Origin of the sequence: Nocardia sp. Root136 (genome assembly GCF_001427185.1) — a bacterium.
GTDB lineage: Bacteria > Actinomycetota > Actinomycetes > Mycobacteriales > Mycobacteriaceae > Nocardia > Nocardia salmonicida.
Genome location: NZ_LMFE01000007.1, coordinates 631844 through 688182 on the forward strand (window position 1 = coordinate 631844; position 56339 = coordinate 688182).

Consider the following 56339-nt stretch of genomic DNA (forward strand, 5'->3'; position numbering starts at 1 on the left):
CAAAATCGTTTCGAATACTCCATCGCCGCGAAGGGCGCCGATGTCGTCGGCATAAAGCGACGGCACGTTCGCGTCAGCGACCGTCCCGTCGAGTGTCACAAGAACCCGTTCTCCCATGCGCCGAGCGTAGGCGTTATCGCTCTGTTATGCCTATGGCTGCATCGAATCGAGCTCGCGACGCGCGTCGCGTCGAAGCACCGATGTCGGTCAGAGGCGAGGTCCAGTGGACGACACCGGATCGCCTGCAAAGCCCAAGTGCGGCGCGTGTCGGCAGACGCGCCTACAGTGGGTGTCGTGTCACAGGTCGTCGTCCCCAGTCCTGTTCTCCATACGCCGGGTGCCGTCGCGGGTGCTCCCGACACTCCGGACGCCGCGGTCGCCTGGCATTACGGTGACCCGTTCGGCGAGCAGAAGGCTGCCGCGCAGCAGGTCGCGGTCGTGGACCGCTCCCACCGCAGCCTCGCCAAGATCACCGGCGCCGAGCGCCTGAGCTGGCTGCACACCATCACCAGTCAGCACATCGCCGCGCTGCCCGACGCGCACAGCGCCGAGACTCTCGACCTCGATCTCAACGGCCGGGTCCTCAATCACTTCGTCGTCACCGACCTCGACGGCACCCTGTGGCTCGATACCGAGGCCGACCGCGGCGCCGAGCTGCTGGCGTTCCTGAAGAAGATGGTCTTCTGGGCCGATGCCAAGCCGGAGGACGCGCCGGATCACGCCGTGCTGAGCCTGCTGGGCCCGCGAGTGGACACGCTGCTCGACACGCTCGGCATCGCGCAGCTGCCAGACATCTACGTGGCCGCGGCTCTGCCCGGTGGTGGATTCCTGCGGCGGATGCCGGACTCCTTCGATCTGATCGTGCCCCGCGCCGAGCTCTCGGCGTGGTGGACCAGGCTCACCGAGGCGGGAGCCGCTCCGGCGGGCATGTGGGCCTACGAGGCGCTGCGCGTGGCCGCGCTGAGGCCGCGCATCGGCGTCGACACCGACGAACGCACCATCCCGCACGAGGCCCGCTGGATCGGCGGCATCGACGAGCACGGGGCCGTCCATCTCAACAAGGGGTGCTACCGCGGCCAGGAAACCGTGGCCAGGGTCCACAACCTCGGCAAGCCCCCGCGCAATCTCGTGCTGCTGCACCTCGACGGCTCGGCCGACGAGCGCCCGGCGACCGGTGACGACGTGACAGCGGCCGGCCGCACCGTCGGCCGCCTCGGCACCGTCGTCGACCACTACGAACTCGGCCCGATCGCCCTGGCTCTGATCAAACGTTCGGTCCCCGCGGGCACCGAACTGGTGGTCGGCAGCATGGCCGCGGCCATCGACCCCGACTCGATTCCCGCCGACGACACCGAGCAGGCGGGGCGCGCCGCCGTCAACCGGTTGCGCGGGCGATGAACCGTCCGGTCATGCGCGTCGGCGATACCGGCCGCGTCGAGGCCGTGTGCGTCGTCTACGCCGAGATCGAGGTACGCACCCGCGTCGGCCGCACGGCCATCGACAAGCGTCCGGTCGACGGTCGAGTAGCCGTGGCGGCGCTCGGCCTGAACGGTGACCACGTCTGCGACACCGCCCACCACGGCGGCATCGACCAGGCCGTCTACGCCTACGCCGACGAAGACGCCCGCCGCTGGGCGAGCGAACTCGACCGCGAACTGCCCGCGGGCTGGTTCGGCGAGAACCTACGCCTGACCGGCCTGCCGGTCAGCGACGCGGTGCTCGGCGCGCACTGGGCGATCGGCGACACCCTGCTCGAGGTCAGCGCGCCCCGGGTGCCCTGCGCGACCTTCCAGCAGTGGTCGGGCGAGCAGCGGTGGGTGAAGCGCTTCGCCCTGCGATCCGACACCGGCGCCTACTTCCGGGTGCTCACCGAGGGCACGATCGGCGCGGGGGACGAAGTCCGCGTCGTCCACGTTCCCGAACACGGCATCACCGTGCGCGACCTGTTCACCGGCGCCGACCCCGCCCGCCTCGAGCGCCTGCGCGCGGAGGAACCGACCATCTCCGCCGACGTGCGCATGCAGATCGACCGCCACAGCCGAACCCGCACCGACGTCACCGTGGAGGCCCGCGCATGAGTGTCGAATTGGTCGAAGTCGTCCGTTCCGGCTTTCGTGAGTGCGTACACCGCGGATCCGTCGTCATCCTCGACGCCTTCGGCACCCCCACCCTCGAACTCGGCGAGATCCACGGCCCGATCTTCCCGCGCTCCACCAACAAGCCGATGCAGGCATTGGCCCTGCTGCGCAACGGTTTCGACCCCGTCGACGACGACGAGCTCGCCATCGCCACCGCCTCCCACTTCGGCGAGCCCGACCACATCGCCCTGGTCCGTCGTCTGCTCGACCGCTTCGGCTTCACCGCCGAAGACCTCGCCTGCCCGCCCGACCTGCCCTTCGAGGAAAAGGCCCGCGCCGCCGCGATCACCGGCGACGGCCAGAGCCCGCTGTACATGAACTGTTCGGGCAAACACGCCGCGATGCTGGCGACCTGCGCGATCAACGACTGGCCGCGCACCGGGTACCTCGAGATCGAGCACCCGATCCAGCAAGCGGTGCTGGCCACCGTCGCCGACGTCACCGGCGAACCGGAGACCGATCTGGGTATCGACGGCTGCGGCCTGCCGATCGTGCCCGTCTCGCTGATCAACCTCGCGCGCGCCTTCGCCGGCTTCACCACGGCCGAGTCGGGCACCGCGCCGCGCCGGATCGCCGACGCCGTTCGGGCGAATCCACGAGTGATTTCCGGCACCGGCGGCCCGGATCTCTCGGCCATGTCGGCAACCCCCGGACTGTTCTGCAAGATCGGCGCCGACGGCGTGCACGCGGGTGCGCTACCCGACGGAAGGGCCTTCGCGTACAAGATCGAAGACGGTCACGATCGGGCCCGGATGCCGCTGACGCTGGCGATTCTGCGCGAACTCGGCGTCGAGTGGACCGATCAGCACACCCGGCTCGCGGCCACCGCGGTGCTCGGCGGCGACGCCAGAGTCGGTGTGATCCGCGCGATTCCGGGCGTCATCTGAGACCGGGCGGTCTGGGCGAAGTAGGGGCAAACCGGGGCGCTTCGCCAGGTCTTCACCCACTCCTGGGAGCGCGACGCTCTGACACACGCTAAAGTGTCTGTCAGGAAGAGTTTAATTCGAACGGGGCCGCCAACAAACCCCAGGCCGCCCCGCAGTGACGCGAGGGGGTCAGCCATGGGCCGTGGCCGGGCTAAGGCAAAGCAGACCAAAGTCGCACGTGAGCTCAAGTACAGCTCCGCGCCGACCGACTTCGCGAGCCTTCAGCGCGAGCTGTCGGATAGCGATGCTTCGCCCTACTCCCAACCAAGGAGTAGAGCAGTGCTGTCCGATGAGCATGATGCGGACGAGTCGCCGTCTCGTTGGAACGACGAGGACGACGGCTACGACAGCTGGCGCCGCTGACCTGACAGCGACGAAGGGGGAGGCCTGAGGGCCTCCCCCTTCCAGCCGTTCTCAGGTGAGTGACGACAGGCTCGTAGTAGCAGTTACGGCGAATTCCTGAATACGCGACGAGCGTCCTGTGCACACACAGGACGCTCGTCGTGTTCGCCGCCTCGAGGCCCCGACCACCCCGAGCCGACGGGCACGAACCCTCCAGCTATGGGTTAGCCACTCAGTGGCCGGAACAAACCCGGGACGCACACGAGCCGGGCCGCTCGTCGCGACCCGGCTCGGTGGTAATTCGAAAAGATCAGAACCTGGGGTGATCGCCCAGCAGCACCGCACGCGGCGCCGCGACATCGGCGGCCTTCTTGACCTGGCCCAGCGTCCAGCAGTCGATGTGGCGGGCAGTGAGCACCGCCAGCGCACGATCGGCGTCCTCGGGCGCCACGATCGCGACCATGCCGACGCCCATGTTGAACGTCTTCTCCATCTCGATCCGCTCCACGCGTCCGCGCTGGGCGATCATCTTGAACACCGGCGCCGGGTTCCAGGTGCCACGATCCAGCTCGGCCACCAGGCCTGCGGGCAGCACGCGGGCCAGGTTGGCGGCCAGACCGCCACCGGTGACGTGCGAGAAGGTGCGCACATCGGTTTCGGCGATCAGCGCGAGGCAGTCCTTGGCGTAGATGCGGGTCGGCTCGAGCAGTTCCTCACCGAGGGTGCGGCCGAACTCCTCGACGTAGCCGGTGAGCGACATCCGGTCGATATCGAGCAGCACCTTGCGCGCCAGGCTGTAGCCGTTGGAGTGCAGGCCCGAGGACCCCATCGCGATGACGACATCGCCGGGACGCACCCGGTCGGGGCCGAGCACCGCGTCGGCCTCGACGACGCCGACGCCGGTGGCGGACAGGTCGTAGTCATCGGGATCCATCAGACCCGGGTGCTCGGCGGTCTCGCCGCCGAGCAGCGCGCAACCGGCCTTGATGCAGCCCTCGGCGATGCCGGAGACCAGCTCGGCGACCTTCTCCGGGATCACCTTGCCGATGGCGATGTAGTCCTGCAGGAACAGCGGCTCGGCGCCACACACCACCAGGTCGTCGACGACCATGGCGACCAGATCGAGCCCGACGGTGTCGTGCTTGTCCAGCGCCTGGGCGACAGCGATCTTGGTGCCGACACCGTCGGTGGAGGCGGCGAGCAGCGGTTCCCGGTAGCCGCCCTTGAGCGCGAACAGCCCGGCGAAGCCGCCGATACCGCCCTGCACCTCGGGTCGGCTGGCCTTCCTGGCCAATGGTCCGAACAATTCGACGGCGCGGTCACCGGCTTCGATGCTCACGCCTGCCGCAGCGTAGGAAGCGCCTGCACCGCTGGGTGTCTGTTCAGTCATTGTGGGGGAAAGCTCCAAACCGAATCGGCGGATAGATGCCTAGTAACTCTAAGCGATCCGCCAGTTCAGCTGTCGTGCGGCTCCAGCTCATTGTCCCGGTTCAGTGGCGAATGTAGTCGCTTCGCGCCCGTCGGCGGCGATCTCTGCGCGCCGGCGCCTCTGTTCGACCGGGTCGGGGACGGGAACGGCCGCGACCAGGCGACGGGTGTACTCGTGCTGGGGGTTGCGCAGGATCTGTTCGTTGTCGCCTTCCTCGACGCAGGATCCCTCGCGCAGCACCATGATCCGGTCCGCGAGCTGGTCGACGACGGCGAGGTCGTGGCTGATGAACAGACACGCCCAACCACACCCACGCTGCAGTTCGGCGAACAGTTCGAGCACTGCCGCCTGCACCGAGACATCGAGCGCGCTGGTCGGCTCGTCAGCGACGAGCAGATCCGGGTCGAGCACCAGCGCCCGCGCCAGGCTGGCCCGCTGACGCTGTCCGCCGGACAGTTCGTGCGGGTACCGATTCTCGGTGCCCGCGGGCAGCTGCACGTCGTCGAGCATGTGCCGCACCCGCGCGCGGACGCTCGCCTTGTCGCCGATGCCGTGCACGACCAGGGGCTCGGCGACGCATTCGCCGACCGTCAGGCGCGGGTTGAGCGAACCGGCCGGGTCCTGGAACACGAACCCGAACCGCCGCCGGATCGGCCGCAGCTTGCGCTGGGACAGATCCGCGATGTCCTGTCCGCGAATCAGCACGTGGCCCCCGCTCGGCCGTTGCAGCGCGGCCACACAGCGCCCGATGGTCGACTTGCCCGACCCCGACTCACCGACCAGGCCGAGGGTCTCCCCCGGCCTGATCTGCAAGCTGACGCCGTCGACCGCACGAAACGCCGGCCGACCGAACGGCCCGGGGAACGTGACGACCAGATCCTTCACATCGAGCACCGGCTCGACGGTCCGGTCGATCGTCGGCCGCTCGATGGTCGCCGCACCGAGATGCGGAACGGCATCGAGCAGCGCCCTGGTGTACTCGGCCTTCGGACTGGCGAACAGTTCGTGCACCGGCGCCTGTTCGACCACCTCGCCCGCGCGCATCACCACCACCCGATCGGCGAGGTCGGCCACCACGCCCATGTTGTGGGTGATCAGCACGATCGCACTGCCGAGTCGATCGCGCAGATCGCGCAGCAGTTCCAGGATCTCGGCCTGCACGGTGACATCGAGCGCGGTGGTCGGCTCGTCGGCGATGATCACCTTCGGCTCGCACGAGATGGCGATCGCGATCATCACGCGCTGCTTCTGCCCGCCGGAGAGCTGATGCGGGTAGTAGTCGACCCGATGCTCGGGATCGGGCAGCCCGACCGTGCGCAGCAGCTCGATCGCCTTGGCCTTGGCGGCTTTTCGGCCCATGCCACTGTGCGCGCGCAGCGCCTCGCAGATCTGGAACCCGACGGTGAACAGTGGGTCGAGCGCACGCGCCGGTTCCTGGAACACCATCGACACCTCGCCACCGCGCAGCGCGGTGAGCTGACGCTCGGTCATCGAGGTGACCGGTCGATCGCCGATGGTCACCAGCCCGCGCACCGAGGCCGAATGCGGCAGCAGCCCGATCGCGGTACGCGAACTCACCGACTTGCCCGACCCGGACTCGCCGACGATCGCGAGTACCTCACCGGGGAACACCTCGTAGGACACATCGCGCACCGCGTTCACGGGTCCGCTGTCGGTCGAGAAGGTGACCGACAGTCCCGAAACAGCCAGTGCGGCGGTCTTTTCACTCATCGACTGTTTCCTTGTCTGCCGAGGTGACCGCACGCCTGGTGCGCAGCAGCGGGTTCAGCGTTTCGTCGAGGCTCTCGCCGACCAGCGTCATCCCGAGCACGACCAGCACGATCGCGGTTCCGGGAAAGATCGAGGTCCACCAGATGCCGTTGGAGACATCGTTGAGCGCCTTGTTCAGGTCGTAGCCCCATTCGGCGGCCTGGGTCGGCTCGATGCCGAACCCGAGGAAGCCGAGCGCGGCGAGGGTGAGGATGGCGTCGGCGGCATTGATCGTGACGATCACCGGCAGCGAGCCGGTGACGTTGGACAGGATGTGGCGGAACATGATTCGCGTCGTCGAGGCGCCGGTCACCCGGGCGGCGTCCACGTACGGCTCGGTCTTCACCGCGACCGTCGCGTTGCGCACCACCCGGAAGTACTGCGGCACATAGACAACCGTGATCGCGATCGCCGCCGACAGCATGCCGCCGAGACTGCTCGACGTACCACCGGCGACCACGATCGACACCACGATGGCCAGCAGCAGCGACGGAAACGCGTAGATGGCGTCCATGATCAGCACCAGTGTCTTGTCGATCCAGCGCCCCACGAACCCCGACAGCAGGCCCAGCGGCACGCCGACCAGCAGCGACAGCGTCACCGAGATCGCGATCACCAGCAGCGCGGTGCGCGCGCCGAACAGCACCCGCGAGAGCACATCCTCGCTACGCACCGACGTACCGAACCAGTGCTCGGCCGACGGACCCTGCTGCGGCACGAAAGCCACACCGTCAGCGGAGTTCTGGGCCAGGCCGTACGGCGCGAGCAACGGCGCGAACGCCGCCACGAACACGAACACGGCGACCAGCACCAATCCGGTGATGAGCGTGACTCGTTGCAGCCCCGAGGTTTTCGACAGCAGCTCGGCGCCGGGCAGACGCCGACGTTGCACAGCGGTGGTCACTAGAACCTCACCCTCGGGTCGATCATCGCGACGATGGCGTCGACGACGAAGCTCATCACCGCGACGACCAGCGCGATGAACGCCACGATGCCCTGCACCGCGATGAAGTCGCGCGCCCGCAGATACTCGGCGAGCTGATAGCCCAAGCCTTTCCATTCGAACGTGGTCTCGGTGAGCACCGCGCCGCCGAGCATCATCGCGATGCACATGCCCATCACCGTGATGATCGGGATCAGCGCGTTGCGCACCGCGTGCCTGCCGGTGACCACCCGCGTGGACAACCCACGCGCCCGCGCCGCCTCGACGAAATCACTGCGCAGCGTCTGGATCAGGTTCACCCGCACCAGCCGCAGGAAGATGCCGCCGGTGAGCAAGCCGAGCGCCACCGCGGGCAGCACCGCGTGTTCGAGTACGTCGAGCACATAGGACGGTTCGCCGTAGAGGATCGCATCGATGATCAGGATGTTGGTCTTCGGCGAGACATGTTGCAGCGCGAGCTCTACATCCGTGCTGGCGCGGCCGCCGACCGGGAACCAGCCCAGCCACACCGAGAAGATCAGCTTGAACAGCATGCCCACGAAGAACACCGGCGCCGCGTAGGCCAACACCGCGGAGAACCGAAGGAACGCGTCCGAGGCTGTATCCCGATGTGTCGCAGCGTATCTGCCCAGCGGTACACCGACGGCGAAGGCGACGAGCAGGCCCCAGAAGACGAGTTCGAAAGTGGCGGCACCGTAGGTGATCACCACATCGCTGATCGCCTGGTTGTCCTGTGTCCGGCCGAAATCACCGTGCAGGAAGCCGGTGATGTACTCCCAATACTGCGTCAGGATAGGGCGATTCAGCCCCGCGGCTTCCTTGCGTTCCTCGATCTGGTCCTGGGTCAGTCGGCCACCCATGGCCGCGCTGATCGGGTCACCGATCACCCGCATCAGGAAGAACACCACCGTCACCAGCAACCACGCGGTCGGCAGAATCAGCAACAGCCGAATCAGCAGGTACCGCAGCAAAGCCACCTGGCGGGAACCCCCGCCGCGCATCCACCCGAAACGCTGCGCCCGGATCGGTGATCCGGGCGCAGCGGCAACGTCACTCACTTGCCTAGGACCGTGAACCGGAACTTGAAGGAGCCGTCGAGGGTCTGATCCACACCGGTGACGCCCGGCTTCGACACCGCGACCTGCTTACCCGAGAGCAACGGCAGGGTCGGCAGATGGTTCTGCGCCAGATCGGCCTGGATCTTCTTCAGCAACTCGATCCGCTTGGTCGCGTCGGACTCGGTGGCCTCGGCGGTGAGCTGGGCGTTGATGCCGGGGTTCTCGAAGTGCGACTGCAAGAAGTTGTTCGGACCGAAGAACGGCGTCAGGTAGTTGTCGGCGTCCGGGAAGTCCGGGAACCAACCGAACTGGTACATCGGGTACCCGTCGGAGGCGCGCTCCTTCTGGTAGGTCACCCACTCGGTGGACTGCAGGTTCACCTTGAACAGACCCGAGGCCTCGAGCTGGGACTTGACCGCCGCGTACTCCTCCGAGGAACTGGAGCCGTAGTGGTCGGGGTTGTACTGCAGGTTCAGCGTCACCGGGGTGGCGACGCCCGCTTCGGCGAGGAACTTCGCGGCGGCGACCTTGTCGGGCTTGGCGCCGTAGAGATCCTTCAGCGGCTCGGCCGACCCGGCCATGCCCGAGGGGACGTAGCCGAAGGCGGGCTGGTAGGTGCCCTTGTAGACACCGTTGGCCAGCGCCTCACGGTCGACGGAGGACGCGAATGCCTTGCGCACGGCCAGCTTCTGCGCCGGCGTATTGCCCGGCATGGTGTTCATGTTGAACACCACGTAGCGCAGCTCACCGCCGGGGCCGTCGGTGACCTTCACCTTGGAATCGGCCCGCAGGGAGTCGATGTCAGTGGGGGTGAACGAGCGGTAGCCGACGTCGATGGCGCCGTTCTGCAGGTCCAGCTTCAGGTTGTCGGAGGTGGCGTAGTACTTGGTCGACACCGTCGCTGTCTTCGGCGTGCCGAGGATGCCCTGGTAATCGGGATTGGCCCGGTATTCCACCAGCTTGTTCTTGTCGTAGCTGGAGATCGTGTACGGGCCGGAGTAGCCCTTGGCCGCGACGACCTCGTCGTCGGTGGCGACCTTGTCGGCCGGGAACACCAGCTCGTCGACGATCGGGCCCGCCTGGGTCGGGAGGATCGTCGGGAAGGTCTGATCATTGGCGACCTTCAGGGTGAACGCGACGGTGAGATCGTCGACCACATCGGTCTTGTCGAGATTGCCGAGCAGCGACGCGGGACCGTGCGGATCGTTGATCTTCACCATCCGGTCGAAGGAGAACTTCACGCTCTTGGCGGTCAACGGGTTACCGCTGGCGAATTTCAGCCCGGATTTGATCTTGCAGGTGTAGACCGTCGGAGTGGTGAATTCGCACTTTTCCGCCGCATCGGGTTTGGGCGTGGTATCGCCCGGCGCGAAGTTCAGCAGATACGAATAGATCTGGTTCTCCACCAGCAGCGAACCGTTGTCGTACGCCGCGGCCGGGTCGAGCGAGAAGATCTTGTCGGTGGTGCCGACGACCAGGCCCGCACCGGAGCCCGCTTCATCGGTGCGGCCGGAGCCACAACCGGCCAGCGCGGCGGCGACAGCGGCGGTAATCCCCACCGCGGCAATTCGTTTCGCGCGCATGCTTCGTGCCTTGTTCAACATCAGGTCCCATTCTCGAACGCCGCGCAGTCGTCGCCCCCGGATCGCAGAGGCGACGACTACATGGTGAGCTAGCGATATAACGAGGGACCGTACAGGTGAACCATTACCGCCCAGTTTCAAATGGTCCGAATTATTGCCGCCATGTTATGAACTAATCTTACGAAATTACCGGTTACCGGAATTACCTTCGTACACAACACAAAAGGGGCCGACCAGGTTTATCCTGTCCGACCCCTCGTGTGCAGCGTCAGGGACGACTGAGCGCGTCCACGTTGGCGTTCTCGCCGAGCAGCTTCGACTCGGCCTTGCCCGAGAGCATCCCCTCGAGCACGTTCTTGCCGATCGCGGCCTCCGGCGGCAGTTCGATCGGGTAGTCGCCGGTGAAGCAGGCGGTGCACAGTCGCGAGCGCGGCTGTTCGGTGGCGGCGATCATGCCCTCGGTGGAGACGTAGCCGAGAGTGTCGGCGCCGATCGAACGGCGCACGTTCTCGACCATGTCGGCGTAGCTGTCGTCGGCGCCGGTGCCGTTGGCGATCAGCTCCGCGCGCGAGGCGAAGTCGATGCCGTAGAAGCAGGGCCACTTCACCGGCGGCGACGCGATACGCACGTGGATCTCGAGCGCACCGGCCTCGCGCAGCATGCGGATCAGCGCGCGCTGGGTGTTGCCGCGCACGATGGAGTCGTCGACGACGATCAGTCGCTTGCCGCGGATTACTTCCTTCAACGGGTTGAGCTTGAGCCGGATACCCAGCTGACGGATCGTCTGGCTGGGCTGGATGAAGGTGCGGCCCACATAGGCGTTCTTCATCAGACCCTGGCCGTACGGAATGCCGGAGCCCTGGGCGTAACCGACCGCGGCGGGCGTACCCGACTCGGGTACCGGGATCACCAGATCCGCATCGACCGGATGCTCCTTGGCCAGCTTGCGGCCGATCTCCACGCGGGTGGAGTGCACCGAGCGACCGGCGATCGTGGTGTCGGGACGGGCCAGATACACGTACTCGAAGACGCAACCCTTGGGTTCGGGGTTGGCGAAGCGCATCGAGCGCACGCCCTCGGAGTCGATGGCCAGCAGCTCGCCCGGCTCGATCTCGCGGACGAACGCGGCGCCGACGATGTCGAGCGCGGCGGTCTCGGACGCGACGACCCAGCCACGATCGAGCCTGCCCAGCACCAACGGGCGCACGCCGTGCGGGTCACGCGCGGCGTAGAGGGTGTGCTCATCCATGAAGGTCAGGCAGAACGCGCCGCGCAACTGCGGCAGCAGTTCCATCGCGGCGGCCTCGATGCTGGAGTCCGCCGAGGCGTGCGCCAGCAGCGCGGTGACGATGTCGGAGTCGGAGGTGGCGCCGGTCATCTGCGGGCGGCCATCGATCACACCGGTGCCGATCAAGCCGAGTTCGCGTGCGCGACCGGCCAATTCGGCGGTGTTCACCAGGTTGCCGTTGTGGCCGAGCGCCAGGCCGGAGCCGACCGAAGTGGTGCGGAATATCGGCTGCGCGTTCTCCCAGGTGACTCCACCGGTCGTGGAGTAGCGGCAGTGTCCGACGGCGATATGTCCCGGCATGGCCGCGAGGGTCTGCTCGTCGAAGACCTGGGAGACCAGGCCGAGATCCTTGAAGACGAGGATCTGGGAACCATCGGAAACGGCGATTCCGGCCGCCTCCTGCCCGCGATGCTGCAGGGCGTACAGGCCGTAGTAAGTGAGCTTGGCCACGTCTTCGTCGGGAGCCCAGACGCCGAAGACGCCACACTCCTCACGAGGGTCGTGTTCGATCTCGTCGGGGGTATTGGGCGTGGGGACGATCGTAGGATCGACGTCGGTCACCGTTTGCTCCCTGTTCGGGCGGGCTGGGGGCACTAGTCAGTCTACGGGTGAATCATGGGCAGGTAGTACGCGCGCTCGCATCCCGGCAGCAATCCGCCGGTCAGGAACCCGCCGATCGCCACAAAAGGCTGTTACGGTGCGGATCGTGACGACGGACGACAGTGCACACGTTGCAGCCGGTGGAACCGGGTCGGATAGTGAGAACACCAACGCGAAGCCGATTGATCCCGAGCAGACGCCCGCCAGCGAAGCGACGTTCGCCACACCGATCTTCGGTCGGCGTCATTGGGCTCGGATCGTGCTCTCGCCCACTGCGGTGCTGACCCTGCTCACCGCCCTGCTCGGGGTGATGTACCTCGGCTATATCGCCGACCCGGAGGAGAATCTGCACGACTTCCCGATCGCGCTGGTCAATTCCGATGTCGGCGACGTGATGGGTTCGGGCGAGCAGACCAAGCAGGTCAATTTCGGCAAGCAGGTCGCCGACGCACTCGTCGCCGGTATCCCCGCCGACAAGGTAGACCTGCACGTCGTCGGAAAATCGGAGTCCGAACAACTGCTGCGCACCGGACAGATCTACGGCGCGATCATCATCCCCGGCGATTTCAGCAAACGCCTGGGCATTCTCGGCACGGGCAGCATCGTGCCCGGCGAGATGGAACGGCCGATCATCACCCTGCAAGCCAACCCGCGCATGGGCGCCTACGGCGTCGGGATCATGCAGCGCATCGGCAACCAGGCGCTGACCGAAGTCGACAAACAGGTCGGCCTACAACTGACCGAGCAGGTACGGGCCACCCTGGCCGAGACGCCGGCGGGCGCACCGCCGCCGCAGGTGTCCGGCGCGGCGATGCTCACCCTCGAGAGTCCGATCGACGTGGTCGCGCAGGACTTCCGTCCGCTGCCGAGCGGCACCGGCATCGGCCTGACGGCGTTCTTCTTCTCACTGCTCTTGCTGCTGGCCGGCATGGTCGGGGCGATGGTGATCCACACGATGGTCGATGCCCAACTCGGTTTCCTCCCCACCGAGTACGGCCCGTGGTCGGTGCACTATCCCCCCACTCCGATCTCGCGCTTTCACACGCTGCTGATCAAATGGGGGATATCGGCGCTGGTCGCGGTCATCGCCTCGCTGGTGTTCCTGCTGGTGGGCAAGGCGGTCGGCATGCCGATCGACAATCCGCTCGCCCTGGTCCTGTTCTCGATGCTCGCCATGACCGCGGTCGGCTGGACCGCCCTGATGACGCTGGCCGCCCTCGGCACCGCGGGGTTGCTGGTGAACCTGACGCTGTTCGTCATCCTCGGCCTGCCGTCCTCCGGCGGTACCGTCCCGATCGAGGCGACCCCGACCTACCTCGCGTGGCTCGCGGAATTCGAGCCGATGCACCAGGTGTTCCTCGGCGTCCGCTCGATCCTGTACTTCGACGCCGGCTACGCGGCCGGTCTCGACCGCGGCATCTGGATGTCGCTGCTCGGCATCACGATCGCCGTCGTCGCGGGCACGATCATCACCCGCTACTACGACTCCAAGGGCCTGCACCGCAAGCACACCACGGCCGCCTGAGCCCTGACCCGGTTGCCGCTTATCCGGCAGCCGGGTCGGGCAACGCCACGATCGGCAGCCACCCCGCGATCTCCCCCGCCCTGGTCCCCGAGGCCGTCAACGCACCGGACTCGGCCGCCGCCTCGAACGTCAACAGCCCCGTGGCCAGCAACAACCACGTCCGCGGATCGGTCTCCACCACATTCGGCGGGTTCCCCCTGGTATGCCGAGGCCCCTCGATGCACTGCACGGCGACGAACGGCGGCACCCGAACCTCCACCGAATGCCCCGGCGCACTCCCCGCCAACGCCCGCACCGTCCCCTTCACAGCGGCCCCCAACTCCCGCCGCCCCGGCACCGGCAACGCCGGATCCCGCAACCACTCCCCCACGTCCAACACAGCCGCCCGCACCTGCGCGGGATCAACCACATTCCGTCCAGCCATACCCCGAGACGCTACCGAGGGCCGGTGACACTCCGGCACCCGAGCATCCGCGACGCCGAACACCTGAGCTGGACCGAGTCCGCCAGCTGACACGGCAACACCGCCGACCGATCGAAAGCCCGGCGATGCCGGAACGTGAGCCGCGTCGTACATTCGTCCTATGAGTGTCACCGGTCCCCTCGAGCCGACCACGTTGCGATTGCGCAGTGCTGACGGGCTCACCCTGGTCGCCGACAGCTTCGGTGCCGAGAACGGCCCGTTGGTCGTGATGCTGCACGGTGGCGGGCAGAACCGGTATTCGTGGAAGCGGACCGGGCGGGCGCTCGCGGCGGCGGGAATGCGGGTTGTCACCGTGGACGCGCGTGGGCACGGTGAGAGCGATTGGTCGCCGACCGCCGACTACGGCAGGACCGCGATGGTGGGCGACCTGCACGCCGTCCTCGAACAGCTCGGCGCGACACCGGACGCGGGTGCGGTGGTCGTCGGGGCGAGCATGGGCGGGATCACAGGGCTGCTCGCCACGGCGAGACCGGGTGGCAGCGCGATCCGCGCGCTCGTTCTGGTCGACATCGTGCCCCGCTCGGAATCCGCGGGCGTGAGCCGCGTCATGGACTTCCTCGGCAAGCACCGCGACGGCTTCGACACCCTCGACCAGGTGGCCGACGCGGTCGCCGCCTACCTGCCGCACCGCCCGCGCCCCGACAACGCCGACGGCCTCCTGCGCAACCTGCGCGAGCGTGACGGCCGCTGGTACTGGCACTGGGACCCTGACCTGATCAGCGACGTCAACGAAGACCCGGACGCCCGCATCGTCGAGATGGAGGCCGCCGCCGAGGCCCTGACCATCCCGGTCCTGCTGATCCGCGGCGGCAAGTCCGATGTCGTCAGCGACGAGGGCGCCGCGGCCTTCCTCGCTCTCGCACCGCATGCCCGCCTCGCCGAGATCAGCACGGCCGCCCACACCGCTGCGGGCGACGACAACGACGCCTTCACCGAGGCCGTCGCCGGTTTCGTCGCCACGGCCTGAGCCGCGCTAGCGCCTCAGCCCGTCGACCCACCGGGCGGCGGCGGGCGCGAGCGCTCCCCCGGCATTGATCGCCAGATGCAGGAGCGCGGGTGCGGTGGCACTGCCCGACCGACGGCGAAGTTCGGTGAAGACGAGCCCGGCCAGGGTGGTGGCCGCGACCGTCGGGAGTACCGGATCTTCTGCTGCCCTTGCCGGTTGGATGTGCCAGAGGCCGAAGTCGAGGGCGCTGATCACGGGAGCCGGTGGGCCGACGCTCTCGGCGAGCAAGGGATCGAGAGTCCCTCGAAAGATCGCTTCTTCGGCCAGGACGGTACCGACGGGGATGTGGAGGGCAATCCATTCGAGGGTCGAGGTCTCTGGTGCGCGGATGGCGATTTCGAGTGGGAGGCGTCGCAGGGACGGGATCGCCAGGGCAACGGCGTAACCGATGAGGACGATGCCCGCGCTGCCGAGACCCCACCAAAAACCGCTGGGCGACAACCAGTTCGGGCTACCACGAAACAGCTTGGTATATCCCGTCGCGAAAGCCGTGTTCGCGACGGTACGGCCACGCAAGGGCAGATCGAGAGCCGGCAGGATCCGGTTGCTCCACAGCAGCGGAAGGATCAGCGCCGCAGCACTTTCGAGTCGCCTCACTTCACCTCGCGCTCGTAGGTTTCCGCTGATTCCAGTGCGGCACGGATCCTTTCGATGACAGCGCCGTCCACCCCGGGCGGCGCCGCGACGGCCAACCATCCGTCGAGCACCAAACTCCCGTACCGGTGCCCGTGCCCGTCGACAACCCCCTGTGCGTTCGTGAGATCGGCCGTGACCTGCCAGAACGTCACGAAAGGCGCCCACCGCATCTGGGTCGACACATCGGAACCGCGTGGCTCGCTCAACCAATCCGGCTGGGTGAAGATCAGATCGGCCGACCACCACACGATGGGGTCGGAGGGATGTTGCAGGTAGGCGATGCGGGGTTCGCGCCACGGCTCCGCACTGTCGAAATCCGTCGCGTCATCGGCGAAGCGCACGACGAGCCCGTCCGCGTACACCGGCGCCACCTCGGGCGAGCCCGGATCGCGACGATCGACGAACTGCCGCCACAACCGATTCGAGTTCGGCGGGCCGACCCACAACGCTCCATCGACCTCCTCGCGCAGTTCGGCCAACCCGTCGAAGGCCTCCTCCGACCCCTGCGAACCGAGACTCTCCCCGTAGACGAACAACTTCGGCCGATGCCCTTCCGGCTGCGCCGACCACCGCTCGTACACCGCGTCGAACAACTCCCGGCTGGCCGCGGCCGCCTTCTCCCGGTCCGACAGGAACGAGAGCACGCTGGGCAGATACGAGAACTGGGTCGCGACGATCGCCGTATCGCCGCCGTAGAGGTATTCCACGGCCGCCGCGGCCATCCCGTTGACCCACCCGGTTCCGGTAGTCGTGACCACCACCATCGCCTCTCGGTCGAAGGCGCGGGTCCGCTCGAGCTCGGCGACAGCCAATTGCGCCGCGGTCTGCCCCTTGGCCATCGACTCCAACCCCACGTACGCCCGAACGGGTTCGCGCGCGGGCTTCCCCGTCACCTCGGTGATCGCGGCCGCGCTCGGACCGTTGGACACGAACCACCGCCCCTCGAACCCCAGCGTCTGCCACGGCGCGAGCGACTCGGGGCTCCCCGAACGCTCCGGCGCGACCGGCTGCACCGCGTACGGTGTGGTCCGGTCGTTGCGCACGCTGAACGCCGAGTTGGCCACCGCGAAGAATGCCTGCGAGGCGACACCGTTCACCATCGTCACCGTGAGAACGACCAGCACCAGCAACCCGGCGGCAGGCGCCAGTTCGCGCGGCACCCGCACCCACCGATTGAGCTGACGAGCCAGCCCGAGCACCAGCACGCGCACCGTCCGATACGCGGCCACCACGGCCACCCCGACAGCTACGCTGAGCAGCCCGGTGCGCAGATACGCGGGCGTGGTGGTCCCCGCCATCCCCATCAGCGAGGTGATCTCGCGCTGCCACCGCGCCGACTGCACCAGCATCACTGCAGCGACCAGCGCACACCCCACCAGCAAGATCGCCTTGAGCACGTATCGCACCCGATCGGACGGGCTCGGAATCGGAATGAGAGACCGCACCCACCGCCGGAACACCCATTCGAGCACGCAGCCGAGCCCGTATCCGATCGCGGCGTTGATTCCGCTGATCAGCCCCTGGAACAGCCAGTCACGCGGCACCAGCGAGGGCGTCACCGACAGCCCGAAAAACAGCGTCGCCAGCACCAATCCGACATAATTCAGATCGACCACGGCTTCCACGCGCCGCACGAGAACGCCGCCGCGCGCACGCAGCATCGCAGATGTCGAAGCGCGCTCGGTCACCGCCTCAGTATGGCCGTCGCTACCGACAATCACCGGATTTGTCACTGCGGAGCCGCTCACAAACTACGTACCGCGCTCGAGTAGTTGTACGCGCGATCGCGACGCTGCGGCTGCGCACACTGAGAACCATGAGCACAAACACCAAGCCGAAGAACACCTCGGCCTACATGGCCCAGGCCGCGATCGCTTTCGCTGTCAGCCTGTTCGGGACCGGCGCCGGAATCGCCTACCTGCCGCTGGACGGCTGGCAGCGCGCGTTCCTGGCGATGTCGGGACTGTTCCTGGTGACCAGCTGCTTCACCCTCGCCAAGGTCGTGCGCGACCAGCAGGAGACCCAGTCACTGATCGGCCGGATCGACGAGGCGCGGCTGGAACAGCTGATCGCCGAACACAATCCGTTCAAATCGGTGTCGTGAACCCGCACCGCGCGGCGCCGATCGAGGGGTTCGGCGCCGCGCGGTTCGTCACTTCAACTCGCGCTCGGTGGCCATGGATTCTTCGATGAACGCGCTGATCCGGGCGGCCAATTCCGGTGTGTAGTCCGGTGGTCGGGCCACCGCGGCCCACGTGTCGGGCAGCAGATTGCCGTAGTTGTGGCCGTGTCCGTCCGACACCGTCTGCGCGCGGGGCAGATCCGCCGCCACCTGCCAGAACGTGACGATCGGGTACCACGACATCGCCGGTGATACATCGGGTCCGCGCTTCTCCCGCAACCAGTCCGGACTGCTGAACAGCAGATCCGGCGACCACCACACCACCGGATCGGAGGCATGCTGCAGGTAGACGATGCGCGGGTCGTTCCAGACCGGCGTCGGCCGGGCGAGCTGATCGGCGCTCGCGGCGAACCGCACCGACATTCCGTCGGCGTAGATCGGGGTGATCTCCTCGGTGCCGGGATCGCGCCTGGTCACGAATTCCGACCACAGCCGGTTGGAGTTGGGCGGCCCCACCCACAGCACGCCGTCGGTGCGGTTGCGGATATCGGCCAGACCGGAGAACGCGCCCTCCGACCCCTGCGACCCGAGGCTCTCGCCGTAGACGAGCAGCTTGGGCCTTGCGTCTTCGGGCAGCGCCGACCAGCGGTCGTACACCTTGTCGAACAGCGTGCGCCCCATGGTCATCGACTTTTCCCGGTCGGACAGGAACGACAGCGCGCTGGGCAGATACGAGTACTGCGTCGCCACCAGCGCGGTGTCGCCGCCGAACATCAGCTCGACCGCCTCGGCGCTGGCCGTATCGACCCAGCCGGTGCCGGTGGTACTGATCACCACGAGCACTTCGCGTTCGAAAGCCTTGGTGCGCTCCAGTTCGGCGACGGCCACATCGGTCTGCGCCTCGACACCGTCCGCGGATTCCAGGCCCGCGTAGACCCGGATCGGTTCGCGCGCGGGCTTTCCGGTGACCTCGCCGATCGCGAGGGCGGTCGGCGCGTTCGCCACGAACCATCGGCCCTCCGAGCCCAGCGTTTCCCACTTGGCCAACGAGTCGGGGCTACCGGAACGTTCGGGCAGCGTCGGCTGGACCGCGTTCGGCGAGGTATGGCTGTTGCGCGCGCTGAACGCCGAGTTGGCCACGGCGAAAAAGCCTTTCGCCAACACACCGTTGAACAACAGCACCGCGGCCACCACCACGACGATCACCCCGAGCGGCCGCGCGAACGAAGCCGGGATCCGCACCCACTGGTTCAGCACACGCGCCACCGTGCGGACCAGCCGAACCACCAGACGCGAGATCCAGATCAGCAGACCCACCACCACCGCGCCGAGCAACACCGTGCGCGGATACCCGGCGTCGGACACCGGTGCCATTCCCATCAGATCGGTGATCTCGCGCTGCCACTGCGAGGACTTGATGCTCATCAGCACCGCGAAGACCAGGCACGCCACCACGATCGCGCCCTTCACCGCCACCAGCAGCCAGCCGGGCCGTCGGCTCCAGGCCGACGAGACCTGGGCGGGCCAGGTGATCCGGGGCGCGATCCATTTGCGCCAGATCCAGGACAGCGCGCAGCCGAGCCCGTAGCCGATCGTGGCGTTGATCCCGCTGAGCAGTCCCTGGAAGAACCAGTCACGCGGAAGCAGCGAGGGTGTCAGCGACAGTCCGAAGAACATCGTGGCCACGATCAGGCCGACGTAATCCGGATGAAAAAACCTCTCCACCAGGTGAATTCCCCGGACGAAGAGGTTGTTGTGCGCGGGGTCCTCGCGCGCCGCGGACAGAGAAGTCGAGCCCGTACTCTCAGTGGTCAAGCTCGACTCCTCGTCCGATTGATCAGGCGGTATGCGCTCCGAACAGCTTAGGCAGCGTGCCTTCGAATGCCTCACGCAATTCGGCGAGTGTCACGGAGAACTGCCCCTGCACCTCGACCGAATCCGAACCCTGGTCCACCACGCCGATGCGCACCCACGGCAGCTGCCGCGCGTCGCACATCTTGGTGAACCGGGTCTCCTCCGAACGCGGCACCGCGACGAGCACGCGCCCCGCCGACTCGGAGAACAGCTGCACGAATGGGTCCGAACCCTCGGGAAGCACGATGCGGCAGCCGGTTTCGCCTGCCAGCGCCGCCTCGATGACGGTCTGCGCCAGACCACCCTCGGACAGGTCGTGCGCGGCGGAGATCATGCCGTCGCGCGAACCCGAGGTGAGCACCTCCGAGAGCAGCTGCTCGCGGGCGAAGTCGACCCGCGGCGGCACGCCACCGAGGTGATCGTGGACCACCTGCGACCAGATCGAGCCGTCCAGCTCGTCGCGGGTCTCGCCGAGCAGGATCAGCGATTCGCCCGGCTCGAGGCCGAGGCCGGTCGGGATGCGGCGGTGCACATCGTCGATCACGCCGAGCACGCCGACCACCGGGGTGGGCAGGATGGCGTCCTTGCCGGTCTGGTTGTAGAAGCTCACGTTGCCGCCGGTCACCGGAATGCCCAGGGCCGCACAACCATCCGCCAGACCGCGCACGGCCTGCTGGAACTGCCACATCACGCCCGGATCCTCCGGCGAACCGAAGTTCAGGCAGTTGGTGACGGCCTTGGGGGTGGCGCCGGTGGTGGCGACATTGCGGAACGCCTCGGCCAGCGCCAGCTGTGCACCGGTGTACGGGTCGAGCTTGGTGTAGCGGCCCGACGCGTCGGTGGCCAGGGCGATACCGCGGCCCGAGGACTCGTCGATGCGGACGACGCCCGCGTCGGCGTGCTCGGCCAGCACGGTGTTGCCGCGTACGTAGCGGTCGTACTGCTCGGTGATCCACTTGCGGCTGCACAGCTGCGGGCTGGCGATCATCGTGAACAAGGTCTCGCGCAGCTCGTCGCCGGTCTTCGGCCGGGTCAGGGTGGCGGTGGTGTCGGCGATCAGCGCATCCTGGGTGTCGGGACGCTGCACGGGGCGCTCGTAGACCGGGCCCTCGTGGGCCACGGTGCGCGGCGGCACGTCGACCACGGTCTCACCGTGCCAGGTGATGACGAGGTGGTCGCCGTCGGTGACCTCACCGATGTCGGTGGCCAGCACGTCCCACTTCTTGCAGACGGCCATGAACGCGTCCACGTTCTCCGGCGTCACGACCGCGCACATGCGCTCCTGCGATTCACTCGACAGGATCTCGGCGGGGGTCATGTTCTTGGCGCGCAGCGGGACCCTGGTCAGGTCGATGTGCATGCCGCCGTCGCCCGCCGCGGCGAGTTCGGACGTGGCACAGGACAGCCCGGCGCCGCCGAGGTCCTGGATACCGACGACCAGCCCGGCCGCGTACAGGTCGAGACAGCACTCGATGAGCACCTTCTCGGTGAACGGGTCGCCCACCTGCACGGCGGGCAGCTTCTTGCGGCCGGTGCCGGACTCGTCACCGGAGAAGGAGTCCGAGGCGAGCACGGACACGCCGCCGATGCCGTCGAGGCCGGTGCGCGCACCGAACAGGATGATCCGGTTGCCGTTGCCCGAGGCGAAGGCCAGGTGCAGGTCTTCCACGCGCATCGCGCCCGCGCACAGCGCGTTCACGAGGGGGTTGCCCTGGTAGGAGGCATCGAAGACGGTCTCGCCGCCGACATTGGGCAGGCCCAGCGAGTTGCCGTAACCGCCGACGCCGCGCACCACACCGTCGACCACGCGACGGGTGTCGGGGGCGTCCGCCGCGCCGAAGCGCAGCTGGTCCATCACCGCGATCGGGCGCGCGCCCATGGCCATGATGTCGCGCACGATGCCGCCGACGCCGGTGGCCGCGCCCTGATACGGCTCCACGTAGGAGGGGTGGTTGTGGCTCTCCACCTTGAAGGTGACGGCCCAGCCGTCGCCGATGTCGACCACGCCGGCGTTCTCGCCGATCCCGGCCAGCATGGAAGCCTTCATCTCGTCGGTGGTGGTTTCACCGAAGTAGCGAAGGTGCACCTTGGAGGACTTGTAGGAGCAGTGCTCGCTCCACATCACCGAGTACATCGCCAGCTCGGCATCAGTGGGCCGACGGCCCAGAATTTCCTTGATGCGGGCGTACTCGTCGTCTTTGAGACCGAGTTCCTTGTACGGCTGCGGAGCATCCGGGGTGGCTGCGGCGGTAGCGACGGTGTCGACCTGCAGTGTCACGGGAGACCAGGGTCCTTTCGGCCGGGGGGGAACTTGATCTGCAGAGTCTAATGGTTGCGGGGTAGCCGCCTGCCGCCCGTACTGCCCTCACGCTGGGAGGTGGCCGGATTCGGTCTGGTCACACTTGCGGTCGGGGCATCGGAGTACCCGTTACTCTGGCGCCGTGAACGAAAGTCCGGGGGTTGCCGAGCAGGTCGAGCCGCGTATTCCTGATCCCGACCAGCTGGAGCGTCAACGTCGCCGGCTGACCGCGGCCGTCGGACTGTTCGTCGTCTCCGCGGCCGTCGCGCTCCTCGCGCACTGGTGGCACGGGTTCATCGACCTGCAGGTCTACCGCAACGGCGCGCGCGTGTGGCTCGACGGCGGCGACCTGTACGGCCCGATGCCGCCGGTCCACGGCCTCGGCCTGCCGTTCACCTATCCCCCGCTGGCCGCGATGTTCTTCGTGCCGCTGGCCCTGATGCCGCTGGTGGTCGCCGAGGTCGTCGTGCTGTCGACCTCGCTGGCGAGCCTGGCCATCGTGCTGTGGCTGGTACTGGTTCGCGTGCGTCCCGAGCTCGACCGCATCTCGGTCCTCACCGTGTTGATCGCCGGGCTCGGCCTGGCCCAGTTCCTCGAACCGGTCCGCCAGACCTTCAACTTCGGCCAGATCAACCTGATCCTGATGGCCGCGGTCACCCTCGACATTCTCGTGCGCAAGCCCTTCTGGCCACGCGGGATGCTGATCGGCATCGCGGTGTCGATCAAGCTGATTCCGGCAGGCTACCTGCTGTATTTCCTGCTCCGCCGAGACTGGAAGGCCGCGGCCACCATGGTCGCCGCGGCCGCGGCCGCGGTGGGCGTCGGCTTCCTGCTGTTCCCGAAGGACTCGGTCGAATACTGGTTCCACACCGTCTCCGACACCGGCCGCATCGGCACCCCCTACTTCGCGGGCAACCAGTCGATCAAGGGCACGCTGTTCCGCCTCGGCATGGACGAATCGCTGGCGACGGGGCTGTGGCTCGGCCTGTCCGCGCTGACGATCGCGCTGGCCTCGGTCTGGATGTACCGCCTGATCGGCGCGGGCAACGATGTCGGCGCGCTACTGGTGAACGCGGCCGCGGTGTTGTTGGTCTCGCCGGTGTCGTGGTCGCATCACTGGGTCTGGGTAGCCCCCGCGCTGGTCGTCGCCGTGAGCCTGGCCGTGCGCCGCCGCTCCCGCGCCTTCACCACCGTCGTCATCTTGTTCACACTGATGTTCATCGTCGGCCCGCAGTGGGTTCTGCCGCATTCGGGCGACAAGGAACTCGCCTGGGCCTGGTGGCAGCAGATCATCGGCAGCAGTTATGTGTGGACCACGTTCGCCGTGATCGTGTACGCGGTGATCACCTACCGCCCGGCCCGAAAGCCTTCGGCGACCTCGGAACTCGCGACGAACTGAGCCAGGCCGAGCCGGTCAGTCCGTCGCTTCCGGGGTCAGGAACGCCGCGAGAGCCGAGGCATAGGCGGGCACGTCGGCGGCGCCCATGAGTTCGCGGCACGAGTGCATGGCGAGCTGGGGTGCGCCGACGTCGACGGTCGACATCCCGGTGCGGGCGGCCGTCATCGGGCCGATGGTCGAGCCGCACGGCAGATCGGCGCGGTGGACATAACGTTGCAGCGGCACCTCGGCCTGCGCGCAGGCGAGCGCGAACGCGCCCGCGCCCGCCGCGTCGGTGGCGTAGCGCAGGTTCTGATTCACCTTGAGCACCGGTCCACCGCCCACCTCGATGCGATGCGCGGGCTCGTGCCGGTCCGGATAGTTCGGGTGCGTCGCGTGCGCCATATCGCCGGAGGCGACCACCGAACCGGCAAGCGCGGCAAGGTAATCGGCACGCCCACCACCCCGAGCCAGCACGATCCGCTCCAGCACCGCGGGCAGCAGATCCGACTGCGCCCCACGATCGGACTGGCTCCCGACCTCCTCGTGGTCGAACATCACCAGCACGGCCGTCGCCGCCCCCGGCTCGTCGGCCGCCGCGAGGAACGCCTGCAATCCGGCGTAGCAGGTGCCCTGATTGTCGAGCCGCGGCGCGCTCACCAGATCGAGATCGCGGCCGACGATCGTGCTCGACGCGAGGTCGTGGGTCATGAGTTCCCAGCCGAGCACATCGGCGCCGTCGACTCCGGCCCGCTCGGCGACGAAGTCCAGGAACGACGCGGGTGCGTCGCCGATCCCCCAGATCGCGTTCACATGCCGTTGCGGGTCGAGGGTGACCCCGCGACGGTCTTCGGACAGGTGAATGGCCAGCTGCGGCACCCGCAGGATCGGCTCGTCGATGCGCACCAGCACATCGCGCATCCGCGCGCCCTCGCGCACACTCAGCCGCCCCGAGAGACCGAGCTCCCGGTCCAGCCAGGAGTTCAGCCAGGCCCCGCCGTACGGCTCGAGCCCGACCAGCTGCCATCCGGACCCCGCGAGGTCCGGGTGCTGCTTCACCCGCAGATTGGGGCTGTCGGTATGCGCGCCGACCACCCGGAAGGGAGCGGCGGGCACGGCGTCGTAGTCAGCCCACGCGATCAGCGAACCACCGCGCACCACATAGTGTTTCCCGCCCGCGTCGTCCCACGCCGACGCCTCGGTCAACGGCGTGAACCCGTTGCCGTCCAGCTCGGCCGCCACCGTCGCACACACATGGAACGGCGAGGGTGACGCATCGATGAAGGCACACAATCCGCTGGCCGTGGCCGCTGTCAAGGAAACCGGCATCCTGCGATCCTAGGCACGATGCCGCGCCCCGGCATCCCGCCCCGGAATACCGCGCTCGGATCAGTCGTCGCGTTCGGCGACAACCGCGAGCGCGGCCAGTAATTCGCCGTAGCGGCGAATGCCGAGGCGCGAGCGCAGTTCGTCCTCCGCGAGCTTTTCCTGCGCGCGGATCCTGGCGGCCAGTTTGGCGCCGAGGCTGCTCAGCCCGATCAGGATCCGACGCCGATCGTCGGTGGCGGCGACCCGGAAGATCAGCCCGCGTTCGGCCAGGTTGTCCGCGTGCCGGGTGGCCGAGGACGGGGCCAGCCGCGCCTGGGCGGCCAGTTCCGACATGGTCATCCCGTCGTCGGTGGACAACTGCGACAGGATCGCCCAGTGGTCGGCCGTGAGATTGTCAGCCGACAGCGCCGATTCGAGCCGACCTACCCAGTTGCGCTCCGCGGAGCGCAGGGCCCCGTGCAGCGTGGAATACCCACTTATGATGGACACCGATTGCATTCCCACCTGCCGAGAAATTCATTAGAACAATCCTGTTCGCGCTAGGCGATAGAGTACAGAGTGCCTTTCTATGGTCAGAGCCGGGATGAAACGATCGAGATTCTCTCGATCGTCCCCACGCAGGGCCCCGGCGGCATCATCGCACCATCGTGTACCGCCGCGATTTCCCTGGCCGTAGACGAAATCAATAGCGGCACAGGAATTCTCGGCCGAGAAATACACCTCACCACCATCGACGGCGGTCGCGAACCACATGAGGTGGCGGCCGAGGTGGGGGCCTTCCTCGCCACCGGAATGGTCGGCGCGATCACCGGCTGGCACACCTCCGCGGTGCGGCGGGCGGTTGCCACGGCCGTGGACGCCCGCGTCCCCTATCTCTACGCCACCGACCACGAGGGCCTGCCCGACGAACGCCCCGGCGTCCTACTGGTCGGCGAACACCCCGACCACCAAACAGTTCCCGCGGCGGCCTGGATGGCCCGCGAACTCGGAGTGCGTCGCTGGGCGGTGATCGGCAACGACTACATCTGGCCGCGCCGAACAGCTCGTGCCCTGCGCCGGACCCTGCCCAACCCGTACGACATCATCCTCGAGCACTACGTCCCCCTCGGCACCACCGATTTCCGCCGTTTCCTGGAGAATCCCACGCTCCTGCTCGCCGATGCCGTCCTGATCCTCATGGTCGGCGCCGACACAGCCCGCTTCAACCGGCAGTTCACCGCCACCGGCCTCCCCGCCGTGATGCCCCGCCTCAGCCCGGCGGTCGACGAGAACGTCCTACTCAGCGCGGGCCCGTCGGCGAACACCAACCTCTACGTGGCCTCGAGCTTCTTCCTCGACAACAACACCACCGAGGGCCGATCCCGGCGCGCCCGCTACCACCGCCACCAGGGCCGATTCGCCCCGGCGCTGACCACTTTCAGCAACTCCACCTACGAAGCGATCCACCTGCTGAACGCCATGGCCGAAGCGACAGGCACCCTCGATGTGGCAACCATCTCCGCCGCGACGGAAACCGGTCTGGTGCTGGACGGACCAGCCGCTCGCCGCGGTTTCCTCGGCAATCAAGCAGTAGGCCCCGCCCACCTGGCAATGGCGAACGGGGTCGACTTCGACATCATCGACACCCTCTAGTGCCGACCGGGGACTACCGAGTATCAGGCCCCGACAAAACTATCGATCACCGAGAAGAAGATTCCGAGACCGTCGTCGCTCGGTCCGGTCAATGCCTCGGTGGCATGCTCGGGGTGCGGCATCAATCCGACAATGCGCCCGTTGGCCGAGGAAATTCCGGCGATACCACGCTGCGACCCGTTCGGGTTGTCACCCGCGTACCGGAACACCACGCGACCTTCGCCTTCGAGCTCGTCGAGCACCTTCTCCGAGGCCTGGAAACGCCCCTCGCCCGACTTCAGCGGAACAAGGATCTGCGCACCCGGCTCATATCGAGAACTCCACGCGGTATCGGTCGCTTCGACCTTCAACCACTCGTCCCGGCAGATGAAGTGCAGTCCTTCATTGCGGGTCAGCGCACCCGGCAGCAGCCCGGCTTCACACAGAACCTGGAAGCCGTTGCAGATACCGAGCACCGGCAGACCCTGCCCGGCTGCGCGAACGACCTCGCCCATCACCGGCGCGAACCGCGCGATCGCCCCGCACCGCAGGTAATCCCCGTAGGAGAATCCACCGGGCACGATGACAGCGTCGACACCCTTGATATCGGCATCGGCATGCCACAGGCTCACAGCCTCGGCGCCGGCCAACCGAACCGCGCGAGCGGCATCGACATCATCGAGCGTTCCGGGAAAGGTAATAACGCCAATACGTGCGCTCACGCCTCCGCCTCGCTGGCGCTCGGCTCCGGCATGACCGCATGGGCGGCTGTGCCCATTGTGAGCTCGCTGCGCTCCCTCATGAGACCCGAACGACCTTCCAGTCCTCGATCACCGTGTTCGCCAGCAGCGCCTCGGCGATCTGCTCGAGCTGGGCGTCCGACACACTGTCGTCCACCTCGAGCTCGAATCGCTTGCCCTGCCGCACATCCGAGATCCCGGCGAATCCCAAACGCGGGAGCGCGCCGACCACGGCCTGCCCCTGGGGGTCCAGAATCTCGGCCTTCGGCATGACCTCGACCACGACTCGTGCCACGCGTTGCTCCTCAAGTGGTGTGTGGGTTACCCCAGAAATCCTAGTTGACAGGGACGTCGTGCCCGCGTTCCGGGGTCACGGCGGCTTAGCATCGGGTATGCGCATCGCCCACTTCGGACATTCCTGCATCCTCGTGGAACTGCACGGCGTGAAAGTGCTGTTCGACCCCGGCACCTTCGCGCACGGGTTCGAGGGCATCACCGGCTTGGACGCGATCGCGGTGACCCACCAGCACCCCGACCACATCGATCCGAACCGGATCGGCGAGCTCATCGAGCACAATCCCGGCGCCCGCCTGCTGTCGGATCCGCAGACCGCGCAGCAGCGCAGCGAGGGCTGGGAGCCGGTTTCGGCTGGTCAGGTGCTCGACATCGGCGAGCTACAGATCACCGGCGGCGGTGGCAGGCACGCGGTGATCCACCCGGAGATCCCGGTGGTCGACAACACCGTCTTCCAGCTCGGCACCGCGTCGGACCCCGCCCAGCTGGTCCACCCCGGCGACTCCCTGTGGGTGCCGCCGGTCCCGGTGGGCGTGCTCGCCATCCCGGCCGTCGCCCCGTGGATGCGGATCTGGGACACCGTCGACTACCTGCGCGCGGTCAATCCACGCACCGCGATCCCCATCCACTTCGGCATCGTCGAGCCCGCCGCCTACGGCGTCTACTTCGGCAGGCTGACCGAAATGGCCCCGGCCGGCACCGAGTTCCGCGTACTCGAAGCCGAGGACCAGGGCCAGTTCTGATTCAGCGGTAGCTGGTCAGGAACAGCGCTTCGGCCAGTGCCATGTGCTCGATCTCGCTCGGATCCACGCTCTCGTTCGGCGCGTGGATCAGGCACTTGGGCTCCTCCACCCCGATCAGCATGATCTCGGCCTCCGGGTAGGTGTCAGCGAAGACGTTGCACAGCGGGATCGACCCGCCCTGGCCCTCGGTGGTGACCGGTCGACCGTAGGCGGCCTCCATCGCCTTGCCGAGCGCGTCGCGGGCGGGTCCCTGTTCGGAGGCGACGAACGGCTCACCGAGCGCTTCGACCTCGATGTCGAGTTCGGCGTTCCACGGCACGTGCGCGCGCAGGTGCTTCTCCAGCAGATCCAAGGCCTGCTTCGGCTCGGTGCCCGGCGGAATACGCAGGTTGAGCCGGGCGCGGGTGCTCGGCTGGATCGCCGCCGACGACCCGACCACCGCGGGCACGTCCATTCCGAGCACGGTGAGCGCGGGCCGCGCCCACAGCATGTCGGATACGGTTCCGTTGCCGAGCAGGTCGACACCGTCGAGCACACCCGCGTCCGACCGGAAGTCCGCCGAGGGATACTGCGCACCCGCCCACTTCTGATCGCCGGTGAGTCCGTCGATCGTGGTGTTGCCCTCGGCATCGCGCAACGACGCCAGCAGCTGGATCATCGCGGCGAGCGCGTCCGGCGCCGGTCCGCCGAACATCCCCGAATGCATCGGCCCTTCGAGGGTTTTCACCGTCAGCACCACATTCACCATCCCGCGCAAGGTCTGGGTGAACGTCGGCACCCCGACGGCGAAGTTGCCGCAGTCGGCGACCAGGATCGCATCCGATCGCAGCAGTGCGGGATAGGCGACGACGAACTTCTCCAGGCCGCCGGTGCCCTGCTCCTCCGAGCCCTCTGCCACCACCTTGATCCCGATCGGGAAGTCGGGTCCGATCGCGCGCAAGGCCGTGAGATGGGTGACGATATTGCCCTTGCAATCGGCCGCTCCGCGCCCGTACCAGCGCCCGTCCTTGTCGGTCAGCGTCCAGACCGGCGTCTTCCACGCGGCATCGTCGAGCGGGGGCTGCACGTCGTAGTGGCAGTACAGCAGCACCGTCGGCGTGCCGGGCGGCCCCGGCTTCGACGCGATGACAGCCGAGCTGCCGTCCGGCGTCTCGTGCAGGCCGACCTCGGTCAGCCCCGCCGCGGCGAACGCATCGGCCACCCACTGCGCGGTCTGCGCGCAGCCTTCCGGCGGGAACTGACGCGGGTCGGCGACGGACTTGAACGAAACGAGCTGGGCCAGATCCTTTTTCGCCTGTCCCATCAGCCCGGAAACCTTGCCGCGCAGCGCCGTCACATCGTCGGTCATCTCTTCGGCCTCACTTCGTGGTGTCGTCCAGCTTCAGGGTTTCGAGATGTGACAGGTAGTCCTGCAGACGATCCGGGCAATAGGTGGCGATCGCGAGCGCCACCGCCTCTGCGCTATCGCTCGGGCCGATCACCGGACGCTGTCCCGGCCCGGCCGCGCCGTTGGTGATCGAGGCCTGGTAGTTCGCCTTGATCATCGGCGAAGTCGGGTCCTGGCAGACCGCCCCGCCGTCGTCGCCGAGCGCGTCGGCGATCACCTTCGCCTCCGGCGCGGGCAGACCCGCGGCGACCAGATTGTCGTGCAACTGCTCGGCTTTCGCGGTTGCCTGCGTGTTCTCGCGGATCGCGCTGAAGGTGAAGAGCCCGGTCAGGGCGAACACCACGAGGAGCACACCGGTGGTGATGTAGATCCACCGGCGCTTGCGGTACGGGGCGTCTCCGGTCGTCATGCCTGCTGCCCTTCCGGTACGGCGAACTTCCAACTTTCCCTGCGGTTTCGGTAGAACAGGTACGGAATGAGCAGCCCGACGATGCCGAGACCGCCACCGACGATGAGCAGGTACACCCACGGGCTGCCCGCGCCGAACTGCGAGGGCGGCACGAAGCCGATCGTGAACGCGGCGATCGAGGAGGCCGCACCGAGCACGCACAGCGCCATCAGCGCGGGCGCCCGGTAGCCGCGCGGATGATCCGGATGGTCTCTGCGCAGCTTGGCGGCCGCGGCGAACATCAGCACGTACATGATCAGATACACCTGTGTGGTGATCACCGACAGAATCCAGTACGCGCTGGAGACATTGGGGATGAAGGCGTAGAGCAGCGCGATGAACGTGGTGAACACACCCTGGGCCACCAGCATGTTCTGCTGCACGCCGTGCTTGTTGAGCCGGGTCAGGAACGGTGGCAGGTACCCCTCGCTCCGCCCGATCAGCAACAGGCCCTTCGACGGTCCGGCCAACCAGGTCAGCATGCCGCCGACCGCGGCGGCCACCAGCGCGATGCCGACGATCGGGGTGAGGAAGCCGATTCCGAAATGGCTGAAGAAGGCGTCGAAGGCCTGCATCACGCCCGCGGTGAGACTCAAGCTGGCCGCGGGGACGACCCAGCTGATCGCCAGCGCGGGCAGGATGAAGATCACCAGCACCAGGCCCATGGCGAGGAACATCGCCTTCGGGAATTCCTTGGCCGGGTTCTTCAGCGACGACACATGCACCGCGTTCATCTCCATGCCCGCGTAGGACAGGAAGTTGTTCACGATCAACACGAGACTCGCCAGACCGGCCCACGCGGGCAGCAGATGGTCCGAATTCATCGGCGCGGCAGAAGGATTGCCCTGCGCGAGGAACACCAGGCCGAGTACGACCAACAGCGTGCCGGGAATCAGTGTGCCGATCACCAGGCCCATACTCGACAATCCGGCCACCGTTTTCGTCCCTTGCGAGGACACGTACACCCCTGCCCAATACACAGTGATGATCACGATCGCCACATAGAGCCCGTTGGATGCCAGCGACGGATGAATGATGTACGCGAAAGTGCTTGCCACATAAGCGAGCAAACTCGGGTAGTAGAAAATCGTCATGGCGAATTGGCACCAGACGGCAAGGAATCCGAGCGGCTTACTCAACCCCTCGCTGACCCATTGATACACCCCGCCCTGCCACCCCGACGCGAGTTCCGCGGCGACCAGCGAGGTCGGCATCAGAAACAGAATCGCGGGAATGACGTAGAGGAATACGCAGGCCAATCCGTAGACGGCCATGGTGGGCGCTGATCGAAGACTGGCCACCGAACTCGTGGTCATCAGCGCCAGGGTCACCCAGGAAAGATATTTCGTCGTAGTCGCGGCTTTCGTCGCGGTGCCCGTCATCAGCGTTGCCTCCTGCTGCGTTTACACAACTAGCGGAAACCACTCGATCAACGGATGAATGATAAATCGCGCAGGGAGGTATCGGGGCTACCGCCGCGCGCTGATCGCCAGTACGCGCGCGGCGGTAGCCGGTCAGGCAGCTCTGGCCGCCGAGTAGGGCTCCCAGCGGTATACGTCGCTGCGGGCACCGTGATAGAGCGCGAGATCGACCGCGTCGAACATCGCCTGGCGCGGCCCCGACCGCTGCAACTGCGCCGCCGACACCGCCAGCCGCAGTACTCCGCCGCGCCGAGCGGTGCGCGCCGCACCCATCACCAGCGCCCGGCACCACCACGGTTCGGCCCGGAAACCCTCGCCGATCCCGTACACCCGAGCACGTTGGGCCACATCGCGTTCCAGGTCGAGCATGCTGGTCAGCCCGAAGGCCATCCGGAACCCCACCTCGGGCAGTGCCGCCAACGCACCGGAGGAGGCGTCCCAGCGCGGCGCGGCGAACAGCCGGGTGCGTAGTTCCACCCGCTCCATCACCCGATCGGCGGCCTTGAGCCGCAACGTCGCCTCGTGCCGGGGCAGATCGGCGAACTCCGCGCGCCGAGCCTTGGTGGCGGCCTGGTCGTAGCCGTGCAGCACGATCGCGTCGCCTTCGAGCCGACGTCCGCGCAGCCACGACTGCGTCGCCGGATCGTCGACCAGTCGGTACTTGCCCTTCAGACGCGGCGCGACCAGCAACGACAGCCGCACCCCGCGCGCGTCCATCTCCCCGGCGAATTCGATCGCGGCATCGCGAGTCGTATCCCGGATCCCCGACACCGAAACGATCAACTCAGCGTTCATGCACCAACGGTGACAGCCCGAGGTGACGCCGGCGTGCTGCCCCGATGACGCCCCGACGAATTTCGGCGCACCACTCACCACCCCTGCCAGTGCAATACCTCCTCGCTCGGCACCCGCACCGCGGGTTTGAAATCGGTCCCGATCGTGAATGCGAGCGGCAGGAACGCCGCCAGCATGACTTTGTCGTACGGAACACCGAGTACCGCGGCGAGTTCCCGCTCCAGCGGTGCCTGCGCGGTGGTCCACACCGTGCCCAATCCGCGAGCCCGCGCGGCCAGCATAAAACTCCACACCGACGGCAGGATCGAGCCCCACGTGCCCGCCTGGACTTCCACCGAGGCGCGGTCGGTGCGGCCCTCGACGGCCGGGATGACGAACGCGGGCACCCGGTGGATATTGGCGCTCAGGTAGCGCAGGCCGTCGAAGACCCGCTCGGTGGAGCGTGGGGACACGTTCATCCGCTCCGCGTCACGCGCGGTGAGCGGGGTCCCCTGACTGAGTGGCAACGAGCGCCGGAAGATGTCGGCCAGCTCGCCACGTCGGGCCTTGTCGGTGACCACCAGGTAGTGCCAGCGCTGGCGGTTGCGCCCGGTCGGCGCCTGCATGGCCAGATCGACGCACTCTTCGATGAGCGAGCGGGGCACCGGCCGATCGAAGTCGAGCCGTTTGCGCACCGCGCGGGTGGTCGACAGCAGCTGGTCCGGGGTCAGATCGAGAGTCATGGGCGCTCCTCGTGCCACGCAGGAATCGTCTGGCAGCGGACAATCTGTGCTCAGACGATTATGACGGTAGAGCGCCAACCGTCTGTCGTCAAACAATCTGCGCACAGATGATTTAATGGAGTCACGGACCCGAGGAGTCGCATGCCACCCAAGCCCACCTATTTCCCCCAGCTCGCCGCCGAACGGCCCGACATCGCCCTGTGCCGGGCATCCACGGCGGTCGCACGCGCGGCGGAAGCGCACGCGGGCGCGCAGGGCCTCGGCGTCGGCCAGCACCTGGTGCTGAAGATGCTCGGCGAGGTCGGCGCCTGCTCCCAGCAGGCCCTCGCAGAGGAATTGCGCATCGACCGCAGCGTGATGGTGACGGTCTGCGACGATCTCGAATCCTCGGGATACGTCCGGCGCGAACGCAATCCGCTCGACCGCCGCTCCTACGCCGTCACCCTCACCCCCGAGGGAAGCGACCGCCTACACCGCGCCGAGGCCGCCACCCCAGCCTTCCTCGACGACACCTTCGCCGCCCTGACCAGCGCCGAACGCACCCAGCTCACCACCTTGCTCGGCAAACTCCTCGCCCCGAAACCCCTGCCCTGACAAAAGAAAAGGGCCCCGGCCGAGCCGGGGCCCTTCGGTTCACGCGTCCGCGAGACCCACTCGGTCGAGCACCCACGCGTACTCGAAGCCGACTTCCTTCCACTTCTCGTAGCGCCCGCTCACACCACCGTGGCCCGCGGTCATCTCCGTTTTCAGCAGCACCTCGTTGTCACCGGTCTTGGTGGCGCGCAGCTTGGCGACCCACTTGGCCGGTTCCACGTAGAGCACGCGGGTGTCGTTGAGGCTGGTGATGGCCAAGATGGCCGGGTAGTTCTTGGCCTCGACGTTCTCGTACGGCGAGTACGACTTCATGTACTCGTAGACGTCCTTGTCGGCCAGCGGGTTTCCCCACTCGTCCCACTCGATCACCGTCAGCGGCAGCGACGGGTCGAGGATGGAGGTGAGGGGGTCGACGAAGGGGACGTTGGCGAGGATGCCGTTGAACAGCTCGGGGGCCAGGTTGGCCACCGCGCCCATCAGCAGCCCGCCCGCGCTGCCGCCGTCGGCGATCAACCGGTCGGGCGCGGTGGCGCCTGTGTCGATGAGATGGCTTGCGCAGGAGACGAAGTCGGTGAAGGTGTTCTTCTTCAGCAGCGTCTTGCCGTGCTCGTACCAGAGCCTGCCCATCTCGCCGCCGCCGCGCACATGCGCCACCGCGAACACCATGCCGCGATCGAGCAGCGACAGGCGCGAGACCGAGAACGACGGGTCGATGCTGGCCTCGTAGGAGCCGTAGCCGTAGAGCAGGGTGGGTTTCGGCCCGTCGGGCAGCCCGCTGCGCCTGATGATCGAGATCGGGATCCGGGTGCCGTCGGCGGCGACGGCCCAATCACGATGCTGCTCGTAGTCATCGGCGTCGTAACCGCCGAGCACCGGCTGTTCCTTGCGCAGCAGCAGTTCACCGGTGGCGGGCACGTAATCGAACACCTGCATCGGCGTGATGAACGAGGTGACTCCCACGCGCAGCGTCGGCTGCTCCCACTCCGGGCTCGAACCCGCACCGGCGGAGAACAATTCGAGGCCGAAGTCGAGCTCGGTCAGCTCACCGAAGCCTTCCGGGGTGAGCGGCCACACCGAAAGGCGCGGCAGCGCGTCGCGCCGGTAGCCGAGCACCAGGTGGTTGGCGAAGGCGTCGATGTCCTCGAGCCGCACGTCCTCACGATGCCCGATCAGCGTCGTCATGTCCGACGGGTCGGTGGCGGGCGCGACGGCGAGCACGAAGTTCTCCGCCTTCACCCCGTCGACCACATCGTTGTGCAGGATCAGGAACTTGTCCTCGCCCGCGATTACCGCGTGCTCGGCCGAGTACTCCACGCCTTCCCGACGCGGCAACAGCACCCGGAACTCACCCTCGGGATTGTCCGATTCCAGGACCCAACCCTCGGTGGTGATCTTGGAACCGAGCCAGACCATCAGGTACTTCTCGGAGCGGGTGGCACCGACACTGACCCAGTAGCGCTCGTCGGGCTCGTGGAACACCGTCACATCGGCGTCGGAACCGGTGCCGACGCGGTGGCGCCACACGGTGTCGGGGCGCCAGGACTCGTCGACGGTCTGATAGAAGATGTGCGTGCCGTCCAGCGACCAGGTCGCGCCCGGCGCCGCGCCCGCCACCTCGTCGGGCAGCATCTCGCCGGTGCGCAGGTCCTTGATCCGCAGCGTGTAGCGCTCGTCGCCGGAGCTGTCGACGGAGTAGGCCAGCAGGTTGCCGTCGTGGCTCAGCGAGAACGCGCCGAGGGCGAAGAAGTCCAGACCCTCGGCGAGGATATTGCTGTCGAGCAGTACCTGCTCGCCCTCGATCGCCGAGCCCGCTTCCAGCTGCGGCGGCGTCCACGCGTCGATACCCTCGGCCTTCGCGTCGACCGGACAGCGGCAGTGCACGCCGTACTGTTTGCCCTCGAAACTGCGCGAGTAATACCAGTAATCGCCCAGGCGGGTCGGCACCGAGAGATCGGTTTCCTGCGTCCTGGCCTTGATCTCGTCGAAGATCTTGTCCCGAAGGGGCTGCAGCTGGTCGGTCTGCGCCGCCGTGAAGGCGTTCTCCGCCTCCAGATACGCGATGACCTCGGGGTCTTCCTTGTCCCGTAGCCACTCGTAGTCGTCGACGAACGTGTCACCGTGGTGGACCCGCTCGAAGGGCGCCCTCTTCGCGATCGGCGCCGACACAGTCTCATTCTCGCCAGCCATTGGTCCACCGTAGCCGCCCCACTCCAACCGGGCCCGCCAACTCGGCCGCGGGCGCTCGACAGCACTGTGCTCGCACCGGATGACTGAGTATTTCTGCGCATCTGCGCGAGGCCCGCTCTGCGTAATCTGACCGCATGGGGATGCGGTACGCAGTTCGATCGTTGGTCCTGGCTGCCGGGGTGACGCTGGCCGCGGGATCGGGGGCGATGATGTCGGCCAACGCGTGTGCGTGCGGCGGCGTCGTCAGCGGGGACAGTTCGGCGCGAGTGAACAGCGAAACGGCGGTCCTCGGCTGGGACGGGCGGCGCGAGACCGTGCTGATGCGGTTGGGGATGCGGTTCGCCGGCGCCGACGCGGCGCTGATCGTGCCGACGCCGACGCCCGCGACTGTCTCAGCCGGGAATTCGGACTCGTTCGCGGAGCTCTCGCGCATGACCGCGCCGGAGCGGGTCACCGAGTACGACTGGTTCGGCAGCGGTTCGCTGGGCGGCGACGCATCCGGCGCGGCTCCGGGTTCGGGCCCCGATGTGCTCGGCCGGGTGCAGCTGGGCCCGTTGGAGGCAACCACCTTGCGCGGCGGAGATCTCACCGGAATCCGAGAGTGGCTCGACGCCAACGGCTATCAACTCCGACCCGAAGTGAGCGCCACCCTCGAGCCCTACCTTCGCGAGGGCTGGTCCTTCGTCGCCATGCGCCTCACCAGTGCCGAACCCCTCTCCGGCGCCCTCGACCCGGTCCGTCTCACCTTCGATTCCGACCGCCTCGTTTATCCGATGCGCATGTCGGCCGCCGCGACCACACCACAATCGGTTCACCTCTACATCTTCGGTGACCACCGGGTGGCGCGCATCGATCCCGACACCGATTCCCACACCGTCACCACCGAATTCGCCTCTCCTGTGGACGAACCCAGCGAACCGACCCTGAAAGCGCTTGCCGCAGGAGACAACTACCTCACCGAACTCTCGGTCTACATCACCGATCCCGCCGCGATCACCAGCGATTTCCTTTTCGGCCCCGCCGCCGAGGACGTCCCCGTACGGGACCGCGTGGTGAGCAAGGAGTACGTCGAAATCCTGGGCCTGCCCGCGGGGTACGTACTGATCGTGGCCGGGCTGTCGGTGATCGGCGTGATCGCGAGCGCGGGCCTGCGGCGACGGTCCGCGAAGTAGCCTCAGGCCCCGAGCGCGGGTGCGATGACAGGCCACGAGGCGTGCAGGGCGTCCTGCCAGTAGGACCAGGAGTGGGTACCCACCGGGTGGTAGTCGATCCTGGCGCCGATGCCCGCACCACGCAGCCGCTGGTCGAAGGCCACCATGCAGGTGTTGACGCCGAGTTCGATGGGTCCGCCGAGGAAGATGTTCTCGGCCAGCGTCGGCTTGAGTTCGGCCTCGTGCGGGCCGGGGATGCCGGTGCCGGTCGACAAATACAGCGCCTTACCGCGCAGCCCGTCGATCATCAGAGCCGGGTCGTGCGAGGCCCAGTCGGGGCTGCCGGGCGCTCCCCACATGTTGACCGGGTTGCCGCCGCGATTGACGATGGAGAACATCATCGCGCCCGCCGCCATCGCGATGTCGGGGCAGGCGCTGTAACCGGCGACCGCGCGGTAGAGGCCGGGGTGGCGGGCCGCCAGGATGTAGGCCGCGTTGCCGCCCATCGACAGCCCGCCGATGCCGTTCAGGCCGTTGCCGTTGAATTGTCCGTCGATCAGTCCCGGCAGTTCCTGGGTGAGGAACGTTTCCCACTTGTACCGGCCGAAACGCGGATCGTCGACGATCCAGTCGGTGTAGTAGCTGGCCTGGCCGCCCATCGGGAGCACCACGTTGACGTTCTTGTCGCGGAAGAAGGCTTCGGCGTCGGTGGCGTTTGTCCAGGTGCTCTGGCCGATGCCGGGGTCGAGCCCGTCGAGCAGGTAGTACGTGCCGCGCGAGCCACCGCCGGCCGGATGCAGGACCTGCAGGTCGATATTGCGGCCCATCGCGGGCGAGGAGACGGTGATGGCCGTCCGGTGCGGAGACAGGTCGTTGATACCGATGATCTGTGCGGCGGACGCCGTCGTGGGGTGAACCACCGCCGGTCCGAGCACACCGAGAGCAATTGCCAGCACCGCTGCAGCAACACCTGTACGACGCACGATGTACCCTCCATAACCGCATGCCAATGACAGTCCAAAATAACCCATAGGGCAGCGAACTGGAAGCATTCAGCGTTTTGGGCGTTTCTCCAGCAAACTTTCGGGTTGGGGATGACCGCTTCGTCCGAAATTCGGGTCAGCGGGTGAGTGCGCCCCGGATCGAGCCCGCCAGGTAGTCGAGATCCGCCCGCGCGGGTGACGTCGGCCGCGCGCGCAAGCCGAAACCGTCACCGGGCGTCCGTGGGATCACGTGCAGGTGCACATGGAAGACCTCCTGCCCGGCCGTCACCCCGTCGGCGAGAAAGAAGTTCACCCCGTCGGCCGCTACTTCACTGCTGCGCAGCGCGGCGGCGATCTGCTGCCCGACCTGAAAGAGCTTGCCGCCCAACGCGGGATCGAGATCGGCCAGACTCGGCGCGGGCACCTTGGGCACCACCAGGACATGGCCCGGTGTCACAGGACGAATGTCCATGAAGGCGAGGACCTCGTCGTCCTCGTAAACCTTCGAGGACGGGGCGGCCCCGGCGATGATGTCGGCGAAGATCGTGTACGGATTCACCCGCGTACGGTATCGACCTTTGCGCACGAAAGCCCGCCACCTGCGCCGAAAAAGCGGCAGTGGCGGGCTGATTCGCACGGCTCTACAGAATCGGCGACGGCGAGTAGCGCGCGGCCTCCGGATTGGCTTCGACCAGCTTCTGCACCTGCGCGACCACCTCGGACACCTGATCCGAGGCCGCGCCGATGAACGCGGCCTTGTCGGCCAGCGCCGCGTCGAGTCCCGCCCGGTCGAGGGGCATCCGCTCGTCGGCGGCCAGACGATCCAGCAGATCGGGTTCGCGCCCCTGCTCGCGCATAGCGAGCGCCACCGCCACCGCGTGCTCCTTGATGACCTCGTGGGCGGTCTCGCGACCGACGCCCGCGCGCACCGCGGCCATCAGGATGCGGGTGGTGGCCAGGAACGGCAGGTACCGATCGAGCTCACGCGAGACCACCGCCGGGTAGGCGCCGAACTCGGCGAGCACGGTCAGGAAGGTCTCCATCTGCCCGTCGATGGCGAAGAACGCGTCCGGCAGCGCGACCCGGCGCACCACCGAGCAGAACACATCGCCCTCGTTCCACTGCGCGCCCGCCAGCTCGGCCGCCATCGAGCCGTAGCCGCGCAGGATCACCTGCAGGCCGTTCACCCGCTCGCACGACCGCGTGTTCATCTTGTGCGGCATCGCCGACGACCCGACCTGCCCCGGCTGGAAACCCTCGGTCACCAGCTCATGACCGGCCATCAGCCGAATCGTGTGCGCGAACGACGACGGCCCGGCTCCCAGCTGCACCAGCGCGGACAGCACGTCGTGATCCAGCGAACGCGGGTACACCTGACCCACGCTGGTGAACACGTTCGCGAAGCCGAGGTGGGTCGCCACCTGCTGCTCGAGTGCGGCGAGCTTGTTCGCGTCACCGTCGAGCAGGTCGAGCATGTCCTGGGCGGTGCCCATCGGGCCCTTGATCCCGCGCAGCGGGTAGCGCTCGATCAGCTCACGCACGCGCGCGAGGCCGACCAGCATCTCGTCGGCGGCCGAGGCGAAGCGCTTGCCCAGCGTGGTGGCCTGCGCGGCGACATTGTGCGAGCGCCCGGCCATCACCAGGGTCTGGTACTCGGCGGCCCGCTCGGCCAGCCGCGCCGCGATGGCGATGCCGTGGTCGTAGACGTGCTGGAGGGAGAGCCGGATCTGCAGCTGCTCGACGTTCTCGGTGAGGTCGCGGCTGGTCATGCCCTTGTGCACGTGTTCGTGCCCGGCGAGAGCGTTGAATTCCTCGATGCGCGCCTTCACGTCGTGGCGGGTGACCCGCTCACGCTCGGCGATCGAGGCCAGGTCCACCTGGTCGATGACGCGTTCATAATCCTCGACAACCCCTGCGGGGACATCGATTCCGAGTTCGGCCTGCGCACGCAGCACCTCCAGCCACAGCCGGCGCTCGAGCACGATCTTGTTCTCGGGCGACCAGAGCGCGACGAGCTCCGGGCTGGCGTATCGGGTGGCGAGGACATTCGGGACGAGGCTCACGAGCACTCAGTCTAATTGCCGCACCCGTTCGGGCTGGGAGGGCATCATGTTCGGGACCACGGGCGGGGCGACGATGTCGATCATTTCCAGCAGACCGGCCCGTGCCGGTCGGCGTGGTTCGGGGTGGCCCTCGATCAGCGCGGCGACCACCGCACCGTCGACGACGGCCACCATCCTGCGTAACTGCTCGGGGCGCACCACCCGATCGGAGCGGCGCAGCACGTCGGCGAGCAGGTCCTCCAGCTGGGTGCGTAGTCGGAGCTGGACCTCGCGTAACTCGGGGTGCCGGGCCGAGGCCACCGAACGCTCGTAGCGGGCGATGAGCTGGCCGCGGGCGTCGAGGTCGCCGTCGTCGGGGCCGACGAGCACGTCGAGCACGAGCTCGACCGTCGCCTCGGTGCCGCGCCTGCGATGACTGACCTCACCGACCCGGCGGCGCATCGCGTCGAGTTCGATCGCGCCGCTGAACTCGACGGCGCGGGCGATCAGATCCTCCAATGATTCGAAGTAGTAGGTGGTCGAAGCGAGTGGAAGATCGGCTCGCGAGGCCACCGAACGATGCCGCACGGCGTCGAAGCCGCCTTCGAGCAACAGCTCAGCCGCCGCCGCCACCAGAGCCTGCCGACGTCGTTCGCCTTTCGGGGTCGTTGCGGTGGTCACCGTGCAGGAGTGCCAGTCATCATCAGTTCAACCGTGCGCAATCGTCATCGGGGAAACACTGGGAATTCGGGATAACTGAGTTTTACCGTATCCCGGCACAGATGTGTTCGTACTACGCAAAGTTGTTGTCGCACATCACTGTTGACAAGGGGTCGAATCAGCCCTTCAGGAACCGTCCCAGACGCTCCAGCGCTGCGGCGATGTCGTCGGTGGCGCCCGCGAAGGAAAAACGGACCGTGTGGTTTCCATTTACAGTGTCGAAATCGAGTCCGGGCGCCAGTGCGACACCGGTTTCGGTGAGTACCTCGGCACACCAGGCGCGTGAATTGTCGGTCAAATGTCCAATATCGGCATAGGCGTAGAAGGCACCGTCGGCGGGTGCGAGATCGGTGATTCCGATGGCGGGTAAGCCCTCCAGGAGCAGCGACCGGTTGCGCGAGTACCGGCGCACATGGCCGTCCAGTTCATCCTTGGCTTCCGGTCCGAACGCGTGCACCGCCGCGTACTGCGAGATGGCGGGCGGGCACACCGTCATATTCGACGCCAGCCGTTGCAGCGCCGGGCGCAGGTCGGCCGGGGCCAGCATCCAGCCCAGCCGCCAACCGGTCATCGAGAAGTACTTCGACACCGACCCGATCACCACCGATTCACGGGAGAACTCCCACGCCGAGGAGGTCGGCGTGCTCGCGCCCGCATAGGTGATGCCGTGGTAGATCTCGTCGGAGATCAGCAGCGTGCCGTGCTGCTCGCACCAGCGCGCCAGCGCGGCGAGCTCGGCGGGGTCGATCATGGTGCCAGTAGGGTTGGCCGGGCTGGCCACCACCAGACCTTTGGGCGGCTCCGGCAACGCTTCGAGCATCGCCACGGTCGGCTGGAACCTGGTCTGCGGGCCGCAGTCCAATTCGACGACCGTACAACCGAGCGCGGACAGCGTGTTGCGGTAGGCGGGGTAGCCGGGGCGCGCCACCACCACGGTGTCACCCGCGTCGAAGGCGGCGAGGAAGATCAGCGTGAACGCGCCCGACGACCCGGTCGTCACCACCACCTCGTCCGGGTGCACGTCGTAGCCGTAGGTCTCGCTGTGATGGCCCGCGATGGCCTCGCGCAGCGGCAGAATGCCGAATGTCTCGGTGTAGCCGAGCAATTCGTGATCGATAGCGGCTCTGGTCGCCCGCAGCACCGGCGCGGGCGCCTGCGTCGACGGCTGCCCCGCCGCGAGCACCAGCACATCGCCGTGCGACCTGGCGCGTTCAGCAGCCGCTTTCCACACATCCATGACGTAGAAAGGGGCAATGGCCGACCGGCGCGATTCTCTGGACACCCGAAAGACGGTAGAGCACCCGATTGCGGGCGTTCACGGATATGGTCGGCACAATGGCTCCGACAGCGATTACGCAGCCACCGACGCGACCCCAGCGGTCACGTCGGGGCCGGGGCGCGGGGGCGAGATGAAGCGGACAGGGACGGCGCGGAGCGTGGGCGAAGGCACCCGCGCGGATGACGAGCGCGCGGAATCCACCTCCGCTGTCGGCACGGATATCGGGGACGAGGCAGCGGCGGTCGACGACATCGAAACGACCGGCGACCACGAGCCGTTTCGCCGTCGACCCGTCAGCGTCAACGGCCGTATTCTGCCGGCGAATTGGCGCGAACAACTGCCGACCAAGGTTGCCGCGCGCGATCGGATGGCCGAGTGGGCCGCGCGGTATCCGCTGGTCGGTGAGATCGCGGGCGAGCTTCGTAGCGGCGAGGTGCGCAAGGTCTTCTGGCGGCGACCCAAGGCGCAGGCCGAGGGGATGTGGGCGCGTAGGCCGAGTCGCGAACGGGTGCGTCAGGTGCTGCTCGAACGACGCGTGCTCATCGCCGGGGTGCTCGCGGTCGCGGTGTTCGTGGCGGCCGACGGACAGTTCGGCGGCGCCGTCGACGAGCGGCCGCTCGCACCGGGCGAAGCGCTGCACGTGGCCATCGCCTATCCCCCGCAGCTGCTGCCCAACCCGCAGTCGGTGACCCCGATGCTGGACGCCATCGCCGCAGGTGAGAAGCGCCGCGAGGCGCATGTGGTCGCCGCGGCGGCCCGTGCCACCCTCGAACGCGCCAAGGCGGAGGCGGCGGCCGCCGCGTCGGGTGAATGGCAGGACTGGATGGGCCAGCGCGCACCGGTGGTCCCCGGCGTGCTGGTGCCCGGATCGACCCCGTCCGTCGGCGGGTTCAGCCTGCCCGCGAAGGGCGCGTTCACCTCCGGCTTCGGCTCCCGCTGGGGCACCATGCACCGCGGCATCGACATCGCGGGCCCCATCGGCAGCCCCATCTACGCCGTCGCCGACGGCACCGTGGTGGAAGCGGGACCCGCGCAGGGTTTCGGCCTGTGGGTCCGGATCCGCCACGACGACGGCACCATCAGCATCTACGGCCACATGTACGACTTCTTCGTCTCCCAGGGCGAGCGCGTCCCCGCCGGAATGCAAATCGCGCGCATCGGCAATCGCGGCGATTCCACCGGGCCGCACCTGCATTTCGAGATCGTCCAGAACGGTCAACATGTGGATCCACAGGCCTGGCTCGCACTGCATGGATTGCGTCTCGATTGACATCGCGCCGAGACCACCGACATCACGGGAACGTTAATGTGAAACCTGTCGAGTGTTTTCCTCCGAATGAAGCGAGGCAACCATGGCAGGCAAGTTCGAGGTATTCAAGGACAAGGCGGGAAAGTTCCGTTTCCACCTGAAGGCCGGTAACGGCGAAATCGTCCTCGAAAGTCAGGGCTACGAAAGCAAAGACGGCGCCAAGAAGGGCATCGCCTCTATTCAGACGAATGCCCCCGGCGCCGACATCGTCGACCTCACCATGAGCTAGCCAACGCCTCGCTCGGTGGTGATCAGCGGTCTTACCGCTGATCACCGATCGCGCGTATTACCCGGCGACGCTGTTGCGTTCCGGTACAACAACTTCGGTCGCACCGATATCGGTCCGGAAATGGCTGCCGGTGAGCTTGATTCCGGCGAGCCGCGCATAGGCCCGCTCCCGCGCCTGCGCGAGATCCGCACCGACCCCGACCACGTTCAGCACGCGCCCGCCCGCCGACACCAGCGCCTTGTCCGCGCGCTGATCCGTACCGGCGTGCAGCACCAGCGTTTCGCCCTCCAGCGCGCCGTCGTCGGCGCCGGTGATCACATCGCCGGTGCGCGGCCGTGCCGGGTAGTTCTCGGCGGCGAGCACGACGGTGATCGCGGAACCGTCCTTCCAGCGCGGTGCCTCGACCTCGGCCAGCCGCCCGGTCGCGGTGGCGTGCAGGAGTTCGGCGAACGGGCTGTCCAGCAGCGCCAGCACCGCCTGGGTCTCGGGATCGCCGAAGCGGCAATTGAATTCGACGACGGCGGGGCCGTTCGTGCCGATCGCCAGACCCGCGTACAGCAGGCCGGAGAACGAACTGCCGCGCGCGACGAGCTCGGCGGCGACCGGCTTCACCACGTCGTCGATGATCTCGGTGAGCGTCTCCGCCGGCAGCCACGGCAGCGGCGTGTAGGCGCCCATGCCGCCGGTGTTCGGGCCGGAATCGCCGTCGCCGACCCGCTTGTGGTCCTGCGCGGGCAGCAGCGGAATCACGGTTTCGCCGTCGACCAGGCAGAACAGTGACACCTCCGGCCCGTCGAGGAACGACTCCAGCAGCACCGGATGGCCTTGCTCGAGCAGTTCGGCACCGTGATCGCGGGCCGCGAACCGGTCGGCGGTCACCACCACGCCCTTGCCGGCGGCGAGCCCGTCGTCCTTGACCACCCAGGTCGGGCCGAAACGGTCGAGCGCCGCGTCCAGCTCGGCCGGGCTGTCGACGATCTCGCTGTGCGCGGTCCGCACCCCGGCCACTGCCATCACATCTTTCGCGAACGCCTTCGACCCTTCGATCCGGGCCGCGTCGGCCGACGGACCGAATACCGGGAACCCGGCCGCGCGCACGACATCGGCGACGCCGAGCACCAGCGGCACCTCGGGACCGATCACCACCAGGTCAGCGGCCACCTCGCCGGCCAGCGCGGCAACGGCTTCGCCGGAGCAGGGATCGACCGGGCGTAGCTCGGCCTGCTGGCCGATACCGGGATTTCCCGGGGCGGCGATCACCGCCGTCACGGACGGATCCCGGCGCAGCGCCAGGACGAGGGCATGTTCACGGGCTCCGGAACCGATGACGAGTACGCGCACCGCCATAGATTAGTCGCGCCGTCCTGGGTCTCCGCGATAGGGCCGACCACGCTGGGCATTCACCGATCCCCGCGTCGGCGCAGCGCAACCATCTCGCGGCCCGGCTTCACCTGCGCCACAATGGAACCAGGGGTGGCGCGGCAGCCACCACCGAAACGGGGGAAAACCATGGGACTGCTCGACGGGATGATGGGCAATGCCGGTCGCATAGATCCGGCCGCCGCCCAGCAGGAGTACGCGAAGCTGTTCGGCCAGGGCGAACAGGTGTACGCCGCGTTCATCCTGGTCCGCGACGCGATGCTGTTCACCAACCGCCGCCTGGTCATGGTCGACAAGCAAGGCGTCACCGGCCGCAAAGTCAGCTACCACAGCATCCCCTACCGCTCGATCAGCCACTTCTCCGTCGAAACAGCGGGCACCTTCGACCTCGACGCCGAGCTCTACATCTGGATCGGCAGCGACAACGAGCCGGTCAAGCAGCGATTCAACCGCCAGGTCGACATCTACGAGGTGCAGGGCATCCTGTCGCATTTCGTCTCGGTCTAGCTACGCTCACCCGTATGGCATCCGTCTTCAGCGCGATCATCGCAGGTCAGATCCCCGGCCGTTTCGTCTGGGAGGACGACGAGTTCGTCGCTTTCCTCACCATCGCCCCCGTCACCCAGGGCCATACCCTCATCGTGCCGCGCGGGGAGATCGACCAGTGGCAAGACGTGGATCCCGCCGTGATGGCCAGGATGACAACCCTCGCCCAGAAGATCGGCCAGGCCGTCCGCGCCGCCTTCGACGCCCCCCGCGCGGGCCTGCTCATCGCCGGCCTCGAGGTCCCCCACCTGCACACCCACGTCTTCCCCGCCTACACCATGGGCGACTTCGACATCTCCGGCGCCAACACCGACCCCACCCCCGAATCCCTCGACGAGGCCCAGACCAAGATCAAGGCCGCCCTCCGCGACCTCGGCTACGGAGCCAACGTCCCCGCTTGATTTTGCCCTGGATGGAACCGAAACGACCGGGCGTGCGTCTAAGACAGCGAGTGGTTGTTGTGCGCGAAAGAGGAGAGACGATGCGACTGGTTGGCTTTGCCGCCGGAGTGTGCGCTGTGCTGGCGCTCGCCGGATGTTCTAAAGCGGTCGAAGGGCAGCCCGAGGCCAGTGGGGCTCCGCTGACCAAGGAGCAGTTGTTCGATCCGTGCACGGTGTCGGACAGTGTGTTGCAGGCGGCGGGGGCCGATCCTGCGACGAAAGACGATAACCCTTTCTCGGTGCCGAGGGCTGATTGGAAGGGGTGCGGTTGGCGAGCAGGCGACTTCTTTATTTCTTTCCTGTCAAGTACGTACACAATCTCCGAGTATCGCGCGAACGATTACTATCACGACTTTAAAGAAGTTACTGTCGGCGGAAGAAGTGCGCTGCAATACCAACTCGGGGAAAAGAAGCCTTCCGATGAATGCGGCGTCGTATTCGACACGAGCGAGGGCAGGATCGAGGTGCTGGCAAGCAAAGCGTCGAGCAGCAAGTCGACCACCCCACCCTGCACTCGGGTGAATGAGGTAGCACCTCATTTTGTGCAGCTCCTTCCCCAATAGTCGACGTTGATATAGAAGGAAGCCAACAATGGCAGACATTAACGAGACCGCGAAACAATTTCAAACCCTTGCAGGTGAGGCCTCTGCTGGCCGCCTCGTTATCGAAGAAGACGCAGCGAAGCGGTGCGCACAGCGGTGCGAGGACTATCGGACAGAACTCGACCAACTTTCCTTCCGCGCCCAACGAATGGTTCAGGTCGACTCGTTCGGTGATCTGGAATCGGCCATCGCCCTTGGCGGGAAGTTCGCCAAACTTGCCAACGGTGACGCCGGGAGTGGCTCCTACGCCGAGGCTATCCGCCAGCACCAGGAGGTTCTGGCCGCGATGGCTGATATGTACCGCAAAGCCGGTGAAGCATACAAGAACTGCGACGAAGCCACCCAGTTGGCAATCAAGCAACAGACCAACAAGCTCGACTGATTTCAGGGGGGATCCATGACATTCACAGATTTCATGAGCGGACTCGGCAGTAAAGTTGCCGGCAGCGGAGGGGAGTTTCTCGGTGAGCGTTTCGGCGAACTATTCGAGACCACGATCACCCCTGCTGAGTCCGAACTGACCGCGCAGGCTGATGGCGACAAAGAGCGCACAAAAATCTATAGCGACAATCAAGCGCTGGCCTCCGGATTTTCCGGCGAATACGCCGAACAAGTCGTGCCCCCGGTCATGGAACAATTCTTCGACATGGATCACTCCCGCATTATGAAATTCGTGGAATCGATCAAAGAAGACCAGCTGAACACAAGCATCCAGGGTTGGACGAGTCTCGCGGACGACACCAGCGCCAAGGCAACCGCCTTCCACGACAATATCCAGAAGGAAATGGAGCGTGGTTGGTCGGGCAATGCCGCGAATCAAGCCCTTGCCAGCACCAAGGCGTACCTCACCGACGTCCACAAGGTCGATCAAGCTGCACGATTGATCGCCAACAAGATGGACGAGGCGCGTTCGGGCCTCCAGCAGGTGAAGTACTCGGTTCCCCATGAGTCCGAGAAACAAAGCACCACCACAGCGGGAATAGTTGTTTCCGCGCTCTCCAGCGTCGCCTTGCCCGGGCTCGGCACCGCAACCAGCCTCCTCATGGACAGCACCAGCGCAGGCCGCGCCGACGCTGCCGAGGCAGCCGCCCGCGACGTGATGACGACCGTCTACAAGCCGGTCGCCAAACAGTCGGACACGCAAGTCCCGAAGGTCCCGACACCGACGAAACCCCAGTCCGACAAGCCAACCGGCGACACCTCCAAGGACAAGCCGACTGGCACCACCACCGACAAACCCACCGGTACCACCACCAAGCCGAGCACCGACGACACCACCACCTCCACCACGGAGCCGGAAACCCCCACCACCACCGACCCCGGTGACGACGACACCACCGACGACCAGACCACTGACGACACCACTGGCGACGAGACCACCGCCGCTACTACAACTCCGGAAACCCCCACCTCCACTACCCCGTCAGGCACCACCCCGGGCACGACCCCGGCTGGCACATCCCCGGGCGGACTCGGCTCCGGCGGCGGAGCAGGCGCGGGAGCAGGCGCAGGTGCGGGAGCAGGCGCGGGCACCCCCGGCGCGGCAGTCCCCGGCACCGCCGGTCAGAAGCAGGGCGCAGGCACGGGAGCAGGCGCGGGTTCCGGCGCATCCTCGGGCCGCGCAGGCACATCCGGTATGGGCGGAATGGGCGCGCCCGGCGCACGCGGCGGCGGCAAGGACGACGAGAACGAGCACCAGGCTCCCGACTACTTGCGCGGCGTTCACGAAGAACTGCTCGGCCCCGAACGCCTGCACGTTCCGCCGGTGATCGGCGGCGACGCATGACCGACACCTGGGAGCTGACCCCGTTCGAATTCTGGGTCGCCTGGGAAACGCTCGGCCGCGACCGCATGCCCTGGCCTCTCACGTTCACCGCGGGCGTCGAAACCCAGGTCGAATTCGACCTGGAATGCCGTCGCGCCGCAGACGCGCTGATCGCCAAAATGGGCACCGACGAATCCCTCTACCACGCCCTACACGCCCTCGCGCACCCCGAAATCCGCATCGAACTATTCGGCCACCGGCTGGACGGCCGCACCCGAATGGTCCGCGCCTGCGCCACCACCGAAGCAGGTAACGGCGTAGTCGCCGCCCAACTCCCCGGCCCCGAATACGGCCAGGGCGGCAACATCCTGATCTCCCTGCGCCCCGCCCACGCCATCACCGCCCGCCTGCTGGCCATCCTCCCGAAAACCCCCGCGGGCACCACCGGCGGCTTCAACGTCCACCGCGACGACTTCACCACCACCCCCGACCCCTACGCCCGCCACCGCACCCCCGCCGAACAAGCCCTCAAATTCCTCAAACGCCCTTTCACCACCTACGCCGAATTCCGCGTAGCCACCGGCCCAGCCCTGGACGGCTGGCAAGAAGGCGGCACCACCATCCAAATGGTCGACTACACCAACGACGGCCGCTACCTCATCCACGAAGGCGAACGAATAGAAGCCACCCCAGCCACCGCCGACAGAATCGAAGCCGACCTCCAACGTCTGGTCGACCAGGCAACCGCCACTACTCGCCAATCAGTCTGGTAGACAACACCACTCGCTGAGTCGACAGGTAGATCGTGTACAGCCACGGGGCGTCTGTACACGATCACCTCCGTCATCGCATCCGGCCAGCGGCGGCTCCGTCATTCAGGCGAGACCTGGTGAGCGAGCCGAGCGGCGAGCACTGGGATGACGATCGCGGCGGCGACGAGGTGGGTGAGCATCAGGGTGAGCTTGGTGTCGGCGGCTGCGTTCACGATCAGGTCGGGGACGAGCGACAGCGCGGTCAGGGCGATCGTGGTGCGCACGAACACCGTGCGAGGGTTTCCGGCCCACTTGCGTAGGGCGGCGGCGAAGAGGATGCCGATCGCGGCGAAGATCAAGGTGAGCTGGGTGAATCCGGCGAGGGGGATCTGTTCGCCTTCGATTGCGAGGGAAACGCCAGCGGTGTGGGCGACGGCGGCTACGGCCGTTGTCCCGGCCGCGGCGACTACGGCCGCCAGTGCGGCCGGACGCCAGAAGGCGGACCTGCTGCGGCCGGTGGGCGCGGCGTAAGCGGAAGTGGTCATGTCGAACTCCTGTGTGGTGTGGGCAGCCCGTTGCCGCCTCTCCTCAGTTCCACGAACAGGACCGGTCGAATACGACAGGTCACCTCTACGTGGCGTAGCGCTCGTCAGCCGGCCGGATCATCGAGCGGTGGGCGCCTGCGGCGTTCACTGCGGTTTCGGCAAGTTGTTCGACTTTCGCGACAAGGGTTGCGAGAGTTGGGCGGCACCGAGTCCGAGGAGGGAAACGTGTCACGCTCACGGATCGGCGACCAGTTCCACGACATTGTCCTGACGAACGGCAGCTGATGAACACTCCGCTTCTGCATCAACGCTTTCCACACCTACGCGAAACCCTGCCGCATATCGGACTGAGCGCCGGCCCGACACCGGTCCGGCGGCTCGATGCGCTGCCGACCGGTGACGCGCCGGTCTGGCTCAAGGACGACTGCGCGTTCGGTGACGGCGGGTGGGGTGGCAACAAGGTTCGCAAGCTGGAATGGATTCTCCCCGATGCGCACCGGCGCGGCTCCCGGACCATCCTGACCGTTGGCGGAGTGGGTACGAACTGGGGATTGGCCGTCGCCCTGTACGGACGCGACCACGGACTCGACACCGTTCTCGCCCTCGTCGACCAGCCGGTGGACGAGCACGTCCGTGCACAGCTGAGTCGACTCGAGAACAGCGGCGCCACGCTCTATTTCACGCGTTCGAAGACGCGGACCATCCTCACCGCGCCGATGCTGTTCGCCCGGCACGCCAGCGGGCGGCATCTGCCCTACTACCTGCCGCCCGGCGGATCCTCGCCGGTCGGTGTCCTCGGATACGTCGAGGCCGCGCTCGAACTGGCCGGACAGGTACACCGCGGCGAGCTACCCGAGCCCACTCACATCGTGACCGCCGTCGGATCCGGCGGCACGATCGCGGGGCTGCAGCTCGGTTTGCGGATGGCAGGCCTGACGACCCGAGCAGTGGGTGTCGTAGTCAACGACACGCTGCGGTTGGATCCAGCGACGATCACCCGGCTCGCCCGCCGCACCGCGCAACTGCTGCGCAAGCGAGGCGCGGACCTGTCCGATCTCGAACCGCGAGTCGAGGACATCGACATCGTCACCGACTGGCTCGGCAGCGGCTACGGCCACCCCACAGCGGAAGGCGAACGCGCCCAGACCTTGTCAGCCGACCGCGAGCACCTGAACCTCGAACCCGTCTACACCGCCAAGGCCATGGCGGCACTGCTGGCGATGAACGAGCAGGGCAGGTTCGGCGACGGCCCTGTCCTCTACCTCAATACGAACGGACCGCGCTGATCTGACGGGTCCTTGCCTTCGAAGACGACGCCCGCACTGCGCGCCATCCCCGGCTAGACGAGATGCTCGCGCCTCCTGGTCAGGTACGCGCGCTCCGCCGGGTTCTGGGTGGCGGCGATCGCGGCGTCGTAGGCGGACCTCGCCTCGGCGCCGCGCCCCAACCTGCGAAGCAGATCGGCGCGCGCGGCATGCCAGGCGTGGTACCCGTCGAGCGGCAGTGAATCTATTTGCGCCAGAGCTACATTCGGACCGTCGAGTTCGGCGATGGCGACGGCTCGGTTGAGGGCGACTATCGCGGTCGGGGTCACGGCGTAGAGCTGGTCGTAGAGGGCGACGATCTGGTTCCAGTCGGTATCGCGGGCATCAGCCGCGTCGGTGTGGACCGCGTTGATCGCCGCCATGAGCTGATAGCGGCCGGGTCGAGCCCCACCCGCAGCGACGCGACGCAGGCATTCGCGCACGAGAGCGTGCCCCTCGGCGATGAGGGCGTGGTCCCAGCCGCCGCGGTCCTGCTCGTCGAGCGTCACCAGTTCGCCGCCCGCGATGCGCGCCGCACTGCGCGCATCGATGAGCAACATCAGCGCGAGCAACCCGGCAACCTCGCCGTCGTCGGGCAGCAGATCTCGCATGATGCGACCGAGCCGAATGGCCTCGGCCATCAAGTCGGTCCGAATCGATTGCGCGCCGGCCAGATATCCCTCGTTGAAGACCAAATAGATGACGGCCAGCACCCCGCCGAGCCGATCGGTGACGTCATCGCGATCGGGCACTCGGAACGGGATGTGCGCGGCTTTGATCTTGGCTTTGGCGCGGGTGATACGTTGCGCCATAGTCGTTTCGGCAACAAGGAACGCACGAGCGATCTCGCCGACCGTTAGCCCGCCGAGCAGGCGTAATGTCAGCGCGACTCGCGCCTCCGGCGCCAATGCCGGATGGCAACAAGTGAAGACGAGCCGGAGGCGATCGTCGTTGACCGGTCCGGTCGGTTCGTGCGGTGTGTGATCGTCGATGATCATGGCTGCCTGGTGTTTCGCGTCGCGCAGTGATTCACGGCGGATCCGGTCGATCGCGCGGTTGCCCGCGGTCTTCGTGAGCCAGCCGCCCGGGTTGGGCGGTATGCCGTCCACCGGCCACCGTTCGATGGCTGTGAGCAGGGCCTCGCCCGCGGCGTCCTCGGCGATGTCGAGATCGCCGAAACGGCGAGCGAGCGAGGCGACCACCCGGCCGTACTCCTCGCGATAGATCCGATCGATCCGCGCGCGAGTGTCGTCGCTCATGCGCCGTCGAACGTCCTGATCTCGATCTTCTGCTCGCAGACCTTCGACGCCCTGGCGGCGATCTTCAGCGCGGCATCGAGGTCGGGTACCTCCACGACCCAGAACCCGCCGAGGCATTCCTTGGTCTCGGCATACGGCCCGTCGGTGACAATCACGTCAGCTCCGGTGTTGTCCACCGTGGTCGCCTCGTCGACCCGCCCGAGCCCGCCTGCGAACACCCACACTCCTTCGGCCTGGAGCTCGTCGTTGAACCTCCCCGTCGCGTCGTACTGCGGCTGCGCCTCCTCCTGCGGAATGTCGTAGGCGCTCGGGTCGACAACAACGGAAAGCAGGTACTGAGTCATGACGATCTCCCTTCGTCGGTAGCCGCCGATCGGCTGCCTCTACTCACACCACGAACGACCGAACGCGAATACGACAACTCACACCGAGATTGCTGAAACTCTCTCACCCTGGGCATGAAAAAAGGCCCCGACCTTGGTCGGAGCCTTCATCAAAAGCGAGCCCCCTGTCAGGATTGAACTGACGACCTTCGCTTTACAAGAGCGGTGCTCTACCACTGAGCTAAGGAGGCGGGTACTGCGGCGACCATCATAGCCGCGCACGCCGACCGCGTGACACCGGATGGGTGTCACGCGGTGGCGGAGGAGATCAGGACTGGGCGCGAGCTGCGTCGTCGGCGGCCATCGCATCACGCAGGCTCTTGGGCCGCATGTCGGTCCAGTTCTTCTCGACGTACTCGACGCACGCTGCCCGGCTTTCTTCGCCGAACACGACACGCCAGCCCGCCGGGACCTCCGCGAACGCGGGCCACAGGGAGTGCTGCTCTTCATCGTTGACCAGAACGAAGAAGCGGCCGTCCTCGTCGTCGAAGGGGTTGGTGCTCATTTCACCTCACTGGATACTGGCGCTGTGTACAGGATCACTGCGCGGCCGCTAAGCCACGAGCGTTGTGTCGACCCTAGCAAGGCATACGTTACTGGTAGGGAGTTACCCGATGCTGTTCCGGTCAGAGTCTCATGCGGCGAAGAAGTCGAGCAAGATCTTGTTGACCGCCTCGGGACGCTCCAGGTACCCGTAATGACCCGTATCCGGGATCTCCTGGTAGCGGGCGCCGGGAATGGCCTCGGCCACCTCACGCGACAGGTACGGCGGAATCATCCGATCATCGGCGAACCCAATTGCCAAGCAGGGCACCGTAATCGAACGGTAGGCGGCGACTCGGTCGAATTCGTGGTCCATGGCCCGCTGCGCCCGGACGCCGGGCGAAGGGGCCCCCACGGAGAACTCGAACAGGTCGAGCCAGTCGCGCGCCGCGTTGGTGTCGGCCATCGTCGCCGGTGACAGATTCATCACCGCGCTCAAGGCCGCCTCGAACTTCGCGGGCAGCTTCACGGCCGACGCGTCGAGCTCCTGCTCACCGGCCGACAGCGTCTTCTGGAACTGATCAAGCCTGCCGTGACCGGCCATGAACACGGCCTTGCGAACCAGATCGGGCCGGGCCAGCGCCAGCTCCTGTGCCACCCGCGCGCCCATCGAGGTCCCCGCGATCAGCGCGGGACCCTCGTCGAGGAACTCGATCAGCGCTGCGGTGTCGGCCACCAACTCCTCGATCCGCATTCCGCCCGCGGCCTCGAAAGTCGGCGCGATCCCCCGGTTGTCGAACACACAGACCCGATAACCCGCCGCGACCAGCGCGGGAACCTGATGCAGCTCCCACACGCGACCCGGCGACCCGGTCCCCATGATCAACACCACCAGCGGACCACCGCCCTTGACGTCCGTGCCCTTGGTACGGTCGCCCTTGACCTGATAATTCAGTGCGATGCCGTTCACCGTGGCCAGTGGCATGAAACAAACCTCTCTGCGGGGTTGATCGTGTGCTACCCCACGGTAACGGGACCGCCACGACACGGCACCGGGGCGGGGTGTTACGCGTCGCTACTTCATCGGCCGTGCGCCGGCGCCCGATAGTATTGATCACTCGCAGGTAGAGCGCAGGGAAACCGGGAGGACGAACCCATTATGGCCGCGAAGAGCACCGCCAACGACATCGCCGACGACGAACTCGAGCCGCTTGCCGACGAAACCGCCCGCCAGGCACAGAAGGTCGTCGCGGCACACGCCGAAGACGCCGACGAGTGCCGCATGCTGCTGTCCATGCTCGGCATCGCCCCCGCCTGACACAGCGCACCCCTGCGACGCATAAGGATGCGTGAGTGGACCAAATGATCGATCAACCGTCCAATGACCGTCCGTCCGAAAGCAGTGAACCTCTCGCGCCGACCGGCGCGGGTTCGGGATTCGTTGTCGTCGCCAACCGGCTTCCGGTCGACCTCGAGCGCCTGCCCGACGGCACCACCAGATGGAAGCGCAGCCCCGGTGGGCTGGTAACCGCGCTGGAACCGGTGTTGCGCAGCAACAAAGGCGCCTGGGTCGGCTGGGCAGGCGTGCCCGATGTCGAGGTCGAACCGATCATCGAAGACGGGCTCGAGCTGTATCCGGTGCCGCTCACGGCGCAGGAGGTGGAGGACTACTACGAGGGGTTCTCCAACGGCACGCTGTGGCCGCTCTATCACGACGTGATCGTGCGCCCGGTGTACGACAGGGCTTGGTGGGCGGCCTATGTCGAGGTCAACCGGCGGTTCGCCGAGGAGACCGCGAAGGTGGCCGCCGAGGGCGCGACAGTCTGGGTGCAGGACTACCAGCTGCAGTTGGTGCCCAAGATGCTGCGCATGCTTCGCCCCGATCTGACCATCGGCTTCTTCCTGCACATCCCGTTCCCGCCGGTCGAGCTGTTCATGCAGATGCCCTGGCGCACCGAGATCGTCGAGGGCCTGCTGGGCGCCGACCTGATCGGTTTCCACCTGCCGGGCGGGGCACAGAACTTCCTCTACCTGGCCCGCAGACTGGCCGGTCAGCCCACCTCGCGTGGCACCATCGGCGTTCGCTCGAAACTGGGTGTCGTGCAGGTCGGTTTCCGCACGGTCCGGGTGGGCGCGTTCCCCATCTCGATCGATTCCGCCGAACTCGACGAGTCCTCCCGCCGTCGTTCGGTGCGGGAGCGGGCCGCGCAGATCCGGGCCGAGCTGGGCAATCCCAAGAACATCATGCTCGGCGTCGACCGCCTCGACTACACCAAGGGCATCGACATCCGGCTCAACGCGCTGCAGGAGCTCCTCGAAGAGGGTCGCGTCGACCCGACCGAGACGGTGATGGTGCAGCTGGCCACCCCCAGCCGCGAACGCGTGCAGAGCTACATCAAGATGCGCGGCGACATCGAGCGCCAGGTGGGCCGGATCAACGGTGAATTCGCCCGCGTCGGCTACCCGGTCGTGCACTATCTGCACCGCCCGATCCCCCGCGACGAACTGATCGCCTTCTTCATCGCCGCCGACGCCATGCTGGTGACGCCCCTGCGCGACGGCATGAACCTGGTCGCGAAGGAGTACGTGGCCTGCCACAGCGACCTCAACGGCGCCCTGGTGTTGAGCGAGTTCACCGGTGCCGCGGCGGAGCTGCGCCAGTCCTACCTGTGCAACCCGCACGACCTGGACAGCGTGAAGGACGCGATCATCGGCGCACTCGACGACGATCGCGACACCAAGCGCCGCCGGATGCGGTCGCTGCGCCGTCAGGTGCTGACCCACGACGTCGAACGCTGGGCGCGTGCCTTCCTCGACGCGCTGTCGCACAGCAATATCGCCGGTTCGGCCCTGATGAGCGACGAGCAGACCTACCCGGCCGACCAACGCTGAGGTACGCCCCGCGTCGGCCAGTGGGCACACAGCGACCTCACAGCGTCGGTCCAGCCACTTCCCAGCGGGGTGGTGGAGCATAGGGGCATGAGTGGTGTGCCTGATGGGCCCGAGGCGCGGGTGCTCGTCGTCGACGACGAACCGATGATCGTCGAGCTGCTGGCGGTGAGCCTGCGCTACCAGGGGTTCGAGGTGGCGACGGCGGCCGACGGCGCCGAGGCGCTGGACCGTGCGCGCACGTTCCGGCCGCAGGCGCTGATCGTCGACGTGATGATGCCCGGCATGGACGGCTTCGGTCTGCTGCGCCGGCTGCGTGCCGACGGGATCGACGCACCGGTGCTGTTTCTGACCGCGCGCGACGATGTCGACGACAAGATCACCGGGCTCACCCTCGGCGCCGACGACTACGTCACCAAGCCGTTCAGCCTGGAGGAGGTGGTGGCGCGGCTGCGGGTGATCCTGCGTCGCGCCGGCCACGCCGAACCCGAGAAGGCGAGCACCCGGTTGCGCTTCGCCGACATCGAACTCGACGACGACACGCACGAGGTGTGGAAAGCGGGCGAACCGGTGGCGTTGTCCCCCACCGAGTTCACGCTGTTGCGCTACTTCATGGTGAACGCGGG

General features: G+C 67.1%; 57 protein-coding genes and 1 tRNA gene (2 of these 58 running past the window's edge). 24 read left to right on the forward strand and 34 right to left on the reverse strand.

Translation table 11 applies throughout. From position 1 onward, the window contains the following. Positions 1-117, reverse strand: partial view of an aminodeoxychorismate lyase gene (locus ASD42_RS19885; protein ID WP_056818736.1) — the 5' portion only. The gene continues 789 nt to the left of window position 1, outside the view; the window shows 117 of its 906 coding nt (coding positions 1-117); the start codon lies at positions 115-117; the stop codon falls past the left edge of the window. 177 nt (positions 118-294) lie between these two features. On the opposite strand from ASD42_RS19885, the gene ygfZ reads away from it, so the two are divergent. From ygfZ to ASD42_RS33920, 4 genes are all read left to right on the forward strand, one after another. Beyond that, positions 295-1398 (forward strand): CAF17-like 4Fe-4S cluster assembly/insertion protein YgfZ, encoded by a 1104-nt coding sequence (gene ygfZ / locus ASD42_RS19890; RefSeq protein ID WP_084787227.1) that lies wholly within the window; start codon positions 295-297, stop codon positions 1396-1398. A gap of 11 nt (positions 1399-1409) precedes the next feature. Next, positions 1410-2078: an MOSC domain-containing protein gene (locus ASD42_RS19895; RefSeq protein ID WP_056819319.1), complete on the forward strand. Its 669-nt coding sequence runs from the start codon at positions 1410-1412 to the stop codon at positions 2076-2078. Beyond that, positions 2075-3025, forward strand: coding sequence for an asparaginase (locus tag ASD42_RS19900; RefSeq protein WP_056818740.1), 951 nt, complete (start codon positions 2075-2077; stop codon positions 3023-3025). The genes ASD42_RS19895 and ASD42_RS19900 overlap by 4 nt, the downstream gene beginning before the upstream one ends. A gap of 174 nt (positions 3026-3199) precedes the next feature. Next, positions 3200-3427, forward strand: a complete 228-nt coding sequence (locus tag ASD42_RS33920) for a DUF3073 domain-containing protein (protein WP_082843622.1) — start codon at positions 3200-3202, stop codon at positions 3425-3427. Positions 3428-3716: 289 nt separating this feature from the next. On the opposite strand, the gene purM is transcribed toward ASD42_RS33920, so the two are convergent. The 6 genes from purM to purF all read right to left on the reverse strand — a co-directional run bounded on the left by purM (position 3717) and on the right by purF (position 12038). Next, positions 3717-4796, reverse strand: coding sequence for a phosphoribosylformylglycinamidine cyclo-ligase (gene purM, locus ASD42_RS19905; protein ID WP_056818742.1), 1080 nt, complete (start codon positions 4794-4796; stop codon positions 3717-3719). Between the two features lie 87 nt (positions 4797-4883). After that, a complete protein-coding gene (locus ASD42_RS19910) occupies positions 4884-6566 on the reverse strand; it encodes an ABC transporter ATP-binding protein (protein WP_056818744.1) in 1683 nt (560 codons plus the stop codon). Beyond that, on the reverse strand, positions 6559-7509 hold the full coding sequence (locus ASD42_RS19915) for an ABC transporter permease (RefSeq protein WP_056818746.1): 951 nt from the start codon (positions 7507-7509) through the stop codon (positions 6559-6561). The genes ASD42_RS19910 and ASD42_RS19915 overlap by 8 nt, the downstream gene beginning before the upstream one ends. Further along, positions 7509-8549: an ABC transporter permease gene (locus ASD42_RS19920; RefSeq protein WP_056818748.1), complete on the reverse strand. Its 1041-nt coding sequence runs from the start codon at positions 8547-8549 to the stop codon at positions 7509-7511. The genes ASD42_RS19915 and ASD42_RS19920 overlap by 1 nt, the downstream gene beginning before the upstream one ends. Before the next feature lie 53 nt (positions 8550-8602). After that, on the reverse strand, positions 8603-10189 hold the full coding sequence (locus tag ASD42_RS19925; RefSeq protein ID WP_084465549.1) for an ABC transporter substrate-binding protein: 1587 nt from the start codon (positions 10187-10189) through the stop codon (positions 8603-8605). Positions 10190-10457: 268 nt separating this feature from the next. Continuing rightward, positions 10458-12038 (reverse strand): amidophosphoribosyltransferase, encoded by a 1581-nt coding sequence (gene purF, locus ASD42_RS19930; RefSeq protein ID WP_056818750.1) that lies wholly within the window; start codon positions 12036-12038, stop codon positions 10458-10460. A gap of 145 nt (positions 12039-12183) precedes the next feature. Here purF and ASD42_RS19935 point away from each other — a divergent pair, with 145 nt between their 5' ends. Then, positions 12184-13602 carry a YhgE/Pip domain-containing protein gene (locus ASD42_RS19935; protein ID WP_235569713.1) on the forward strand — a complete coding sequence of 473 codons (1419 nt, stop codon included), beginning with the start codon at positions 12184-12186 and terminating at the stop codon, positions 13600-13602. 19 nt (positions 13603-13621) lie between these two features. On the opposite strand, the gene ASD42_RS19940 is transcribed toward ASD42_RS19935, so the two are convergent. Beyond that, complete coding sequence (locus ASD42_RS19940) at positions 13622-14026, reverse strand: sterol carrier family protein (protein ID WP_056818752.1); 405 nt, start codon at positions 14024-14026, stop codon at positions 13622-13624. 160 nt (positions 14027-14186) lie between these two features. On the opposite strand from ASD42_RS19940, the gene ASD42_RS19945 reads away from it, so the two are divergent. Next, positions 14187-15053 carry an alpha/beta fold hydrolase gene (locus ASD42_RS19945; protein WP_056818754.1) on the forward strand — a complete coding sequence of 289 codons (867 nt, stop codon included), beginning with the start codon at positions 14187-14189 and terminating at the stop codon, positions 15051-15053. 6 nt (positions 15054-15059) lie between these two features. Here ASD42_RS19945 and ASD42_RS19950 read toward each other — a convergent pair whose 3' ends face one another. Both ASD42_RS19950 and ASD42_RS19955 read right to left on the reverse strand, forming a co-directional pair. Continuing rightward, positions 15060-15689, reverse strand: coding sequence for a CPBP family intramembrane glutamic endopeptidase (locus tag ASD42_RS19950; protein WP_056818756.1), 630 nt, complete (start codon positions 15687-15689; stop codon positions 15060-15062). Continuing rightward, positions 15686-17389 (reverse strand): alpha/beta hydrolase, encoded by a 1704-nt coding sequence (locus ASD42_RS19955; RefSeq protein ID WP_056818757.1) that lies wholly within the window; start codon positions 17387-17389, stop codon positions 15686-15688. Before ASD42_RS19955 ends, ASD42_RS19950 begins: the two co-directional genes overlap by 4 nt. A gap of 155 nt (positions 17390-17544) precedes the next feature. Here ASD42_RS19955 and ASD42_RS19960 point away from each other — a divergent pair, with 155 nt between their 5' ends. Further along, positions 17545-17832: a YiaA/YiaB family inner membrane protein gene (locus ASD42_RS19960; RefSeq protein ID WP_056818759.1), complete on the forward strand. Its 288-nt coding sequence runs from the start codon at positions 17545-17547 to the stop codon at positions 17830-17832. A gap of 48 nt (positions 17833-17880) precedes the next feature. Here ASD42_RS19960 and ASD42_RS19965 read toward each other — a convergent pair whose 3' ends face one another. Both ASD42_RS19965 and purL read right to left on the reverse strand, forming a co-directional pair. Further along, positions 17881-19665 (reverse strand): alpha/beta hydrolase, encoded by a 1785-nt coding sequence (locus ASD42_RS19965; protein WP_327153024.1) that lies wholly within the window; start codon positions 19663-19665, stop codon positions 17881-17883. Between the two features lie 22 nt (positions 19666-19687). Beyond that, positions 19688-21982, reverse strand: a complete 2295-nt coding sequence (gene purL / locus ASD42_RS19970) for a phosphoribosylformylglycinamidine synthase subunit PurL (RefSeq protein WP_056818760.1) — start codon at positions 21980-21982, stop codon at positions 19688-19690. Positions 21983-22145: 163 nt separating this feature from the next. Between purL and ASD42_RS19975 the strand changes: the two genes are divergently transcribed. Next, complete coding sequence (locus tag ASD42_RS19975) at positions 22146-23402, forward strand: glycosyltransferase 87 family protein (protein WP_235569718.1); 1257 nt, start codon at positions 22146-22148, stop codon at positions 23400-23402. Positions 23403-23417: 15 nt separating this feature from the next. Here the strand turns inward: ASD42_RS19975 and ASD42_RS19980 are convergent, their stop codons facing one another. Together ASD42_RS19980 and ASD42_RS19985 are read right to left on the reverse strand one after the other, a co-directional pair. Then, complete coding sequence (locus ASD42_RS19980; protein WP_056818762.1) at positions 23418-24710, reverse strand: M18 family aminopeptidase; 1293 nt, start codon at positions 24708-24710, stop codon at positions 23418-23420. 60 nt (positions 24711-24770) lie between these two features. Continuing rightward, on the reverse strand, positions 24771-25208 hold the full coding sequence (locus ASD42_RS19985) for a MarR family winged helix-turn-helix transcriptional regulator (protein ID WP_056818763.1): 438 nt from the start codon (positions 25206-25208) through the stop codon (positions 24771-24773). 60 nt (positions 25209-25268) lie between these two features. Between ASD42_RS19985 and ASD42_RS19990 the strand changes: the two genes are divergently transcribed. Then, positions 25269-26342: a substrate-binding domain-containing protein gene (locus ASD42_RS19990; RefSeq protein WP_056818766.1), complete on the forward strand. Its 1074-nt coding sequence runs from the start codon at positions 25269-25271 to the stop codon at positions 26340-26342. 23 nt (positions 26343-26365) lie between these two features. Here the strand turns inward: ASD42_RS19990 and purQ are convergent, their stop codons facing one another. Then, positions 26366-27043, reverse strand: coding sequence for a phosphoribosylformylglycinamidine synthase subunit PurQ (purQ, locus tag ASD42_RS19995; protein ID WP_056818768.1), 678 nt, complete (start codon positions 27041-27043; stop codon positions 26366-26368). 76 nt (positions 27044-27119) lie between these two features. Beyond that, positions 27120-27356: a phosphoribosylformylglycinamidine synthase subunit PurS gene (purS, locus tag ASD42_RS20000; RefSeq protein ID WP_056818769.1), complete on the reverse strand. Its 237-nt coding sequence runs from the start codon at positions 27354-27356 to the stop codon at positions 27120-27122. 97 nt (positions 27357-27453) lie between these two features. On the opposite strand from purS, the gene ASD42_RS20005 reads away from it, so the two are divergent. Next, positions 27454-28098 carry an MBL fold metallo-hydrolase gene (locus tag ASD42_RS20005; protein WP_056818771.1) on the forward strand — a complete coding sequence of 215 codons (645 nt, stop codon included), beginning with the start codon at positions 27454-27456 and terminating at the stop codon, positions 28096-28098. Between the two features lies 1 nt (position 28099). On the opposite strand, the gene ASD42_RS20010 is transcribed toward ASD42_RS20005, so the two are convergent. The 5 genes from ASD42_RS20010 to ASD42_RS20030 all read right to left on the reverse strand — a co-directional run bounded on the left by ASD42_RS20010 (position 28100) and on the right by ASD42_RS20030 (position 32871). Further along, the gene (locus tag ASD42_RS20010) at positions 28100-29446 is read right to left on the reverse strand and encodes a dipeptidase (protein ID WP_056818773.1); all 1347 of its coding nucleotides are present in this window, start codon (positions 29444-29446) and stop codon (positions 28100-28102) included. 10 nt (positions 29447-29456) lie between these two features. Further along, entirely contained in the window at positions 29457-29894 is a 438-nt protein-coding gene (locus ASD42_RS20015; protein ID WP_056818775.1) for a hypothetical protein, read from the reverse strand. Then, entirely contained in the window at positions 29891-31315 is a 1425-nt protein-coding gene (locus ASD42_RS20020) for an APC family permease (protein ID WP_056818777.1), read from the reverse strand. The genes ASD42_RS20015 and ASD42_RS20020 overlap by 4 nt, the downstream gene beginning before the upstream one ends. Before the next feature lie 132 nt (positions 31316-31447). Further along, positions 31448-32149, reverse strand: a complete 702-nt coding sequence (locus ASD42_RS20025; protein ID WP_056818779.1) for a DUF2334 domain-containing protein — start codon at positions 32147-32149, stop codon at positions 31448-31450. A gap of 74 nt (positions 32150-32223) precedes the next feature. Beyond that, entirely contained in the window at positions 32224-32871 is a 648-nt protein-coding gene (locus tag ASD42_RS20030) for a nitroreductase family protein (RefSeq protein ID WP_056818781.1), read from the reverse strand. Positions 32872-33012: 141 nt separating this feature from the next. On the opposite strand from ASD42_RS20030, the gene ASD42_RS20035 reads away from it, so the two are divergent. After that, complete coding sequence (locus tag ASD42_RS20035; protein WP_056818784.1) at positions 33013-33465, forward strand: MarR family winged helix-turn-helix transcriptional regulator; 453 nt, start codon at positions 33013-33015, stop codon at positions 33463-33465. A gap of 39 nt (positions 33466-33504) precedes the next feature. On the opposite strand, the gene ASD42_RS20040 is transcribed toward ASD42_RS20035, so the two are convergent. After that, the gene (locus tag ASD42_RS20040; protein ID WP_056818786.1) at positions 33505-35652 is read right to left on the reverse strand and encodes a S9 family peptidase; all 2148 of its coding nucleotides are present in this window, start codon (positions 35650-35652) and stop codon (positions 33505-33507) included. Positions 35653-35786: 134 nt separating this feature from the next. Between ASD42_RS20040 and ASD42_RS20045 the strand changes: the two genes are divergently transcribed. Beyond that, positions 35787-36824, forward strand: a complete 1038-nt coding sequence (locus ASD42_RS20045) for a DUF2330 domain-containing protein (RefSeq protein ID WP_063893679.1) — start codon at positions 35787-35789, stop codon at positions 36822-36824. Positions 36825-36826: 2 nt separating this feature from the next. Here ASD42_RS20045 and ASD42_RS20050 read toward each other — a convergent pair whose 3' ends face one another. The 5 genes from ASD42_RS20050 to ASD42_RS20070 all read right to left on the reverse strand — a co-directional run bounded on the left by ASD42_RS20050 (position 36827) and on the right by ASD42_RS20070 (position 41830). Then, positions 36827-37786: an alpha/beta hydrolase gene (locus ASD42_RS20050; RefSeq protein WP_063893680.1), complete on the reverse strand. Its 960-nt coding sequence runs from the start codon at positions 37784-37786 to the stop codon at positions 36827-36829. 136 nt (positions 37787-37922) lie between these two features. After that, complete coding sequence (locus ASD42_RS20055; protein ID WP_056818792.1) at positions 37923-38345, reverse strand: HIT family protein; 423 nt, start codon at positions 38343-38345, stop codon at positions 37923-37925. 82 nt (positions 38346-38427) lie between these two features. Next, the gene (purB, locus tag ASD42_RS20060; RefSeq protein ID WP_056819329.1) at positions 38428-39849 is read right to left on the reverse strand and encodes an adenylosuccinate lyase; all 1422 of its coding nucleotides are present in this window, start codon (positions 39847-39849) and stop codon (positions 38428-38430) included. Positions 39850-39855: 6 nt separating this feature from the next. Continuing rightward, positions 39856-40509, reverse strand: a complete 654-nt coding sequence (locus ASD42_RS20065; protein ID WP_056818795.1) for a TetR/AcrR family transcriptional regulator — start codon at positions 40507-40509, stop codon at positions 39856-39858. Positions 40510-40666: 157 nt separating this feature from the next. After that, a complete protein-coding gene (locus tag ASD42_RS20070) occupies positions 40667-41830 on the reverse strand; it encodes a pyridoxal phosphate-dependent aminotransferase (protein WP_131816672.1) in 1164 nt (387 codons plus the stop codon). Positions 41831-41984: 154 nt separating this feature from the next. Between ASD42_RS20070 and ASD42_RS20075 the strand changes: the two genes are divergently transcribed. Together ASD42_RS20075 and ASD42_RS20080 are read left to right on the forward strand one after the other, a co-directional pair. Then, on the forward strand, positions 41985-43097 hold the full coding sequence (locus tag ASD42_RS20075; RefSeq protein WP_235569720.1) for a M23 family metallopeptidase: 1113 nt from the start codon (positions 41985-41987) through the stop codon (positions 43095-43097). A gap of 82 nt (positions 43098-43179) precedes the next feature. After that, positions 43180-43365, forward strand: a complete 186-nt coding sequence (locus ASD42_RS20080) for a YegP family protein (RefSeq protein ID WP_056818799.1) — start codon at positions 43180-43182, stop codon at positions 43363-43365. A 57-nt stretch (positions 43366-43422) separates the two neighbouring features. Here ASD42_RS20080 and purD read toward each other — a convergent pair whose 3' ends face one another. Further along, complete coding sequence (gene purD / locus ASD42_RS20085) at positions 43423-44706, reverse strand: phosphoribosylamine--glycine ligase (protein WP_056819333.1); 1284 nt, start codon at positions 44704-44706, stop codon at positions 43423-43425. A 168-nt stretch (positions 44707-44874) separates the two neighbouring features. Between purD and ASD42_RS20090 the strand changes: the two genes are divergently transcribed. The 6 genes from ASD42_RS20090 to ASD42_RS20115 all read left to right on the forward strand — a co-directional run bounded on the left by ASD42_RS20090 (position 44875) and on the right by ASD42_RS20115 (position 48871). Further along, entirely contained in the window at positions 44875-45252 is a 378-nt protein-coding gene (locus ASD42_RS20090) for a PH domain-containing protein (RefSeq protein ID WP_056818801.1), read from the forward strand. Positions 45253-45266: 14 nt separating this feature from the next. Further along, positions 45267-45692 (forward strand): HIT family protein, encoded by a 426-nt coding sequence (locus ASD42_RS20095; protein ID WP_056818803.1) that lies wholly within the window; start codon positions 45267-45269, stop codon positions 45690-45692. A gap of 80 nt (positions 45693-45772) precedes the next feature. After that, positions 45773-46294: a DUF3558 domain-containing protein gene (locus tag ASD42_RS20100; RefSeq protein ID WP_162256217.1), complete on the forward strand. Its 522-nt coding sequence runs from the start codon at positions 45773-45775 to the stop codon at positions 46292-46294. A 28-nt stretch (positions 46295-46322) separates the two neighbouring features. Further along, positions 46323-46715 carry a hypothetical protein gene (locus ASD42_RS34465; protein WP_156677512.1) on the forward strand — a complete coding sequence of 131 codons (393 nt, stop codon included), beginning with the start codon at positions 46323-46325 and terminating at the stop codon, positions 46713-46715. A gap of 33 nt (positions 46716-46748) precedes the next feature. Further along, positions 46749-48119: a hypothetical protein gene (locus ASD42_RS34470; RefSeq protein ID WP_156677513.1), complete on the forward strand. Its 1371-nt coding sequence runs from the start codon at positions 46749-46751 to the stop codon at positions 48117-48119. Continuing rightward, positions 48116-48871: an ESX secretion-associated protein EspG gene (locus ASD42_RS20115; RefSeq protein ID WP_056818810.1), complete on the forward strand. Its 756-nt coding sequence runs from the start codon at positions 48116-48118 to the stop codon at positions 48869-48871. The genes ASD42_RS34470 and ASD42_RS20115 overlap by 4 nt, the downstream gene beginning before the upstream one ends. A gap of 98 nt (positions 48872-48969) precedes the next feature. On the opposite strand, the gene ASD42_RS20120 is transcribed toward ASD42_RS20115, so the two are convergent. Further along, complete coding sequence (locus ASD42_RS20120) at positions 48970-49395, reverse strand: DUF6069 family protein (protein WP_056818812.1); 426 nt, start codon at positions 49393-49395, stop codon at positions 48970-48972. Between the two features lie 284 nt (positions 49396-49679). On the opposite strand from ASD42_RS20120, the gene ASD42_RS20125 reads away from it, so the two are divergent. Beyond that, positions 49680-50681: a 1-aminocyclopropane-1-carboxylate deaminase/D-cysteine desulfhydrase gene (locus ASD42_RS20125; protein ID WP_056818814.1), complete on the forward strand. Its 1002-nt coding sequence runs from the start codon at positions 49680-49682 to the stop codon at positions 50679-50681. 53 nt (positions 50682-50734) lie between these two features. Here ASD42_RS20125 and ASD42_RS20130 read toward each other — a convergent pair whose 3' ends face one another. The 5 genes from ASD42_RS20130 to ASD42_RS20150 all read right to left on the reverse strand — a co-directional run bounded on the left by ASD42_RS20130 (position 50735) and on the right by ASD42_RS20150 (position 53809). Further along, a complete protein-coding gene (locus tag ASD42_RS20130; RefSeq protein ID WP_056818816.1) occupies positions 50735-51958 on the reverse strand; it encodes an RNA polymerase sigma factor in 1224 nt (407 codons plus the stop codon). After that, positions 51955-52302, reverse strand: coding sequence for a YciI family protein (locus ASD42_RS20135; protein WP_056818818.1), 348 nt, complete (start codon positions 52300-52302; stop codon positions 51955-51957). The genes ASD42_RS20130 and ASD42_RS20135 overlap by 4 nt, the downstream gene beginning before the upstream one ends. A 158-nt stretch (positions 52303-52460) precedes the next feature. Next, positions 52461-52532: transfer RNA gene (locus ASD42_RS20140), tRNA-Thr, on the reverse strand. A gap of 77 nt (positions 52533-52609) precedes the next feature. Beyond that, positions 52610-52846: an MbtH family protein gene (locus ASD42_RS20145; protein WP_022565839.1), complete on the reverse strand. Its 237-nt coding sequence runs from the start codon at positions 52844-52846 to the stop codon at positions 52610-52612. Between the two features lie 129 nt (positions 52847-52975). Continuing rightward, entirely contained in the window at positions 52976-53809 is an 834-nt protein-coding gene (locus tag ASD42_RS20150; RefSeq protein ID WP_056818821.1) for an alpha/beta fold hydrolase, read from the reverse strand. Positions 53810-53983: 174 nt separating this feature from the next. Between ASD42_RS20150 and ASD42_RS34945 the strand changes: the two genes are divergently transcribed. The 3 genes from ASD42_RS34945 to ASD42_RS20160 form a co-directional block, all read left to right on the forward strand. Beyond that, the gene (locus ASD42_RS34945; RefSeq protein ID WP_165610244.1) at positions 53984-54142 is read left to right on the forward strand and encodes a hypothetical protein; all 159 of its coding nucleotides are present in this window, start codon (positions 53984-53986) and stop codon (positions 54140-54142) included. A 44-nt stretch (positions 54143-54186) separates the two neighbouring features. Then, positions 54187-55716, forward strand: coding sequence for an alpha,alpha-trehalose-phosphate synthase (UDP-forming) (locus tag ASD42_RS20155; RefSeq protein WP_056818823.1), 1530 nt, complete (start codon positions 54187-54189; stop codon positions 55714-55716). Between the two features lie 87 nt (positions 55717-55803). Then, positions 55804-56339 carry the 5' portion of a response regulator transcription factor gene (locus tag ASD42_RS20160; protein ID WP_056818825.1) on the forward strand. The gene runs 178 nt beyond the window's last position, so 536 of the gene's 714 nt are visible here — the first part of the coding sequence; the start codon lies at positions 55804-55806; its stop codon lies off the right edge, out of view.

What these genes read in the sequence shown, in the direction of transcription:
- purM (WP_056818742.1), bottom strand. Translation starts at nt 4,796, where the DNA reads ATGACTGAACAGACACCCAGCGGTGCAGGCGCTTCCTACGCTGCGGCA.
- ASD42_RS19920 (WP_056818748.1), bottom strand. Translation starts at nt 8,549, where the DNA reads ATGCGCGGCGGGGGTTCCCGCCAGGTGGCTTTGCTGCGGTACCTGCTG.
- ASD42_RS20150 (WP_056818821.1), bottom strand. Translation starts at nt 53,809, where the DNA reads ATGCCACTGGCCACGGTGAACGGCATCGCACTGAATTATCAGGTCAAG.
- ASD42_RS19925 (WP_084465549.1), bottom strand. Translation starts at nt 10,189, where the DNA reads ATGCGCGCGAAACGAATTGCCGCGGTGGGGATTACCGCCGCTGTCGCC.
- ASD42_RS20155 (WP_056818823.1), top strand. Translation starts at nt 54,187, where the DNA reads ATGATCGATCAACCGTCCAATGACCGTCCGTCCGAAAGCAGTGAACCT.
- ASD42_RS19960 (WP_056818759.1), top strand. Translation starts at nt 17,545, where the DNA reads ATGAGCACAAACACCAAGCCGAAGAACACCTCGGCCTACATGGCCCAG.
- ASD42_RS20020 (WP_056818777.1), bottom strand. Translation starts at nt 31,315, where the DNA reads ATGACGGGCACCGCGACGAAAGCCGCGACTACGACGAAATATCTTTCC.
- ASD42_RS20010 (WP_056818773.1), bottom strand. Translation starts at nt 29,446, where the DNA reads ATGACCGACGATGTGACGGCGCTGCGCGGCAAGGTTTCCGGGCTGATG.
- ASD42_RS20125 (WP_056818814.1), top strand. Translation starts at nt 49,680, where the DNA reads ATGAACACTCCGCTTCTGCATCAACGCTTTCCACACCTACGCGAAACC.
- ASD42_RS34470 (WP_156677513.1), top strand. Translation starts at nt 46,749, where the DNA reads ATGAGCGGACTCGGCAGTAAAGTTGCCGGCAGCGGAGGGGAGTTTCTC.
- ASD42_RS20120 (WP_056818812.1), bottom strand. Translation starts at nt 49,395, where the DNA reads ATGACCACTTCCGCTTACGCCGCGCCCACCGGCCGCAGCAGGTCCGCC.
- ASD42_RS19980 (WP_056818762.1), bottom strand. Translation starts at nt 24,710, where the DNA reads ATGCCGGTTTCCTTGACAGCGGCCACGGCCAGCGGATTGTGTGCCTTC.
- ASD42_RS20080 (WP_056818799.1), top strand. Translation starts at nt 43,180, where the DNA reads ATGGCAGGCAAGTTCGAGGTATTCAAGGACAAGGCGGGAAAGTTCCGT.
- ASD42_RS34465 (WP_156677512.1), top strand. Translation starts at nt 46,323, where the DNA reads ATGGCAGACATTAACGAGACCGCGAAACAATTTCAAACCCTTGCAGGT.
- ASD42_RS20025 (WP_056818779.1), bottom strand. Translation starts at nt 32,149, where the DNA reads ATGAACGCTGAGTTGATCGTTTCGGTGTCGGGGATCCGGGATACGACT.
- ASD42_RS20115 (WP_056818810.1), top strand. Translation starts at nt 48,116, where the DNA reads ATGACCGACACCTGGGAGCTGACCCCGTTCGAATTCTGGGTCGCCTGG.
- ASD42_RS20130 (WP_056818816.1), bottom strand. Translation starts at nt 51,958, where the DNA reads ATGAGCGACGACACTCGCGCGCGGATCGATCGGATCTATCGCGAGGAG.
- ASD42_RS20040 (WP_056818786.1), bottom strand. Translation starts at nt 35,652, where the DNA reads ATGGCTGGCGAGAATGAGACTGTGTCGGCGCCGATCGCGAAGAGGGCG.
- ASD42_RS20030 (WP_056818781.1), bottom strand. Translation starts at nt 32,871, where the DNA reads ATGACTCTCGATCTGACCCCGGACCAGCTGCTGTCGACCACCCGCGCG.
- ASD42_RS20015 (WP_056818775.1), bottom strand. Translation starts at nt 29,894, where the DNA reads ATGACGACCGGAGACGCCCCGTACCGCAAGCGCCGGTGGATCTACATC.
- ASD42_RS19895 (WP_056819319.1), top strand. Translation starts at nt 1,410, where the DNA reads ATGCGCGTCGGCGATACCGGCCGCGTCGAGGCCGTGTGCGTCGTCTAC.
- ASD42_RS19955 (WP_056818757.1), bottom strand. Translation starts at nt 17,389, where the DNA reads ATGCTGCGTGCGCGCGGCGGCGTTCTCGTGCGGCGCGTGGAAGCCGTG.
- ASD42_RS33920 (WP_082843622.1), top strand. Translation starts at nt 3,200, where the DNA reads ATGGGCCGTGGCCGGGCTAAGGCAAAGCAGACCAAAGTCGCACGTGAG.
- ASD42_RS20005 (WP_056818771.1), top strand. Translation starts at nt 27,454, where the DNA reads ATGCGCATCGCCCACTTCGGACATTCCTGCATCCTCGTGGAACTGCAC.
- ASD42_RS19945 (WP_056818754.1), top strand. Translation starts at nt 14,187, where the DNA reads ATGAGTGTCACCGGTCCCCTCGAGCCGACCACGTTGCGATTGCGCAGT.
- ASD42_RS20045 (WP_063893679.1), top strand. Translation starts at nt 35,787, where the DNA reads ATGGGGATGCGGTACGCAGTTCGATCGTTGGTCCTGGCTGCCGGGGTG.
- ASD42_RS20095 (WP_056818803.1), top strand. Translation starts at nt 45,267, where the DNA reads ATGGCATCCGTCTTCAGCGCGATCATCGCAGGTCAGATCCCCGGCCGT.
- ASD42_RS19900 (WP_056818740.1), top strand. Translation starts at nt 2,075, where the DNA reads ATGAGTGTCGAATTGGTCGAAGTCGTCCGTTCCGGCTTTCGTGAGTGC.
- ASD42_RS19985 (WP_056818763.1), bottom strand. Translation starts at nt 25,208, where the DNA reads ATGCAATCGGTGTCCATCATAAGTGGGTATTCCACGCTGCACGGGGCC.
- ASD42_RS20100 (WP_162256217.1), top strand. Translation starts at nt 45,773, where the DNA reads ATGCGACTGGTTGGCTTTGCCGCCGGAGTGTGCGCTGTGCTGGCGCTC.
- ASD42_RS19910 (WP_056818744.1), bottom strand. Translation starts at nt 6,566, where the DNA reads ATGAGTGAAAAGACCGCCGCACTGGCTGTTTCGGGACTGTCGGTCACC.
- ASD42_RS19940 (WP_056818752.1), bottom strand. Translation starts at nt 14,026, where the DNA reads ATGGCTGGACGGAATGTGGTTGATCCCGCGCAGGTGCGGGCGGCTGTG.
- ASD42_RS20135 (WP_056818818.1), bottom strand. Translation starts at nt 52,302, where the DNA reads ATGACTCAGTACCTGCTTTCCGTTGTTGTCGACCCGAGCGCCTACGAC.
- ASD42_RS20035 (WP_056818784.1), top strand. Translation starts at nt 33,013, where the DNA reads ATGCCACCCAAGCCCACCTATTTCCCCCAGCTCGCCGCCGAACGGCCC.
- ASD42_RS34945 (WP_165610244.1), top strand. Translation starts at nt 53,984, where the DNA reads ATGGCCGCGAAGAGCACCGCCAACGACATCGCCGACGACGAACTCGAG.
- ASD42_RS20145 (WP_022565839.1), bottom strand. Translation starts at nt 52,846, where the DNA reads ATGAGCACCAACCCCTTCGACGACGAGGACGGCCGCTTCTTCGTTCTG.
- ASD42_RS20090 (WP_056818801.1), top strand. Translation starts at nt 44,875, where the DNA reads ATGGGACTGCTCGACGGGATGATGGGCAATGCCGGTCGCATAGATCCG.